A 55,068-nucleotide genomic window follows, 5' to 3' on the forward strand; every position below is an offset into this window, starting at 1 on the left:
CGTCAGTTCGGCCCCGTCCCCGTAGGCAACCCCGTCGCGCAGGGCCAGGTCGGCCAGGGTGTAGTAATGGATTATCCAGCCGCGCCGCTGGGCTTCGAGCAGCATGGCAAGGGTGGTGTCCTTGTACGGGGTGATCCCCTCGATGGGATCCATGACAACGCCGAGGCGGTAGGGCATAGCGGGCACTCCTTTGGCAGGCGCGCAGTATAAGCCATCACCGCGAGTGCGTCGCCAGCGCCTTGCCAAGTTTCTTATCAACGGATAATTTGCACTCATTGATTGCAAAATGGAGTCTGTCATGGCCGCAATGACAATTCGTCATCTGGATGAAGCACTGAAGCGCCGCTTGCGCATTCAGGCGGCTGTGCATGGGCGTTCCATGGAGGATGAAGCCCGGGACATCCTGCGGGTTGCCCTGACCAGCGAAGATGCCGAGACGGGATCGCTCTATGAGGCAATCCGTCGTCGTATCGAACCGTTGGGTGGCGTGGAGCTGGATGTTCCGCAACGCGAGTCGATGCGCGAGCCGCCGGATCTATCTGAATGATTATCCTCGATACCAATGTGCTCTCGGAAGTGCTCAAGCCATCGCCCGCGAAGGCAGTGGTTGATTGGCTTGCCTGTCCGCCTCGATCGACATTTTTCACGACTTCCGTCGTCGAGGCCGAGCTGCGTTACGGCGTTGGCATTCTCGATGCAGGTGAGCGTCGGGACCAGCTGCAGGCAGCGCTGGATGGGATTTTTCTTGAAGACTTTCGCGCGCGTGTCATCCCGTTCGACCGTGAATGCGCAGAGGCATTTTCGCAGATTGCCGCGCACCGCCGTCGCATCGGCCGCCCCATCAGTCAGTTCGATGCCATGATCGCAGCGGCAGCCGCCTCGCGCGGTGCGCAGTTGGCAACCCGCAACACGGGGGATTTTGCAGACTGCGGTATCGAAGTGATCGATCCCTGGGTGGACGCTCCCATTTAAATGATCGCGCTGCGCGTCACGCCGGACGTGTCAGATACCGCCGCCACGATCCCAGCGCCGAAATATCCTCGGCCGATGCGGTGGCCCAGGCCTCGCAGATAAAGCCGGTCACCTCGCGGCCATCCTCCAGTGTGATGCGACCCAGGCCCAGCGGCGCCGGGATGGTGTCGAGGAAATCGCCGACGCGATGCCGTGGCAGGGTCCAGACCTCGACCTCCACGGCATGGCCGTCAGCGTCGACCCGCACCAGCCCGGGTCGCGCCGGCGGTCCGCCGGGCAGGGCATAGAGTCGGTACAGCGCGGCGGTGCGGGTGGTCTGCAGATGGCGCCCGCCGCGCTCGATCAGTGTTTCGTTCAGGGGTAGACCACTCATATGGGCCCCGCAGACGGCGATCGCCTGGCGATGCTCGCCATGGTCGGCGTCGAGGGCCTCCGCCGCGGGCGCGGTCTGGCGACCGGTGCCGAGTGGCAGCTGGCAGTGACGCTGCAGCCGCTCGGCCAGATCGATCAACGCCCGATCCATGAACGCCGGGGCCGATAAAGTCAGGCCAAACGGCAGGCCGTCGGGGGTAAACCCGCCGGGCGCGGCGACGGCGCTGAGGTCGAGCAGGTTCATGAAATTCGTGTAGTAGCCAAGCTGACTGTTGACGCCCACCGGATCGGCTTCCACCGCCTCCAGGGTCGGCAGGTGGCCGGCGGTCGGGGTGACCAGGCAGTCGATCCCGGCCCAGGCCGATTCGGTGGCCCGGCGCAGTTCGGCCAGCCGGTGCTGGGCAGTGAACAGGTCACAGGCCAGCGGCTCGGCGCCGGCACCGATGATCTGGCGGGTGACCGGCAGCAGGGCGTCGGGCTGGGACTCGATGAATCCACGGATGGCGCTGTAGCGCTCGGCCACCCAGGGGCCTTCGTAGAGCAGGCGAGCGGCTTCGAGAAAGGGCGTCAGATCGATCCGGCGGACCTCGCCCCCCAGGGCCTCGAGGGCCTCGATGCCGCGGTGGAACGCCGTCGCGGTCTGGTCGTCGCCGAAAAACTCCAGATCCTCATCACGGGGGACACCCAACGCAAAGCGCCCCGGCGGGATGGCCGCCCGCAGGGGCGCCGGGGGCTGCGGAGGACGGGACTGCGGGTCGAGGGGATCGAAGCCGTCCACCACCTCGAAGACCCGGCGCAGGTCGTCGCCGCACAGGCCAAAGATATTGACGCAGTCGAGACTGCGGCACGCCGGCACCACCCCGCGGGTGCTCAGCCGGCCGCGGGTCGGTTTGAGGCTCATGAGGTTGTTGAACGCCGCCGGTACCCGACCCGAGCCGGCGGTATCCGTGCCCAGGGCGAAGGCCACCTGACCCAGCGCCACCGCCACCGCCGAGCCGGCGCTCGAGCCGCCCGAGACGCGGTGGCGGTCAAAGGCATTGCGGCAGGCGCCGTAGGGTGACCGGCTGCCCACCAGGCCGGTGGCGAACTGATCGAGATTGGTCTTGCCCAGCGGGATCGCACCGGCGCGCATGAGCCGCTCGACCACCGCTGCATGGGCGTCGGGCCAGTAGCAATAGGCCGGGCAGCCGGCCGTGGTGGGCAGGCCGGCCACATCGATGTTGTCCTTGACCGCGAATGGCACGCCGTAGAGCGGCAGTGATGGGGACTGCTGCTCGAGCCAGTCGATCATGCCGCTCAGGGTGGCCGTGTCGATGACGCTGATCCAGGCATTGTGCGGATCAGCGCCGACGATGGCGTCCCGGCGTTCGAGCAGGTGATCGCGCACCGAATCCCCGGCGTCGCGATAGGCACTGAGACGGGCGGCGATGGTTTCCATCAGGTGGACTCCCGGCGGATGATGACAAGGGTCTGACCCGGCGCCACCGCGGTGCCGGGCTTGCACAGGACACGGCTGACCGTGCCCGGACAGGGCGCCGGCAGCGGGATTTCCATTTTCATGGACTCCACCACCAGCAGGGTCGCATCGGCCGCGACATGCTCGCCGACCCGGGCCTCAATGGCCCAGACACTGCCCTGGACGCCAGCCTCGACGGCGGATTCGTCGTCGGCCAGCTCGATGGCCTCGGCATCGACATCGGGGGTCGCCTGCACACTCGCGGCAAAATCGCCCTGGCCGCTGTCGATCCAGCGCTGGCGCTCGGCCTCGAAGGCGCCCTGCTGGTGACGTTTGAAGCGGTCGATGGACCCGGCGTTGGCAGCGACAAAGGCCTCGTGTTCGGCCAGCGAGAAGCGGGTCTCCTCGATGTCCAGACGCAGGCCACCCGCCGGGAAGGCGGCACGCATTTCCATGAGCTCGTCTTCCGAGACCTCGTAGAAGCGCACCTGATCAAAAAACCGCAGCAGCCAGGGCTGCTGGAACTCGGGCGTGGTGCGATAGCGATTCCAGATCTGCAATGTCCGGCCGACGAACTGATACCCGCCGGGGCCTTCCATGCCATAGATGCACATGTACGAGCCACCGATGCCCACGGCGTTCTCGGGCGTCCAGGTGCGGGCCGGGTTGTACTTGGTGGTGACCAGACGGTGCCGCGGATCCACCGGCGTGGCGAGCGGCGCGGACAGGTAGACATCCCCCAGGCCCATGACCAGGTAAGAGGCGTCAAAGACGATGCGTTTGACGTCCTCCCGGTGTTCGAGGCCGTTGATCCGGCGGATGAATTCGATGTTATCCGGGCACCAGGGGGCATCCTCGCGGACTGACTGCATGTACTTGCGGGTGGCCAGCCGGGTCTGGCTGTCGTCCCAGGCGAGCGGCAGATGGATGATCCGCGATGGCAGCGCGCTGTCGGCCATGGCCTCGATGTGGCGCTCGGCCTGCTCGAGGATTTCCATCAACCGCTCGGCGGGCAGCTGCCGGGGCTCGAAGTGGATCTGCAGGCTGCGCACGCCGGGAGTCATTTCGATGACGCCGGGGATGGGCCGCGCACTCAGCCAGTCCAGCAGCGCCTGGACGCGGAACCGCAGCCCCAGATCGAGCATCATCGGCCCGTATTCAACCAGCAGATAGCGATCGCCGGCGACCCGGTAGGTGACCTGCGGTGCATGCGGGCGGTCGGGGCGATGCAGGGCGACCGGATCGGGCGGCGCCAGTGCGGCGGTGGTCCGTGGCGCGGGCGGCTGCAGGGTGGTGATCATCGCGGTGCGCTCGGCCTCGGCCATGGCCGCTTCACTGCGATCCACCGCGCAGAAGCGGATGCGGTCGCCCGGGCGCAGCTGGCCGATCTTCCAGCGATCGGCCTCGATGATCGTGGCCGGACACACAAAGCCCCCGAGACTGGGGCCGTCCGGACCCAGAATGACAGGCATGTCGCCGGTAAAGTCGACCGTGCCGATGGCGTAGGCGTTGTCATGGATGTTGGAGGGGTGCAGTCCCGCTTCGCCGCCGTCTTCGCGGGCCCACGCCGGGGCCGGTCCGATGAGCCGCACGCCGGTACGGCTCGAGTTGTAGTGGATCGTCCAGTCGGTCCCGAAGAAGGTCTCGATGAACTCGCGGGTAAAGTAATCCGGCGCGCCGTGGGGGCCGGACATGGCGCGCAGTGTCCAGGGCTCATCGGCGCCGGGCATCAACGCCTCGGCCTGTAGCCCGGCCGGCAGCCGCCGCCCGCCGGGTGAGGGGCGGTCGGTGGCCGGTGCGACCGGGTGCAGGACATCGCCGGCCCGCAGGGCGCGGCCGCCGTGCCCGCCCAGCTGCCCCAGGGTAAAGGTGGCGCGACTGCCCATGTGCAGCGGCACATCGATGCCACCCTCGATGAGCAGATAGCTGCGGATGCCCACGCCGCGGGCACTGCCCACGGTCAGGGTGGCGCCGGCGGGCAGACGTACCACTTCGCCGGCCGGCAGCGGCTGGCCATCGCAGTCAAGGGAGACCGTGGCGCCGGTGACGACCACATGGGTGGCCTCGGCGAAGCGCAGGGTCGGCCCCTGGGCGGTGATCTCCAGCCCGGCGGCGCTGTCCGGGTTGCCCAGCAGCCGGTTGCCCAGCCGAAACGAGAGTTCGTCCATCGGGCCCGAGGGCGGGACACCGATGTCCCAGTAGCCGGTCCGTCCCGGCCAGTCCTGCACGGTGGTGAGCGTGCCGGCGCTTATCACGTCGATGCGCGGCTCGGCGGGCCGGAAGTCGGCGAGTCGGGTGGTGGTGGCGCGGCCCTCGATGAATACCGCGTCGGTCATGATCGCGCGCAGATAGGCGAGGTTGGTCATGAGCCCGTCGATGCGCGTTGCCGCCAGGCCCTCGCCCATCGCCCGGCGGGCGTCTTCGCGATCGCTCCCGTGGCTGATGATCTTGGCGAGCAGGGGGTCGTAGTAGGGGGTGACCTCGGTGCCCGCCTCCACCCAGGTGTCGACACGCATTGCCTCGGGCCAGATGACCTCGGTGATCAGACCGGTCGCCGGCTGAAAGTCCTTGCCCGGGTCTTCGGCGTAAACCCGCGCCTGAATGGCGTGACCGTTGGCGGGCCCGGGTCGCCGGGCGGCCAGGTCATCGAGTTCGCCGGCGGCCGCCTGCACCATCCACGCCACCAGATCCACGCCGGTGACCGCCTCAGTCACGCCATGCTCGACCTGCAGGCGGGTGTTCATCTCCAGAAAAAAGAACGCCCCGGTGTCGGCGTCGACAATGAATTCCACGGTCCCGGCCGAGCGGTAGGCCACGCTGCGACCCAGGCGCTCAGCGGCCTCCATCAGCGCGGCACGGGTATCGGCATCGATGCCCGGCGCGGGTGTTTCCTCGACGACTTTCTGGTTGCGGCGCTGCAGCGAGCAGTCGCGCTCGCCCAGGGCAATCACGGTGCCCGCGCCATCGCCGAAGATCTGCACCTCGATGTGGCGGGCGCGGCGGATGAAGCGCTCCACAAACAGGCCCGCGTTGGCGAAGTTGTTCTGTGACACGCGCTCCACCGAGGCATGGGCGGCGCGCAGGGCGGCCTCATCGTCGCAGATCGCCATGCCAATGCCGCCGCCGCCGGCGGTGCTCTTGACCATGACCGGATAGCCGATGGTGGCGGCCTCGCTGGCGGCCGCCTCGACATCGCTGATCAGGTCGCTGCCGGGGAGCAGGGGCACCTGATTGGCGGCGGCCAGCTCGCGGGCGGTGTGCTTGAGCCCGAAACGCCGGATCTGATCCGGGGTGGGGCCGATGAAGGCGATCCCCGCCTGCTCGCAGGCCTCGGCGAATTCGGCATTCTCCGAGAGAAAGCCGTAGCCGGGATGGATGGCGTCGACGCCCTGCTCGCGGGCGACGGCAAGGATGCGCCCGGCATCCAGGTACGAATCGCTGGCCCGCGCCCCGCCGATGGGGATGGCCTCATCGGCGTTGCGGACATGGGCCGAGGCCCGGTCGGCCTCGGAGTATACCGCCACGGCGGTGATCCCCAGCTGGTGCAGGGTGCGCTCAATGCGACAGGCAATCGCGCCGCGGTTGGCAATCAGTACTTTCGAGAACATGCTCAATCCCAGATGATCATCTCGAGCGGCGTCGGATTGAAGCCGCTGCAGGGGTTGTTGAGCTGCGGGCAGTTCGAGATCAGGGCGATCACGTCCATCTCGGCGCGCATCTCGACGTACTTGCCGGGCCCCGAGATCCCGTCCTGAAAGCTCAGGCCGCCCTCGCCGGTCAGCGGCACGTTCATGAAGAAATTGATGTTGCTGGGCACATCCCGCTTGGTCAGCCCATAGCCGCTCTCCTGGATGGCATGCAGGAAATTATCCCGGCACGAATGCATGGGCTTTTTCTCCAGCGCGTAGCGCATCTGGTTGGCCTCGGCCGAGCAGGCGCCGCCCAGGGTGTCGTGACGGCCGCAGGTGTCGGCGGTGATGGTCAGCATGACCTGTCCCTGATTGGAGTAGAGCTGCGTACCGGTGGTCAGATAGACATTGCCCTGGCGGGTGGTGGTGTCGACGGCGCTGTAGTGCTCGTGACGTGGGTCGCTCAGGCTGTAGAACAGGGTGTCGGCGGCCTCGTTGCCTTCCACATCGACAATGCGCAGATGCTGACCGCGACGGATTTCCGCCATCCACCAGTCACCGGCGGGGACGACGGTGCGCTGAAGCGCGGTGGTGGGATCAAGCTCGCTGGTTTTGAGGTTCATCGCAGGCACGGTCAGCCCTCCTGGCAGTTGGCGATCAGCGTGTTGGCGTAGGCCCGGGCGTTTTCGGGGCGGTGATGGATGCACGCATCGTCATCGCGCACCGGCGCGGAGCGGTAGATGGAGACGTCCACCGGCCCGGGCTGATAGATCGGCCCCGGTGCCATGGGGTGGGGCGCGGTGGTCAGCACCACCAGCGTATCGCTGTCAGCGCGCAGGTCGACGCTGGCCCCGGGGTGGCTGTGCTCGGCGGCATAATGCAGATCGCCGTCGTCGTTGACGCTGACTTTCTGGAAGAAATTGACCGGGCTGACCAGATCGCGCGGTCCCAGCCCCCACTTGGCCAGCTCGATAAGGAACAGTTCGCGGCCGTTGCGGTAGAAGTCGTTCCAGTGCTCCTGGAAGCGCGCCTCGCCAAAACGCCGCTGAATGGACTCGGCATCGCTGATACCGCCAATGGGGTCGTGCCAGCCCACGGTGTCCTCGACGATGGAGAGCATCGCCCGACCCATGTCCGAGAACAGCATGTTGCCCCGGCTGAGTCGGCTGACGTGCTGACCCTTCAGGGTGTCGGCCATGTTGTAGCGCTCGAGCGGGTTGGACGGGTTGTACGCCAGCAGCGCCGCATTCGCGGTGCCGTCGGTATCCACCAGGCGCAGCGTGAAGCCGCGGCGCACCACCATCGACCAGTAACGCCCGCCGGGGACGCGCTCGTGATGGACGATGCGCGATTCGGCGATCGGAGTCGCAGGCATCAGTCGTTCTCCTTACGGTTGGGGGAGGAAAGCTGCTCACGCAGCTCGGGTGCCAGCGCGGCGTCACGCGCCTCGCCGTGCTGCAGGGGCAGGTCGTAGGTAATGCTGGCGCCGAACGCCTCGGGGGCCTGCGGATCGTGGCGCACTTTGTCGAACACCAGCAGGCGTGTGCCCAGATCGAAGCCCTCCTTGAGGTCGTGGGTGACCATGAACACGGTGATGCCGCTGCGGGCCCACAGATCAAGGATGAGCGCGTGCATGTCCTTGCGGATGCCCGGATCGAGGGCGCCGAAGGGCTCGTCGAGCAGCAGGATGCGCGGGTTTTTCATCAGCGCCTGGGCAATGGCGAGGCGCTGCTGCATACCACCCGACAGTTCGCTGGCGTATTTATCGGCGGCGTCCGCGAGCCCCACGCGCCCCAGCATGTCCCGGGCCCGTGCCACGGCCTCCTGCCGGGCGCGGCCAAACAGCCGCCCCAGCGCCGGGGCCTTCTCCATCTCTTCGGCGATCAGCACATTGGCGATCGCCGTGAGGTGCGGGAACACCGAATACTTCTGAAACACCACGCCGCGGTCGGGACCGGGCTCGGCGGCCATGGGCGCACCATCCAGCAGCAACTGGCCGCGGCTGGGCGACTCGGCGCCAAGCAGCATGCGCAGGAACGTGCTCTTGCCGCAGCCCGAGGCGCCGACCACGGTCACGAACTCGCCGGTCTCAACCCGCAGGTGGATATCCTCCAGCACGACATCCTGACCGTAGGTTTTCCACAGGGCTCTGGCTTCGATCGTGCTCATGCCGACCGCCCCGCGACATACCAGGGAAACAGCCACGCCGTGAGCCGGCGCAGCGACCAGTCGAGCGAGAACGCCAGCAGCGTGATCCAGGCCACATAAGGGATGATGGTCTGCATGTCGAGGTAGCGCCGGACCAGAAAGATCCGATAGCCGAGCCCCTGTTCGGCGGCGATTGCCTCGGAGGCGATCAGAAACAGCCAGGCGGCGCCGAGGGCAAGCCGCGTGGCATCGAACAGGCGGGGTAGCGTCTGCGGGATGGTGACCCGCAGCAGTATCTGCCAGGTCGAGCCCCCCAGTGTCTGCGCCTTGACCAGCTGCTCGTCGGGGATTTCCTCCACCCGCTGCTGGATGTCACGCATCATGAACGGCAGGATCCCGAACACGATCAGCATGATCTTCGAGAGCTCCCCCACGCCGAACGCGATGAACAGGATCGGCAGGATGGTCAGTGGCGGGATCATCGCGAGCGCGGCGATGAACGGTGAGAGGGTGCGTCGCAGGTAAGGGATCAGACCGGTGGTGGTGCCGATGATGATCGCCGCCACCATGCTGATCGCCACCCCTGCCAGCAGTCGTTTGAGGCTGGCGGCGGTGTCCGCCCACAGCAGGATCTCGCCGGTACGCCGCGACGGCTCGGTGGCCAGCCGCGCGAACGAGTCGGCCATCGTCATCAGGGAGGGCAGTAGTTTGTCGTCCGGATTATCGGCCAGGCGGGCCATTGAGGCCGCCATATAGGCGACAACCACCAGCACGAACGGCAGTAGCATCAGCAGACCGCCCATGGCTCGGCCCGGACGTTGGTTGATCAGTCGCTTCATCGGTATGACCTGCGCGGGCGGAAAGCCCCGGGGGTGCCCATGACACCCCCGGACGGGGCGGGACGCGTTACAGGGCGTCCTCGGCAGCCATCTCCATGTACTCGCTGGTAAAGCGCAGCTTGACGTTGTCCTCCGAGCCCAGCACCGATCCGTCCGTGAACTCGATGCCGACGAAGTCGGGGCTGGTGGCGGTCGCACCCAGCAGACCCCGGTCGTAGGCGAACTGACGGACGTTGTCCATGGTTGCCTCGGGCTGGTCGCTGGTCACGAATTCCACCGCGTCGGCGGCGTCGTAGAACATCTGGGTGCTGGCCAGCTGTGCCTCGTAGCCCGCCAGGTCGGTGCCTGCGGCCTCGGCCATGCGGGTGCGGGCATCGACGCCGGTCTCATCGTCGCCGGACATCCGCGCCATGATCTCGTACCAGGCACCGGTCAGGGCCTTGCCCAGCTCGGGGTTGGCTTCGAGCACCTCGGTGTTGAGTGCCAGCGTGTCGATGATCTCGCCGGGGATATCCGAGGAGTCGAACACCACGTTGGCCTCTGGCATGGCCCGCAGTTCACTCAGCTGGGGGTTCCAGGTCACCGCGGCGGTGACGTCGGGCGTCGAGAAGGTACCGACGATGTCCGCATCCGAGGTGTTGACGACGGTGACGTCCCGCTCGCTCATGCCGACTGATTCGAGGGCACGGGCTAGCAGGTAGTGCGAGACCGACAGCTCGACCAGATTGACGCGCTGGCCCTCGATGTCGGTCAGCTCATCGGTGTCCTTGAGCACGACACCGTCGTTACCGTTCGAGAAGTCGCCGATGATTGGCAGGGTGGTGTCAACGCCGCTTGCCGCCGGGATGGCGAGGGCATCCATGTTGGTGATGGTGACGCCGTCAAACTCGCCGGCGGTGTAGAGGTTGATGGACTCGATGTAGTCGTTGATCTGGACGACGTCGATTTCGATGTCGTAGCGATTGGCCCACTTGTCGACAATGCCGGCGCTGTCGCCATAGCTCCAGGGCATCCAGCCCACGTAGATGCTCCAGGCAATGCGGAAGCTGTCCTTTTCCTGGGCGCTGGCGAGCCCGGGCAGGGCGAGCATGGCGGCAAGCAGGCCGGCGCCGGCAACGCGCCGGGCGGTGGAACGGGTGCGGTTTGGACGTTTCATGACCGTCTCCTATGAGGTTGGTCGGGATGTCACACGGGAGCCTCTCAACGAATCTCCCGGGCTTTTGTCCCGCCGTGTAACCCCTTCCGGAGAGGTCGGATGCTCTCGGACCAGACACCCGCAGAGCGGATCGGAACCCTAGCGTCCTATTGGTGACCTGATTGTAGCGGCTGATCGCCCGAGGCGAATCCGCCGAGGGTCCCGTGTACCCGATTATTGCCTTGCAATATCCATGCCAGTTTCCTGCCGCTGCCTTGCGGGCAGCTCGGGCACCGATGGAGCGTGTCGAGCGACGCGCCGGCGGTCGGTGGGTTTGCACTGCATTGGTTCAGCAACGGGTCGGTCAGCACCATGAAGGGGCGCTACCCCAGATCGCCGATGACCGTCTGGATGACCGCGAGCGCGGCGACCGGGGCGGTATCGCTGCGCAGTATGCGCGGGCCCAGGCGGATGCGGTGCCAGCCGAGGTCGGCGACGCGCTGGATTTCGTCCGGCGCCAGCCCGCCTTCGGGGCCGATCAGGGTCGCCAGCTCGGCGGTGGGTTCGAGGTCCTGCGCGGCGCGGTCACCCTCGGTGTCAAAGATAACGCCGGGCAGGCCGGCCACGGTGGCCAGGGCCTCGTCCAGCGCGCAGGGTTTTTCCACCGCTGGAATGCGATTGCGGCCGCACTGCTCGCAGGCCGCCACCACCACGGCCTGCCAGTGGCGCTGTTTTTTCGCCCAGCGCTCAGCGTCAAGCCGGACCACGCAGCGCGCGCTGATGACCGGGATGATGCGTGCCGCGCCCAGCTCGGCGGCCTTCTGCATGGAGTAATCCATGCGCTCGCCCTTGCTGATGCCCTGCAGGAGGGTGACGCCCACCGGTGCCTCGGCCTCGCGGGCCGAGAAGGCCTCGATCCGTGCCTGCGCCCGGCGCTTTTCCAGCACTTCGATGCGGGCGGTGTATTCGCCGCCGCTGCCATCAAAAAGCACAAGCCCGTCACCGCTTCGCAGTCGACGGGCCTGTATATGTCGGACCGCCGTGTCGGGGAGGTCGATGACCTCTCCGACCGGCGGGATGCCTGTCACATGCAGGCGGGTCGCGGGATCAGTAGCGATAGTGCTCGGGCTTGAACGGCCCATCGACGGTGACCCCGATGTACTGGGCCTGATCCTCGCGCAGCGTGCTCAGCTGAGCGCCGATCTTATCCAGATGCAGACGGGCGACTTCCTCGTCCAGGTCCTTCGGCAGGACGTAGACCTTTTTCTCGTAGCTGCCGTCGTTGTTGAACAGCGCCATCTGCGCGAGCACCTGGTTGGTGAAGCTCGCCGACATCACAAAGCTCGGATGCCCGGTGGCGCAGCCCAGGTTCATGAGGCGCCCTTCGGCCAGCAGGATGATCTTCTTGCCGTCGGGGAAGATCACGTGATCCACCTGCGGCTTGATGTTCTCCCACTCGTACTGGCGCAGGCCGGCCACATCGATTTCGTTGTCGAAATGGCCGATGTTGCAGACGATGGCCTCGTTTTTCATGACCTTCATGTGGTCATGGTTGATCACGTTGTAGTTGCCGGTGGCGCTACAGAAGATATCGGCCTTGTCGGCGGCCTCTTCCATGGTCACCACGCGATAGCCTTCCATGGCCGCCTGCAGGGCGCAGATCGGATCGATCTCGGTGACCCAGACACTGGCGCCCAGGGCCTTGAGGCTCTGCGCGCAGCCCTTGCCGACATCGCCGTAACCCGCCACGACCGCGATCTTGCCGGCGATCATGACGTCGGTGGCACGCTTGAGGCCGTCCACCAGCGACTCGCGGCAGCCATAGAGGTTGTCGAACTTGGTCTTGGTGACCGAGTCGTTGACGTTCATGGCCGGGAAGGGCAGCTCGCCGGTCTGCTGCATCTCGTAGAGGCGCTTGGCACCGGTGGTGGTCTCCTCGGTGACACCGCGGATGGCCGCCTGGGTGCGCGCATAGAAGCCGGGGTTGTCCTTCAGCCGCCGGCGGATCGCCGCGAACAGGGCGCGCTCCTCGTCACTGTCCGGGTGATCGAGCAGCGACGGGTCCTGTTCGGCCCGCGCCCCCAGCGTGACGGCCAGCGTGGCATCGCCACCGTCATCGAGGATCATGTTGGGCTCGGCATTGGGCCACTCGAGGATCCGATGGGTGAACTCCCAGTACTCCTCCAGCGACTCGCCCTTGTAGGCGAACACCGGGGTGCCGCTCTCGGCGATGGCGGCGGCGGCATGATCCTGGGTGGAGTAGATGTTGCAGCTTGCCCAGCGACACTCGGCACCGAGGGCCTCGAGGGTCTCGATGAGCACCGCGGTCTGGATGGTCATGTGGATGGATCCCGCCACACGGGCACCCTTGAGGGGCTGTTCGCCGGCATACTTCTCGCGCAGGGCGATCAGGCCGGGCATTTCGGTTTCGGCGATATCCATTTCCCGACGGCCGAAGGGGGCCAGTGACGGGTCCTTGATGATCGATCCGGAAAGCTTCGTCTCAACGACAGCGTTCATGGCTTGACTCCATGGGTTGCGGTTGAGCGCCGTTGGTATTGGACCGCTGGCATCGAGCCTCCCGCGCCGTCAGACGGTGCGGTGCAGCGCTCCTCGATGCCCGGGTCGTGAAATTGGTTGTTACAGCCCGGCCGCTTCCCGCAGGCCCTCGGCCCGGTCGGTCCGCTCCCAGGTGAATGTGTCCTCTTCGCGGCCGAAGTGGCCGAAGCTGGCGGTGGGCTGATAGATCGGCCGTACCAGATCAAGCATCCGCAGGATGCCATAGGGGCGTAGATCGAAGTGCGCCCGCACGAGTTCCACCAGCCGGTCTTCGGCAATCCGCCCGGTGCCGAAGGTGTCGATGAAAATCGACATCGGCTCGGCGACGCCAATGGCGTAGGCCACCTGGATCTCGCATTTCTCGGCCAGGCCGGCGGCGACGATGTTCTTGGCCACGTACCGGCAGGCGTAGGCCGCCGAGCGGTCCACCTTGGACGGGTCCTTGCCCGAAAAGGCACCGCCGCCGTGCCGGGCCATGCCGCCATAGGTGTCGACGATGATCTTGCGCCCGGTGAGGCCGCAGTCGCCGACCGGCCCGCCGATCACGAACTGGCCGGTGGGGTTGATGAAAAACCGCGTCCGGTCACTGATCCACTCCGCCGGGATCACCGGGCGGATGATCTCTTCCATGATCGCCTCGCGCAGGTCCGCCGCCGAGACCGTCTCATCGTGCTGGCTCGACAGCACGATAGTGTCCACCGCCACGGGCCGGCCCTGCTCATAGACAAAGCTCACCTGGGACTTGGCATCGGGCCGCAGCCACGGCAGCACGCCGTTACGGCGGATGTCGCTGTGGCGCTTGACCAACCGGTGGGCGTAGGTGATCGGGGCGGGCATGAGGACATCGGTCTCGCGGCAGGCATAGCCGAACATCATGCCCTGGTCGCCGGCGCCCTGTTCCTCGGGCGAGGCGCGGTCGACGCCCTGGTTGATGTCGGGGCTCTGCTTGCCGATGGCGTTGAGCACCGCGCAGGTGGCGCCATCGAACCCGACATCGGCGTTGTTGTAGCCGATTTCGGTGATGCGCTGGCGGACCAGATCCTCGAGATCGATCCAGGCCGACGTGGTGATCTCGCCGGCGACAATGACCATCCCGGTCTTGACCAGGGTCTCGCAGGCGACGCGCGCTGAGGGGTCATCCGCGAGGATGGCGTCGAGAATGGCGTCGGAGATCTGATCGGCGACCTTGTCGGGATGGCCTTCCGAGACCGATTCCGACGTGAAGAGGTACTGACTGCCCATGCTTGGCCGTTGGCTCCCTGTGACGATGACACGCGTATTAGCGCCAGAGTGTACCGTCGGTTGCCTGCGTGCGGGAAGTTCTGGAGAATTGATGCCTTTCATCCACCGCCCCTGCGCCGGAGACTCCGCCCCATGACCACCCGCCGCGAGCTCGCGAACGCCATCCGCGCCCTGTCCATGGACGCCGTCCAGGCCGCCCAGTCGGGGCATCCCGGCGCCCCGATGGGCATGGCCGACATCGCCGAAGTGCTATGGAACGATTTCCTGCGGCACAACCCCGCCAACCCGCACTGGCCCAACCGCGACCGGTTCGTGATGTCCAACGGCCACGGGTCGATGCTGGTCTACTCGCTGCTGCACCTGACCGGCTATGACGTCCCCATGGAGGCGCTGCGGCAGTTCCGCCAGCTCGACTCGGGCACGCCCGGCCATCCCGAGGTGGGCGACACCCCGGGCGTTGAGACCACCACCGGCCCGCTGGGGCAGGGGCTGGCCAATGCGGTAGGCATGGCGCTGGCCGAGCACATCCTCGCAGGGCAGTTCAATCGGCCCGGTCATCCGCTGGTGGACCACTTCACCTACTGCTTCCTCGGCGACGGCTGCCTGATGGAGGGGATCTCCCACGAAGCCTGCTCGCTGGCCGGCACGCTGGGGCTGGGTAAGCTGGTGGCGGTGTACGACGACAACGGGATCTCCATCGACGGCAAGGTGCGGCAGTGGTTCACCGACGACACCCCGGCGCGGTTCCGTGCCTACGGCTGGCATGTGGTCGAAGCGGTGGACGGCCATGATGCCGAGGCGGTGCGCGCCGCCATCGAGACCGCCCGCACGGTCACCGACCGGCCGTCGCTGATCTGTGCCAAGACCACCATTGGTTTCGGTGCCCCCAATGTCTGTGGCACCCACGGTGTGCACGGTGCGCCCCTGGGCGATGACGAGATCCAGGCCAGTCGGGAGTTCCTGGGCTGGGATCACCCGCCCTTCGAGATCCCCGACAGCGTCTACGACCGCTGGGACGCCCGCGCCCGCGGCAACGCCGCCGAGGCGCAGTGGCGCCAGACGCTGGCCGCCTACCGCGAAGCGCATCCCGAACTGGCCGCCGATTTCGAGCGCCGGATGGCCGGCGAGCTACCCTCGACCTTCGCCGCGCACGCCCAGGCCTTCATCGAGAAGGCCCAGGCCGAGGGCGGCGACGATGCCAGCCGCAAGCACTCGCAGGCGGTGCTCAATGGCTTTGGCCCGCATCTACCCGAGCTCACCGGTGGCTCCGCCGATCTCACCGGCTCAAACAACACCTGGTGGAAGGACTGCTCGGCGGTGAGCGCCGAGGACCCGGGCGGCAATTACCTGTTCTACGGGGTGCGCGAGTTCGGCATGACCGCGATCATGAATGGCATGGCGCTGCATGGCGGGCTCATCCCCTACGCCGGGACGTTCCTGGTGTTCTCCGATTATGCCCGTAACGCGGTGCGCATGGCGGCGCTGATGGGGGTGCGCAGCATCCTGGTCTACACCCACGACTCCATCGGTCTGGGCGAGGACGGGCCCACCCATCAGCCCATCGAGCAGCTCCCCGCCCTGCGCCTGATCCCCAATCTGGATGTCTGGCGGCCCTGCGATCTCACCGAAACCGCGGTGGCCTGGCAGATGGCGCTGACCCGCAACGATGGGCCCAGCGCGATGGCGCTGTCGCGACAGAAACTGCCCCACCAGTCGCGTCAGAACGATGAGATCGAAGGCATCCGCCGGGGCGGGTATATACTGCGCGAGCCGGCGGTCGAGCCCCAGGGCATCATCATGGCCAGTGGCTCGGAGGTGGGCATGGCCATGGACGCAGCCGACGCCCTCGAGGCTCGGGGACATGCCATCCGCGTGGTCTCGGTGCCGTGCCTCGAGCGGTTTCTGGCGCAGTCCGCCGCCTATCGCGAATCCATCCTGCCGGCGGCCATCCAGGCCCGGGCGGCGGTGGAAGCGGCACAGCCCGACAGCTGGCGGGCGCTTGTGCGCCACGACGTGGGGCTGGTCGGGTTGCGTCAGTTCGGCGCATCGGCGCCGGGTGATAGGGTCTATGAACACATGGGGCTGACCACCGATGCCGTGGTCAGCGCGCTTGAGCAGCAATTAGAGCAATAACAGGAGTTCGAAGCATGGCGATCAAGGTAGGAATCAACGGTTATGGCCGCATCGGCCGTAACGTGCTGCGGGCACTCTACGAAAATGGCCGCAGCGATGAGATCCGCGTCGTGGCCATCAACGACCTGGGCGATGCCGAGACCAACGCCCACCTGACCCGCGTTGATACGGCCCACGGCCGCTTCCCGGGCACGGTCGAGGTCAGCAACGGCAACCTGGTCGTCAACGGCGACGAGATCCGGGTGATGGCCGAGCGCGATCCGGCCCAGCTGCCCTGGGGCGAACTGGGGGTTGATGTGGTCATGGAGTGCACCGGGCTGTTCGCCAGCAAGGAGAAGGCCTCGGCGCATCTGCAGGCGGGTGCGCGCAAGGTGCTGATCTCCGCGCCCGGCGGCAGCGACGTCGACGCCTCGGTGGTGTTCGGCGTCAACCACGACGTGCTGCGCGCCGACCATCAGGTGGTCTCGAATGCCTCGTGCACCACCAACTGCCTGGCGCCGCTGGTCAAGCCGCTGAATGATGCCATCGGCATCGAGCAGGGGCTGATGACCACCATTCACGCCTACACCAACGATCAGGTCCTCACCGACGTCTACCACAAGGATCTGCGCCGGGCGCGCAGCGCGACCATGTCGCAGATCCCCACCAAGACCGGTGCCGCGGCCATGGTCGGCCTGGTGCTGCCTGAGCTCGACGGCCGGCTGGATGGCTACGCCATGCGCGTGCCGACCATCAACGTCTCGAGCGTGGATCTGTCGTTCATCGCCTCGCGGGACACCGATGTCGACGAGGTCAACCGCGTGGTCCGCGAGGCCAGCGAGGGGGCGCTCAAGGGCGTGCTGGCTTACAGCGACGGGCCCTATGTGTCGGTGGACTTCAACCACGACGCGCATTCCTCGACCTTTGACGCCACCCTGACCAAGGTCAGCGGCCGGCTGGTCAAGGCCTGTGCCTGGTATGACAACGAGTGGGGCTTCTCCAACCGGATGCTCGATACCGCACTGGCCATGATGAAGGCCAAATAATGGCGGTCCGCACCCTCGACGATGTCACCCTCGACGGCCAGCGGGTGCTGGTCCGTGAGGATCTGAACGTGCCGATCAAGGACGGGCGGATCGGCGATGAGGCCCGACTGCGGGCCGCGCTGCCCACCCTGCGGCGGCTGATGGACGCCGGCGCCCGGGTCATGGTGATGAGCCATCTTGGCCGTCCCAAGGCCGGGGCCTTTGACCCCGAGGCCTCGATGGCGCCGGTGGCCGCCCGGCTGGGCGAGCTGCTGGACTGCCCCGTGCCGGTGGTGCGGGACTGGCTGGAGGGCGACACCGTGCCGGCGCCGGGCGGGATCGTGCTCTGCGAGAACGTGCGCTTCAACGCCGGCGAGACCGACAACGACGAGGCCCTGTCGCGGCGGATGGCCGCGCTCTGTGACCTGTTCGTCATGGACGCCTTCGGCACCGCCCATCGCGCCCAGGCCTCGACCCATGGCGTCGCGCGCTTCGCGCCTGATGCCGTGGCCGGGCCGCTGCTGGCGGCGGAGCTCGAGGCACTCGGCAAGGCGCTGAAGTCACCCGATCGACCGCTGGTGGCGATCATCGGTGGCTCCAAGGTGTCCAGCAAGGTCACTGTGCTCGAGCAGCTCACCGACCGCGTGGATCAGCTCATTGTCGGTGGTGGCATCGCCAACACCTTCATCGCTGCGGCCGGTCACGGGGTGGGCAAATCACTGATCGAAGCGGACTTCGTCGACACCGCCCGATCGCTGATGGACAAGGCCCGGGCCGCCGGTGGCGAGATTCCCATTCCCGAGGACGTGATCGTTGCCGATGAGCTGAGCGACTCGGCCGAGGCGCGGGTGCGTGACGTTGATGCGGTCGCTGACAGCGAGATGATCCTCGATGTGGGACCGAAGACGGCGGCGGCCTACGCCGAGCGTCTGCGCCAGGCAGGAACAGTGGTCTGGAACGGTCCGGTGGGGGTGTTCGAGATCGACGCTTTCAGTGCTGGCACCCGGGCACTGGCCGGCGCCATCGCGGAATCCGCGGCGTTCTCCATCGCGGGGGGTGGCGACACGCTGGCCGCGGTCGCGAAGTACGGCGTTGAGGATCGCATTTCATATATCTCCACTGGCGGCGGCGCATTCCTCGAATTCCTCGAGGGTCGTGAGTTACCCGCCGTGGCTGTGCTGGATCGATAAGGGAGAATCGACGATGAGCCGTCAGACAAAAATAGTTGCGACCCTCGGTCCGGCAACCACCGATGAGGCGTCGCTGCGGGGGATCGTAGACGCCGGCGTCGACATGGTTCGAATGAACCTCTCGCACGGTGATCACGATGAGCACCGCGACCGCGAGCAGACCCTGCGTCGCACCGCACGGGCCGCCGGCCGGGTGGTCGGTATGCTCTGCGACCTCCAGGGGCCGAAAATCCGTGTCGAGCGCTTCGCCGGCGGGTCGGTGGAGCTCGACGAGGGCGCTGCCTTTTTCCTCGATCCCACACTCGATGGCGATGCGGGCAGTTCCGAGGGAGTGGGCGTGGCCTACGCCGGGCTGCCCACCGACGTGGCTCCGGGCGACATCCTGCTGCTGGCCGATGGCCTGATCCGGCTCGAAGTCGAGCGCATCGAGGGCACCCGCATCCACACCCGGGTGACGGTGGGCGGCACGCTCGGCGATCGCAAGGGCATCAACCGCCTGGGCGGGGGGCTGTCAGTGCGCGCGCTCACCGACAAGGACCGGGTCGACATCAAGCTGGCCGCCGAGCTCGAGGCCGACTACATGGCCGTGTCCTTTCCCCGTGATGGCGCGGACATCGACGAGGCGCGGGCGCTGCTGCGCGAGGCCGGGGGCCACGGGGGCATCGTCGCCAAGATCGAGCGCCACGAGGCGGTTGAGGCCCTGGACGAGATCATGGAGGCCGCCGATGCGGTGATGATCGCCCGCGGTGATCTGGCCGTGGAGATCGGTGATGCCGAACTGCCCGGCGTGCAGAAGCGCATCATGCGCATGGCCCGCGAGCGGGACTGTGTGGTGATCACCGCCACCCAGATGATGCAGTCCATGGTCGACAGCCCCATGCCCACCCGGGCCGAGGTGCTGGACGTGGCCAATGCGGTGCTCGACGGGACCGACGCGGTGATGCTGTCCGAGGAAACCGCCATGGGGCAGTACCCGGCCGAGACGGTCGGCGCCATGTCCCGGGTCTGCATCGGGGCCGAGACCTATGCCGACGAGACGCGGCCGTCGGGTGGACTGAAACCCGGCGTGCACTTCGACCGCATCGACGAGGCGATCGCCAAGACCGCCATCACCACCGCCAACAGCCTGGGCGCGAAGGCCATCGCGGCCCTGACCGAGTCCGGCGCCACGGCGATGTGGATGTCCCGCATCGGCACCGACATCCCGATCTACGCCCTCTCGGAGCAGCCCCGCACGCGGCGCAAGGTGACCCTTTACCGCGGCGTAAATCCGATCCGCTTCGATCCCACCCAGCGCGAGCATGATGCGGTCAACCGCGAGGCGGTGGCCGAGCTCAAGGGCCTGGGCGCGGTCAGCGATGACGATCTGGTGGTGATCACCAAGGGCGATCTGGCCGGTGAGCAGGGCGGCACCAACGCCATGAAGGTGGTCAAGGTCAGCGAGATCGTCCGCTGAGCCGGGCCTCCGCCTCCTGGTACTTGGCCGCCGTGCGCTCGATGACGGTGGCCGGCAGGGTGGGGGCCGGCGCGGTCTTGTCCCAGTCCAGGGTCTCCAGGTAATCGCGGATGTACTGCTTGTCAAAACTCGGTGGCGAGCTGCCCGGGCGGTACTCGCTGGCCGGCCAGAAGCGGCTTGAGTCAGGGGTCAGGGCCTCATCAATCCAGACCAGATCGCCGGCGCTGTCGAGGCCGAACTCGAACTTGGTGTCGGCGATGATCAGCCCCTGCCGGCGGGCGTGCTCGGCCGCCTCGGTGTAGAGCGCCAGGGTGATCCGCCGCAGCCGCTCGGCCAGATCCCGGCCCAGGGCTTCGACCACCGCCTCAAAGCCCACGTTCTCGTCGTGATCGCCCGCCTCGGCCTTGGTCGAGGGGGTGAACAGCGGCTCGGGCAGGCGATCGGCCTGGCGCAGGCCGGCTGGCAGGCGTAGGCCGCAGAGCTGGCCGGTGGCCTGATAGTCCTTCCAGCCAGAGCCGATCAGATAGCCGCGGGCAATGGCCTCGAAGGACAGCGGCTGGACGCGCCTGACCAGACTCGCCCGGCCGGCCACGGCCTCGCGCTCCGCCGGGTCGCTCAGCACCGCCTCGAGGGGCAGATCCAGGCGCTGATCCGGCAGGCGGCCGGCCAGCCGCTCAAACCAGAAGGCCGACAGGCGATTGAGTACCGCGCCCTTGCCGGGGATCGGGTCGGGCAGCACCACATCAAACGCCGACAGGCGATCGGTGGTCACCACCAGCAGGGTGCGGTCGTCCACCGCATAGACGTCACGGACCTTGCCCCGCTGCAGCAGCTCAAGGCTTTTGAGTTCACTTTGATAGAGGCGCTCGGGGGGCACTTCAGGCTCCTTTCTTGATCTGCTCGAACGCGGCGAGGGCGGCCTGACGGCTTTCCTTCAGGTCGACCAGCGGATGTGGGTAATCGATCCCCAGCGTGATCCCGGCCGCCGCCAGCGCCGCTGCCGGGGCCTGCCACGGGGCGTGACGGTGTTTGGCCGGCAGCCCGGCGAGGGCCGGCAGCCACCGGGCCACATAGGCGCCCTCGGCGTCGAAGCGCTCGCCCTGACGGATCGGGTTGAACACCCGGAAAAACGGCGCGGCATCGGCGCCGCTGCCCGCCACCCACTGCCAGCCCAGGCTGTTGCTGGCCAGATCCGCATCCACCAGGGTGTCCCAGAACCAGGCCTCGCCGGCCTGCCAGGGCAGGCGCAGGTTCTTGACCAGGAACGAGCCCACCACCATGCGGACACGATTGTGCATCCAGCCCGTGGCATAGAGCTCGCGCATGCCGGCATCCACCAGCGGGATACCGGTCTCGCCGCGCTGCCACGCGCCCAGTAGCTGATCGCCGGGGTCATCCTGCCAGGGGAATGCCGCGAACTGCGGGTTGAGCGGCTCATCGGGAAAGGCCGGGTGATGATAGAGCACATGCTGGGCGAACTCGCGCCAGCCGATCTCCGAGAGAAACGTCTCGGCGCTCTCGCCGCGGCCGTCTGCGCTGCCGTGCTCCGCGAGCCGGATCTGAACCGCCTGCCAGACCTGGCGCGGGCCGATTTCACCGTGATGCAGGTGTGGCGAGAGTCGCGAGGTGCCGGCCACGGCGGGTTGCTCGCGGCCGTCGTGATACCCGGCGAGGGCCTGATCCAGGAAGGCGCTCAGGCGTTGCCCGGCGCCCGCCTCGCCGGGCTGCCAGGTGGCGCGCAGGCCCTCCGCCCAGTCCACCCGAGGCAGCAGGCCCAGTGCGTCGAGGGCGGCGGTACGGCCGCGACCCGGGTCCACCGCGCCGGGCAGGGCGTCGGCGCCGGCCGGCGCCGTGACCGCCGCCGGAACCGGCAGCGGTGCCGGTGGTTCAGGCTGCTGGCGCCGGCAGGCCCGCCAGAAGGGCGTGAAGGCCTTGTAATCGCCGCCGCTGCCGGTCTGGATGGTCCAGGGTTCGTGCAGCAGGGCGGCGTTATGGCTGTGCGCCTCGATCCCGTTCGCCTTGAGGGCCTGTTTGACACGGATATCGCTGCGCACCCGGGCCGGTTCATAGAGCCGGTTCCAGTGCACCGCCGTCGCGCCGGTCTCGGCGATCAGCTCGGTCAGTGCCGCAAGGCTGTCGCCGTGGCGGATGATCAGCGTCAGGCCGTGACCGGCAAGCGCTTCAGCCAGTGCCTGCAGGCTGTGATGCAGCCACCACTGGCTGGCACCGCCCGGCGCCCAGGCACCGGCCTCGTCCGGGGCATGCACATACACCGGGACCACCGGTCGACCCGACCGGGCGGCGGCGTGCAGGGCCGGATTATCGGCAAGGCGCAGGTCCCGGCGGATCCAGTACAGGGCAGGGTGCATGGCGCGGCATCCTCTGGTTGGGTGGAGTCGTTGGCCAGCCGTGGCTGTCTGAGCTCATAATTGTACTCAACCGTCCAACCGGGGGCACAGGAAAAGCATGACCGCAGCAACAACCGAGGGGGGCCGCGTCGCCCTCATCACCGGCGCGAGTGCCGGCATTGGCGAGGCGCTCGCCATCAAACTGGCGCGGGATGGCTGGCAGGTGGTGGTCAGCGCCCGCCGCGAGGCCGCCCTGCAGGCGATCGGCGAGGCGCACCCCGATATCGCCGGGCGACTGCATCCCTATCCGCTGGATGTGACCGATCCAGCGGCCTGCGAGCAGGTGTTCGACGCCGTGGAAGCCGAGGTGGGCGAGATCGATACGCTGATCCTCAACGCCGGTGACTACGACCCGATGCCCCTCGACGACTTTGACCCGGCGGTGTTCCGACGCCTGGCCGAAGTCAATTACCTGGGCACCGTCAATGGCGTGGGGGCGGCGCTGGCGCGGATGCGGCCGCGCGGCCGCGGCCAGATCCTGGTGACCGCCAGCCTGTCCGCCTATCGCGGGCTGCCGCAGGCGGCGCCCTACGGCGCCAGCAAGGCGGCGGTGCTCAACATGGCCGAGTCCCTGCGCCCGGCGCTCGAGGGCACCGGCGTGACCCTGCGGGTGATCAACCCGGGGTTCGTCAAAACCCGGCTGACCGAGAAAAACCGCTTCCATATGCCGCAGCTGATCTCGGCCGAGCGCGCCGCGGAGTATATCCATGACGAGATCGATGACGCCGGCTTCGAGATCGTCTTTCCCAAGCGCTTCGGTTACACGCTCAAGCTGCTGCGGCTGCTGCCCTACAAGCTCTACTTTGCGCTGACCCGGCGCATGGTGCAGTCGTGACGGCCCTCGAGCGCTATGGCGAGTTCTTCGCCGCGATGCAGCCGGCGGATCTGGATCGGCTGGACGCGGTGTTCGTGGAGAACGCGCGGTTTCGTGATCCCTTCAATGAAGTCGAGGGCCTGGCGGGGATCCGGGCGGTGTTCGAGCATATGTACGCCAACTGCGCGGCCGCCCGTTTCGAGGTGCTGGAAACCGTGGGTGAGGGGGCGACGGGCTATCTGCGCTGGCGCTTTCATTTTCGCCTCAAGCGTGACCGTCACGACCGCCGCCCCATCGATGGCGTCTCGCGGGTGGTGCTGGCCGAAGATGGCCGGGTGCGCGAGCACATTGATTACTGGGACGCCGCCGGCGAGCTCTATGATCAGTTCCCGGTGCTGGGTGGGCTGATGCGCTGGCTGCGCGCCCGGCTGTCGGTGGACGCATAGGCCTGTTCGGTGTCGTGCATCCGCGCCCGCGTCGCCACCTGGGCCCGCCGGTCGTGGGGAAAGCGCCACATCAGCGCCGTCGCCGCCAGCTTGAAGCCGATGGGCACGGCGCCATAGAAAAGCGCCAGGGCGAAGGTGCCGTCGCGATCCTCGACCCGGGTGGCATCAAACCCGAACCACTCCAGCAGCGGAAAGGCGATGCCCACCGCCAGCGCCAGGGCCAGCTTGGTGGCCATGTTCCAGATCCCAAAATACAGCCCCGTGCGCCGGCCGCCGCCGGCGGCGGTATCGATGTCCACCAGATCGGCCTGGATGGCCGCCGGCAGGGCCATATCCACCGCCACGCCCACGCCCGAGAGCAGGCAGATGATCAGAAACGCGGTGGTATCCCCCGGCCCCAGAAACGGCACCGCCGCAAAGATCAGTGACGTCCAGAGCATCGACAGCGCCCAGGCGCGGTGCTTGCCAATGCGCCGCGACAGCCACAGCCAGCCCGGCAGTGCCGCGATCCCGACCACGAAGTAGACCAGCAGCAGCGGCCCGGTCCAGGCCTCGGCGCGCAGGACATGGATGACAAACAGCGTGAACAGCGACGCGGGCAGCCCGTTGGCCAGACCATTCATGACATAGGCGGCCAGCAGCCGCAGGAACGGGCGGTTGTGGCGCAGCAGCTGCCAGCCCTCGCGCCAGCCGACCGAGTGGGCGGTCAGCCGATACTCCGGCACCCGCCAGAGGGCCAGTGCCACCACCGGCGGCAGCAGCAGGACCAGCAGCCAGGCAAGCCCGGAGAGGGTTTCGGCATCGGCGCGGCCGGCCCCCACCAGGGTGGGCCAGGCGATGGCCAGCAGCGTGCCGGCCAGCATGAAGCCCTCGCGGCTGGCGGTCAGGCTGGCGCGCTGGTCATAGTCCTCGGACAGCTCCGCGCCCCAGGCGGTGTAGGGCAGCGACATCAGCGTCCAGCCCAGATAGGCGGCCAACCCCCAGCCCAGCAGGTAACCCAGGCCCACGGCCTCGGGCGGGCGGAACAGCGCCCAGGCGCTGACCAGCAGGATTGGCAGGCCCGCGGCGATCAGCGGCCGACGCCGCCCCCAGCGCGTCTGCAGGCGATCGCCCAGACTGCCGATGAGCGGGTCGGTAACCACATCCCACAGGCGCGCCAGCAACAGCGCGGCGCCCACCGCCGCCAGACCCAGGGTTTCGCCGTAGAAGCCCGGCAGGAAGACATACATGGGAACACCCATGACCGCCAGCGGCACGGCCGGCAGCCCGTAGGTCAGGACCTGGCCGCGGCTCAGGCTCACGGCCGGCGCAGCAGCAGGCGCTTGACGTCGATGCTGCCGGTCCGGAACCCCGCGTAGCAGTAGGCCAGGTAGTAACGCCACATGTTGATGAAGTGATCATCAAAGCCCAGCTGCCGGATCTGCGGGAGGGCCTGGACGAAGCGCGCGTCCCACTGCAGCAGGGTGGTGGCATAGTGCTGGCCGAGGCCGGTGGACTCGACCACCGCCAGTCCGCCGCGGTTGCTCTCCTCGGCCAGCCGCTGCGGGGTGGGCAGCATGCCGCCGGGAAAGATGTACCGCTGGATGAAGTCCGGCCGCCGGCGATAGTCCTCGAACCGATCCTCGGCGATGGTGATGCCGTGCAGGCCGATCCGCCCCCCGGGCCGGACCCGGTCGTGGAGCATGCGGAAATAGGCCGGCCAATAGTCTTCGCCCACCGCCTCGAGCATTTCGATGGAGACCGCGTGATCAAACCGCCCGCGGGTGTCGCGATAGTCCTCGAGCCGCAGGTCGACCCATTCCGCGAGGCCCGCCTCGGCGATCTGGCGCCGCGCCCAGGCGAGCTGCTCGGTAGACAGCGTCAGGCCGGTGACCTTGATGCCACGCCGCGCCGCCGCCATCGCGAACCCGCCCCAGCCGCAGCCGATCTCGAGGATATGCTCGCCGGGCTGCGCGCCCAGGGTGTCGAGGAGCTGGTCGTATTTGTTGCGCTGGGCCTCGGCGAGGGACTGCCCCGGGTGATCGAAGATCGCCGCGGAATAGGTCATGGTCTCGTCAAGCCAGTGGCGGTAGAACTCGTTGCCCAGGTCATAGTGCGCGGCGATGTTGCGCCGGCTCCCGCGCTGGGTGTTGCGCCGCCCGCGGTGGTGCAGCGACAGACGCAGGCGGTGCAGCCAGGACGGTTCCATGCGCTGCTGGAAGGCGTCCTCGTTGACCAGCATGAGCTCGAGCAGGTGCGCGGTGTCGGGGCTTGACCACTCGCCGGCCATGTAGCTTTCGGCAAAGCCCACCGAGCCACGGGTGGCGATACGGGCCACCATCCGCGCCGGGCGGTGCAGCCGCAGCGTGCCCGTGGGCCCCGCCTCGCCGCCCTGGATGACGAAGGCGTCGCCGTTGGGCATCTGGCCTTCCATACGGCCGCGGCGCAGGCGCGCGAACCAGCCCAGCAGAATGCGGCCGGCAAGCGGCAGCGGCGACGGCAGATCGATCATCGATTGCTGCTGACTCGTCATTGACTGATCTCCGAATCCGGCGGCGCCGGTCTGCGGTGGAAACGTCCGCCCCGGAGCCAGATTTTCAGGGCCTGCCAGTGAATGGCAGTGATCACTTTCAGGGTCATCAAGGGTACCGTCACGGCGATGCGGAGCAAGCCCAGATCGCCGCCCTGCCGGCGCTCGCCGGTCTGTACCGCGATCAGCGCCGGTGTCTCGGGCTGCTCGGCGCTGTGCCAGTTCACGGTGGCGCCATAGCGCTCGCCCGGTGCCTGAAGGCGGAAGCGGTAGTGACCGTTCCGTGGCAGGAACGGCGAGACATGGAAAACCTTGTGGGCGCGGTCATGCAGGCGCTCGGACAGCGCCGCGCCCTGGTCGTGGATGAGGTAGCCATGCCATTCACCGAAGGTGTTGCGCACCTCGGCGAGCACCGCGCGCAGGCTGCCGTCCGCGTGCCGGCAGTACCACAGTGACAGGGGATTGAAGACATACCCCAGGACCCGCGGGTAGCACAGCAGCTGCACGCGCCCGCCCGCCAGATCGATGCCCGCCTCGGCCAGCCGCGCGTCGATCCAGGGCCGCAGCGGCGAGCCATCCTTGGGCCCGTGATCGCGGTCGCGGAACCCGATCAGGTTGAAGCGGTTGTGCGAGAATAGTCGATGGCGCCGGTCCGCCTCATCCAGCCGGTCGATGTCCAGCAACAGGCTGAACACCCGATAGCGGAACCGGTACAACGGGGCGATGCGGCGCTCGTGGAAGAGCCGGCCGGCATACAGGGTGAGCGCGTCGTCGGCGCTCATGCCACCGCGTCTCGCTGCCAGGGCGCGGGGGCGCCGAGGCGCTCGGCCACCCGCACCGCGCTGGCGAGGGCGTCTTCGTGGAAGCCATAGCCATGGTAGCTGCCGCAGTACCAGAGCCGGTCATTGCCCTGAAGGTCGCCCAGTCCGGCCTGTGCGGCGATGGCATCGCGGTCGAACACCGGATGGTCGTAGGTCTGTTGCTGGATGACGCTCGCCGGCCGCGGAGTCTCGAGCGGGTTCAGCGTCACAAAGACATCGGTGTCAGTGGGCAGTGATTGCAGTCGGTTCATCCAATAGGTCACGGAAACGGGTCGTGTCCCATCGACGCTTTCAGTGGTCAGATGGTTCCACGATGACCAGACGGCGCGGCGTCGGGGCATCAGCTGCGCATCGGTATGCAGAAACGCCTCGTTCATCTGGTAGCGGAACGCACCCAGCAGCCGCGCCTCGTCATCGCGCGGGGCATCGAGCATGGCCAGGCTCTGGTCGCCGTGCGCGGCCAGCACCACCTCATCAAAGGTACCCAGATCGCCGCCGGCGCCTGCCAGGCGTATGCCCGCGTCCGTGCGCTGGACCGAGCCCACGGGGGTCCCGGTGTGGATATGCGCGATGGCCGGGCGCAGGCGCTCGAGGTATTCGCGGCTGCCACCCGCCACGGTCCGCCACTGCGGCCGGTCCTTGAGCTGGATCAGGCCATGGTTGTAGAAAAACTGCAGAAACGAGCGCGCCGGAAAGGCCAGCATCACGTCCTGCGGGCAGGACCAGATCGCGGCACTCATGGGCAGCAGATAGTAGCGCCGGAACGCCTCGCCCATGCCCAGCTCGTCGAGCAGCGCGCCCAGACTGATGTCATCGCCGCGGGTATCGTCCGTCAGGCGCTCGTGGGCGGCTTTGTTAAAGCGCAGGATGTCGCGCACCATGCCCAGAAAACGCGGGCGGATCAGATTGCGGCGCTGGGCGAACAGGGTGCCGAGCCCGCTGCCGGCATATTCCAGGTCGATATCGCGGGCGGCGAAGGCGAACGACATGTTCGAGTCAAGGGTCGGCACCGCGAGATGCTCGAACAGCGCCTTCAGCTGCGGGTAGTTGGGCTCGTTGTAGACGATGAAGCCGGTGTCCACCGGCACCCGGCCCTCCGGCAGGTCGCAGTCCACCGTGTGGCTGTGGCCGCCGAGCCGGTCCGAGGCCTCGAAAAGCGTCACCTCATAGCGTTGCGAGAGCATCCAGGCGGCGCTGATGCCCGCAACGCCGCTCCCCAACACCGCGATTCTCCGAGATTGCATGCAATGACTCACTGTTGTCTGAAGCGCTATATTCTACAGCCTTTGGCCGGAAGACACCGGAGTAGACCGTGACCGAACCCCGTGAATTCACCCCGCTCAGTGTGGCGGTGCTGACGGTCTCCGACACGCGCACCGCGGCGGACGACCGATCCGGGCAGACCCTGCGCGAGCTGGCGGCGGCCGATGGCCATCGAGTCGCCGACCACCGGATCGTCACCGACGACCGCTACGCCATTCGTGCCGTGGTCTCGGCGTGGATCGCTGATCCCGGCGTTCACGCGGTGATCTGCACCGGCGGGACCGGGTTTTCGCAGCGAGACGTGACTCCGGAGGCCATCGAGGTGCTGTTCGATCGCACCATCCCCGGCTTTGGCGAGCGGTTTCGACAGCTCTCCCACGCCAGCGTCGGCAGCTCGACGCTGCAGTCGCGGGCGCTGGCCGGTATCGCCAACCGCACCCTGGTGGTGGCGCTGCCGGGCTCGACCGGCGCCTGCCGGGATGGCTGGTCGGGACTGCTCAGCGAGCAGCTCGATGTCACCCACCGCCCCTGCAACCTGGCGGAACTGGCGCTGGGACTGTGAGCGGGACGCCGCCCCAGACCCGCCCGCGTGGCGAAATGCGGCGGCGGATTCTGCGTCTCGCCGGGGAATGGCTGCAGACCCGCGGCTATCACGGCTTCAGCTTTGGCCAGCTGGCCGAGGCGCTGGAGGTGGGCAGCAGCGCCATTCACTATCACTTTCCGGCCAAGGCGGATCTCGCCACCGCGCTGTTCCGCCAGTATCGCGAGGACCTCGTCTGGTGGTGCCAGCAGATGAGCGCGAGCCCGCTGGAGGCCAGCGAGCAGATCGAGCGGTTTCTGGACCTGGAGGCCCGCCACCTGGATGACCAGCGCGTCTGCCCGCTGGGGGTGGCGGCGGTGGAATACGCCAGCCTGCCCGCCGGTGCCTGCGCTGAGGCCGAGGGCCTGCGCGACGATCTGCTGGAATGGCTGGCGGCCACCCTGGACGCCGGGCGCAGGGCCGGCACGCTGGACTTTCCGGGCCCGGCCCGTGATCAGGCCCGGGTGGTGATGGCGGCCGCCCAGGGCGGTCTGCAGCTGGCCCGGCTGCACGGTCGTGGCGACTTTGCAGCCGTCCGCCGGGCGCTGCTGGCCAACCTCGCGGGCAGCAGCGTCTAGGCCCGGCTTCTGCTAGCATTCCCGGCCATGAATGATCTGATTATCGCCCCCTCGATCCTCGCCGCCGACCTCGCCCGTCTGGGCGACGAGGTGGACCAGGTGATCCGCGCCGGTGCCGACTGGGTCCACTTTGATGTCATGGACAACCACTACGTGCCCAACCTCAGCTTTGGGCCGGTGGTCTGCCAGGCCCTCCGCCGGCATGGCATCAAGGCGCCCATCGATGTCCACCTGATGGTCAGCCCGGTGGATCGCATCATCCCCGATTTCGCCGCCGCCGGCGCCGACCTGATCAGCTTTCACCCCGAGGCCTCGGCGCATGTCGACCGCAGCCTGCAGCTGATCCGCGACCAGGGCTGCCAGACCGGGCTGGTGTTCAACCCCGCGACCCCGCTGGATGCCCTGCGCTATGTCATCGACAAGGTCGACCTGATCCTGCTGATGTCGGTGAACCCGGGGTTCGGCGGCCAGCAGTTCCTGCCGGTCACCCTCGAGAAGCTGCGCGAGGCCCGGGCGCTGATTGACGCGCAATCGCGCCCGATTCGCCTGGAGGTGGACGGCGGTGTCGGCCCGGATAACATCGAAGCGGTGGTCGCCGCCGGTGCCGATACCGTGGTGGCCGGCTCGGCGATCTTCGGCCAGCCGGACTATGCCGCGGTCATCGACACCCTGCGCCAGCGGGCCGCCCGGGCGGCGTCATGAAGCCGCTGCAAGCCAGCGGCCTGCTGTTCGACCTTGACGGCACGCTGGTGGACAGCGCCCCGGATCTGGCCACCGCGGTCAACCACAGCCTCGCCGATCTGGGCCATGCCGCGCTGAGCGAGACCCGGGTGCGGCAGTGGATTGGTGATGGCGCCCGCCGGCTGGTGGCCCGGGCGATCGCGGGTCGACGCGACATTGATGCCGAGCCGCCGGAGACCGAGGCCGCGCTGGCGCGGTTTTTCGTCCACTACCACGACTGTCTGTGCGATCGCAGTCAGCTGTACCCCGGGGTCCGCGACGGGCTTGATCGCCTCCGGGCGCTGGGCCGGCCGATGGCGGTGGTCACCAACAAGCCGGCGGCGTTCACCGGGCCGCTGCTCGAGGCGCTGGGCATCGCCGGGTATTTCGGGGCGACGGTCAGCGGCGACACGCTGGGGGTCAAAAAGCCCGACCCCGCGCCACTGATCCATGCCGCCGATCAGCTTGGGGTGGCCGTCGGCGACTGCCTGTATGTGGGTGATTCGGCCGCGGACCAGGGGGCCGCCGCGGCGGCGGGCATGCCGCTGGTGCGGGTGCCTTACGGTTATCCCGGCGACGATGCTATCTTCGCCGATCACCCAGCGGCGATGACGCTGACCATCGACCAGCTCGCAACAGGGCTCACGAACGCATCATGAACCAGGACACCATCGCCGAGCACCGCCAGCACGGTTTCAACCGCGTGCCGCTGGTGCGCGAGCTGCTCGCCGACCTCGAGACGCCGCTTTCCACCTATCTCAAGCTGGCCGCCGATGCCGGCAGCTATCTGTTCGAATCGGTCCAGGGCGGCGAGAAGTGGGGGCGTTACTCGATCATCGGGCTGCCCTGCCAGCGCCAGTACCGCATCCACGGTCATCGCATCGAGACCTGGGAGAACGGCGAGTGCACCGCCACCCAGACCGTCGATGATCCCCTGGAGTGGGTCGAGCACCGGCACCGCGCCGTGCGTGCCGCACCGCCCGAGGGGCTGCCGGGACTGCCGCGTTTCATCGGTGGGCTGGTGGGCTACTTCGGCTACGACACGATCCGCTACATCGAGCCGCGGCTCGCCGAGTGTCCCAACCCGGATCCGCTGGGCGTGCCCGACATCCTGCTCATGGAGTCCGAGGAGGTGCTGGTGTTCGACAACCTCGCCGGCCGGCTTTATGTGGTGGTCAACATCGATCCCGCCGAGGCCGACGGCCTGGCCCGCGGCGAGGCACGGCTCGACGGGCTGGCCACGCAGCTACGCACCCGGACCCTGCAGGACGCCGCCCCGGCGACACCGCGGGTGGTCGCCGAGGAGGATTTCGACTCGTCCATTGGCCGCGACGACTACGAGGCCATCGTCGAGCGCATCCGGCAGTACATCATCGACGGCGACTGCATGCAGGTGGTGCCGTCACGGCGCATGAGCGCCGACTACCATGGCCGGCCGCTGGATCTGTACCGCGCGCTGCGCGGCACCAACCCGTCGCCGTATCTGTTCTTTCTGGACTTTGGTGACTTTCAGGTGGTGGGCTCGTCGCCGGAAATCCTCGCCCGGCTCGAGGACGGCGAGGCGACGGTGCGCCCCATCGCCGGCACCCGTCGGCGCGGCGCCACCGCTGAAGAGGACCGCGCCCTCGAGACCGAACTGCTGGCCGATCCCAAGGAGCGCGCCGAACACCTGATGCTGATCGATCTGGGCCGCAACGACATCGGCCGGGTCAGCGAGCTGGGCAGCGTGCGGCTGACCGACCGCATGACCATCGAGCGCTACAGCCATGTCATGCACATCGTCTCGAACGTCACCGGGCGGCTGCGCGAGGGCCTGGGGCCCATGGATCTGCTGCGCGCGACCCACCCGGCGGGCACCCTCAGCGGTGCGCCCAAGATCCGCGCGATGGAGATCATCGACGAGGTCGAGCCGGTCAAGCGCGGGGTCTATGGCGGCGCGGTGGGGTATCTGTCGTGGTCGGGCAACATGGACACGGCCATCGCCATCCGCACCGCGGTGATCAAGGACGGACGCGTGCATGTGCAGGCCGGTGGCGGCGTCGTCCACGACTCCGACCCCCAGGCCGAGTGGGAGGAGACGGTGAACAAGGGCCGGGCGCTGTTCCGGGCGGTGGCCATGGCCGAGGCGGGGCTCGAGCCGCGCTGAACGCCCCCGGCTAGGCGCGGATGTACTGCCAGCCCGCCTGCTGCAGACGGGCGATCGCCACCACCGCTGAATCGGTCTCGGCCACGCCGGCGTCATTGTTCAGGCCCTGACGGGTCAGGCTCGTGCGGCAGAGCACCAGCTGCGCGTCGGTGTCGGGGTCGGGGTGCTCCAGCGCCGCGGCCACCGCCGCCGCGTTGGCGATGATGCGCAGCTCCGCCGCCGGCGCCATGGCCCTGAAATTGAGCAGATTGCGGCGCGCCCGGGCCAGCGACCCGGCGGTCGGCGCATGAAAGATCACCCGGTCGGTCATGGCGCAGCCCCTTCGCCGATCAAGCGCTCGACCTCGTGGACGGTCCGCCGGAAGCCGGGATCATCGCGGCGCTCATCCAGCGGCAGATCCACCTCAAGCAGGGCCCGGACCCGCGCCGGCTGACGGGGGCCGGCGTGGCCAAGCACCATGATGCGGTCGCTCAGCAGGGTGGCCTCCTCAATGTCGTGGGTGACGAACACGATGGCCGCCGTGGTCTGGCGGCGCAGGGCGATCAGGGCCTGCTGCAGCCGCCCGCGGGTCATCGCATCAAGGGCCGAGAAGGGCTCGTCCATGAACAGCACCCGCGGCTCGACCGCCAGCGCCCGGGCCAGGCCCACGCGCTGCTGCTGACCGCCCGACAGATGATGGGGCCAGCGATGGAGGAACTCGCCCAGGCCGACCTGCTCGAGGTGGTGACGGGCGCGTGACTGGCGCTCGGCGCGTGGCACGCCGAGGTTCTCCAGCCCCAGCTCGACATTGCCGAGGACACGCCGCCACGGCAGCAGGCGCGGCGACTGGAACACCATGGCGCTGTCGCGGGCCTTGCGCGGCGCGTGACGGGGGCGCTCGATGCGCCCGGCCAGTGGCGGCAGCAGGCCGGCGAGGGCGCGCAGCAGCGTCGATTTGCCTACCCCCGAGGGCCCGACGATGGCGATCAGCCCCTGGGCCTGAAGCGTCAGATCGACCCCCTCGAGCACCGGGGCGTCGCCGAAGCCCACGGCCAGCTGCTCGGCGCTCAGTACTGCCATTGCAGGATCCGTCGCTGCAGCATGACGAACACCGCGTCCACCAGGGCATAGAGGCCGGCGATGGTCAGCATGTAGACCACCACGATGTCGGTGGCGAGCAGGCTCGAGGCTTCCATCATGCGCTGACCGATGCCGGTGATGCCGAACAGCTCCGCGGCCACCACCGTCATCCAGCCCTGGCCCAGGCCGGCACGCAGCCCGCCGAGGATGCCGGGCGCCGCGGCGGGCAGGGTGATCTTGCGCAGCCGCACCAGCGGCTGGTTCTGCCCGAACGCCGCGGCAAGCTCCTGATAACCCGGGTCAATGGCATCCACCGCGCTGTAACTGGCGAAGTAGTTGATCCAGAACACACCGATGCTGATGATGAACGCCGCCGCGGTCGGGGTGATGCCAAACCAGATGATGGCGAACGGGATCCAGGCCAGCGGCGGGATCGGGCGCAGCAGCCGCGCCAGCCAGGCATGCACCGCATCAAAGGCGGGGAACATCGCCGCACTCATGCCCACCGCAATGCCCAGGCTCGAGCCCAGCAGCAGACCAATCCCGTAGTGCTGCAGACTCGAGACCACCATGGTCTGCCAGATGCCGTCACGGATCTCCTGGGCGAGCACGCCGGGGATCGCTGAGGGCAGCGGCACCAGGGTGTTCGGGAGCAGTCCCAGCCGCAGGATGCCCTCCCACAGCAGCAGGAACCCGGCGAGTCCCGCCGCGCTCGCGACCAGCCGCCTGCCACGGGGTCCGGCGTCAATCACCGTCGGTCGCCGCCTCGTAGAGCGTGTCGTTGAAAAGCGCCGACAGATCGACCGGCTTGACCAGGCTGCCCTGGCGGATCTGGAAGTCATGCATCCGGCGGGTGCCCTCGCGGATGGCGGCCGGATCGGCGACGTAGTTGGACGCCGGCGACTGCAGGGCGCGCTCAACGGTGGCCAGCGGGATCAGGCGCTTGCCCACGAACTCGCGCACGTAGGGCGCGACCTCGGTGGGCTGGTCGTTGAGCTGCCGTGTGGCGCGCTCATGCAGGGCCAGCAGGCGGATCAGGGCCTCGCGCTCGTTGGCGATGACCGACTCCCGCGCCGCCAGCACCGCGCCGGGCTGGCCGGGCAGCATGTCGCCGGCGGTGGCCACCACCCGCGCGCCATCCACCCGCTCGCGCACCGTAGTCAGGATCGGCTCAAGCGTCGACGCCCCGTCCACCGCGCCGGCAAGCAGCGCCTGCTGAACCCGGTCGGCGCCCATGGGCAGGATGTCGACGGCATCAACGCCCACGTCCAGCTCCTCGATCAGCCAGTGGCGCAGGACCGTGTCCGGGACCGAGCCCTGGGGGAAGGTGGCGATGCGCGGGCGGCTGCCGGTGCGTTCCTCGAACAGCTCGAACGCCGCCGCGGCATCATCGGGTTCATCGGCGAAGGCCTCGGCCAGTTCCCCGGTGGCCATCAGCCCGATCTGCTCCTGAATGCTCGCGGCCAGCACCTGGATGGGGATATCGCGGCTGCGGCTGACCATGGCCGGGCCAATGCCGAACACCATGACATCGAGCTCGCCCGAGGCGAGGGCCTGGACCATGGCCGGTCCACTGCCAAAACGGGTCAGGGCTAGATCCAGCCCGGCCTCGTCCGCCCAGCCCGCTTCTTCGAGCACGAACAGCTGGGCGACCGGCAGGATCGGCATGTAGCCCACCTCGAGGGTCACCGGCGACTCGGCCCGGGGGGCGGCCGCCGCCAGGGCCAGCACCGCCCCGAGGGTGAGGGCGATCAGTGGGTTGCGGGTCGAGCGGTTCAAGCGCTGATGGGCAGACATACGGGTTCCGTCGCTGATCAAACCCGAAAGCTTACTCAGTCTGAGCACTCCGCGTTAAATAACGAACTGGAATATCCATATTCCCGCCGCCCTGGGACGCGCGCCGGGGCCCATCCGGGTTATCCTGTCGGGTGTCAGTCAGTGCCAGCCACGTGAGCGAACGCCATGCTCTTGATGATCGACAACTACGACTCGTTCACCTACAACCTGGTCCAGTATCTGGGCGAGCTGGGCACGGATGTCGAGGTCTATCGCAACGACGCCATCGATCTGGCGACCATCGAGCGCCTGCAGCCCGAGCGTATCGTCCTGTCGCCGGGGCCCTGCACGCCTGACGAGGCGGGCGTCTCCATGGCGGTGGTCGAGCGCTTTGCCGGGCGGCTGCCGATCCTGGGGGTCTGTCTGGGCCATCAGGCCATCGGCCAGGCGTTTGGCGGGGCAGTGATCCGCGCCCAGACCGTGATGCATGGCAAGACCTCGTGGGTGCATCACCGGGATCAGGGGGTGTTCGCCGGGCTACCCAACCCGCTCGAGGCCACCCGCTATCACTCGCTGGTGCTTGAGGCGGCGACCCTGCCGGCCTGCCTCGAGGTGACGGCATGGACCGAACATGCCAACGGCGATCGCGAGGAGATCATGGGCGTGCGCCACCGCGAGCTGGATGTCGAAGGGGTGCAGTTCCATCCCGAGTCCATCCTCACCCGCACCGGGCACGATCTATTGCGCAACTTTCTAAGGAGTCAGCATGGAGATGCAGGCGGCGATCCGACGGGTGATGGCCCGCGCTGATCTTGACCACGCCGAAATGACCGCGGTCATGCAACGGATCATGACCGGCGAGGCCACGGGGGCACAGATCGGCGGGTTTCTGATCGGTCTGGGGATGAAGGGCGAGACGGTCACCGAGATCGCCGCGGCGGCGGCGGTGATGCGCGAGCTGGCCATGCGGGTCGAAGTGGATCGCACCCATCTGGTGGACACCTGCGGCACGGGTGGCGACGCCCGCGGCACGTTCAATATCTCCACGGCCACCGCGTTTGTGGTGGCGGCGGCCGGTGGTCGGGTGGCCAAGCACGGCAACCGCTCGGTCTCGAGCGCCTCGGGCAGTGCCGATCTGCTGCAGATCGCCGGGGCGCGTCTCGATCTGGAGCCCGCGGCCGTGGCCGAGTGCATCGACACCGACGGCGTGGGGTTCATCTTCGCCCCGCAGCACCACCAGGCCATGCGCCATGCCATCGGCCCGCGCCGCGAGATGGGCGTGCGCACCCTGTTCAACCTGCTGGGCCCGCTCACCAACCCCGCGGGCGCCCCCAATCAACTGCTGGGCGTCTATGACGCCGCCTGGGTGCGGCCCATCGCCGAAGTGCTGCGCACCCTGGGCAGCGAGCGGGTGATGGTGGTGCACTCCGAAGACGGCCTTGATGAGATCAGCATCGCCGCCCCCACCCGGGTGGCGGAACTGCGCAACGGCGAGGTGCGTGAATACACGATCCGTCCCGAGGACTTCGGCCTGGAGTCGGCTTCGCTCGAGTCGCTGCGGGTGGATTCCGCGGAGCGCAGCCTCGAGGTGATCAAGGCGATCTTTGACGGCCTGCCCGGTCCGGCGGCGGATCTACTCGCGCTGAATGCCGGTGCGGCCATCCATGTGGCGGGCCTTGCCGACCACCTTGGCGACGCCGTCGCCCATGCCCGCGGGCTGCTTGCGAGCGGCGAAGTGCGGACCCGTTTCGACCGGTTCATCGCCACCAGCCAGCGACTGGGGGCAACGCCATGAGCGCTGGCCCGGATACCCCCGATATCCTGCGTCGGATCATGGCCCGCAAGGCCGAGTCGGTGGCCGAGCGCCAGCACCAGGTCAGTGCCACGGCGCTTGAGGCCCGGCTGGGCGAGGCACCGCCGGTGCGGGGTTTTCGCGCGGCCCTCGAGGCGCGCATCGGCGCCGGCCATGCGGGGGTGATCGCCGAGGTCAAGAAGGCCTCGCCCAGCAAGGGAGTGCTCCGCGAGGCCTTCGACCCCGCCGCCATCGCCCGCAGCTACGAGCACGGCGGTGCGGCCTGCCTGTCGGTACTCACCGAATCGGCGTTTTTCCAGGGCGCGGACGCGCATCTCGAGCAGGCCCGCGCCGCCTGCCGCTGCCCGGTGATCCGCAAGGATTTCCTGTTCGATGACTACCAGGTGCTTGAGGCCCGGGTGCTGGGTGCGGACTGCATCCTGCTGATCGTGGCTGCGCTGGATGACGCGCGACTGCGCGGGCTCCACGACCAGGCCCGGGCGCTGGGCATGGATGTGCTGGTGGAGGTGCATGATGCCGCCGAGCTGGATCGGGCGCTGGCGCTGGACACGGACCTGATCGGCATCAACAACCGCGACCTGCGCACCTTCGAGACCACCCTGGAGACCACCGCCCGGTTGGCGCCCGCCGTCCCCGACCACGTGCGGCTGGTGACCGAGAGCGGCATTCATCACCGCGACGATGTCAGCGCCATGCGTGCGCGGGGCATCGACGCCTTCCTGGTGGGGGAGGCCTTCATGCGGGCCGATTCCCCCGGTGATCAGCTGGCCGCGCTGTTCGGCTGATCAGCGCGCCTCGTGCACCACGATGGTCCGGCCGCGGGCCGAGATCAGATCATCGGCCTCCATGTCGCGCAGCACCCGGCCGACCATCTCCCGCGAGCAGCCCACCAGTCGGCCGAGCTCGATGCGGGTGATCTTCAGCTGCATGCCCGCCGGGTGGGTCATGGCATCGGGCTGGCGGGCGAGGTCGTGGAGCGTGGCGAGCACCCGGCCGCGGACGTCCTCGAAGGCCAGTGAGCGGAACCGGCGGTTGGTGTCGCGCAGCCGGCTCGAGATCTGCTCGATCAGCGGCTGCAGCACAATGGCATGCTCGGCCTGCACCCGCGCAAAACCGGCATAGCTGATCTCGGCGAACTCACAGGTGGTGCGGGTACGGATCCAGGCGCTGCGCTGCGGCGCCTCCAGGAAAAGCCCCATCTCGCCGATGAAATCCCCCGGGTTGAGATAGGCCAGAATCAGCTCCCGCCCGTCGGGCTCTTCCTCGAGCACGCTCACCGATCCGCTCAGCAGCAGGAACAGCCGGTCGCTGCTCGAGCCCTGATGGATCAGCGTGGAATGGGGGCGATAGCGGCTGCGGCCGCAGTGGCGCAGCAGCTCGATGATCGATGGGCGCTGGAAAAAGCGATAGCTGGCCGGTGACATGGGAACCTCCGTGTTTCCTGGAATCGCATCGGTCAATCGGTTCTTGGACGTTATACTCACCGGCGGTAATCGGATATGACCCATATGGAGGGGTCCAGAATGGGGGGTGAACCGTGAAAGCGCATGTACGCTGGCTTGATGGGATGGCATTCGAGTCGGAATCCGGCAGTGGCCACCGACTAACGGTGGATGGCCCACCGGATCTGGGCGGCCAGGGCAGGGGCCCGCGGCCGATGGAGCTTATGCTCCAGGGCCTTGGGACCTGCTCGGCGGTGGACGTGGTGTATATCCTCGAGCGCGGTCGCCATGCGGTGACGGGCTGTGAGGTGGATATAGAGGCAAGCCGCGCGGAGACACCCCCCAAGGTGTTCACTGCGATCCATCTGCATTTCCGGATCAGCGGGCACGCGCTCAAGGACGCCGCGGTGGAGCGGGCCGTGAAGCTGTCCGCCGAGAAATACTGCTCGGCTTCGATCATGCTGGCCAAGGCATGCACGGTCACCCACAGCCATGAGGTGGTCGCGGCCCCGGGCACCGGGGATGGCTTGTCGCCGTAAACCGGTTTCTGTACACTCCACGATCTTAATTCGGGCGCGTTGACTTCGGAGAAACAGCACCCATGAAAACGTTTAGCGCCAGAGCCGAGACGGTCCAGCGTGACTGGTATGTCGTCGACGCCACCGGCAAGACCCTCGGACGACTCGCCTCTGAAATCGCCTATCGGCTTCGGGGCAAGCATAAACCGGAATTCACGCCGCACGTTGATACGGGCGACTATATCGTTGTGGTGAATGCCGAGCAGGTCGATATCACCGGCCGCAAGGCGGAGCAGAAGATGTATCACCGTTTCACGGGATATGTCGGCAACATGAAGTCGACGAATTTCGCGACGCTGATCCAGGAGCACCCGGAGCGGGCTATCGAGTTCGCGGTCAAGGGCATGCTGCCCAAGGGCCCCCTCGGCCGGCAGATGCTCGGTAAGCTCAAGGTTTACAGCGGTGGCGAACATCAGCACCATGCCCAGCAGCCTCAGGCGCTGGAAATCTGAATCGGAGCGACGATAACTGATGGCAGTCCAACAGTATTACGGCACCGGCCGGCGCAAGAAGTCCTCGGCCCGTGTGAACATGCGGCCCGGCAACGGCCAGATCACCGTCAACGGCAAGCCCCTTGACGAGTACTTCGGCCGCGAGACCGCGCGCATGGTGGTGCGTCAGCCCCTCGAGCTGACCGACACGACGGAAAAACTCGACATCAAGGTGAGCGTCTTCGGTGGTGGGTCGAGTGGTCAGGCCGGCGCCATCCGGCACGGCATCACCCGCGCGCTCATCGACTACGACGAAGCGCTCAAGGGCGGCCTGCGCAAGGCCGGCTACGTGACCCGCGACGCCCGGATGGTCGAGCGTAAGAAGATCGGCCTGCACAAAGCGCGCCGCGCCACGCAGTTCTCCAAGCGCTAAAGGGTTTATTGGGGGATCGTCTAGCGGTAGGACTACGGACTCTGAATCCGTCAACCCAGGTTCGAATCCTGGTCCCCCAGCCATCCATGAAAGACCCCGCTCCCCAGCGGGGTTTTTTATGGATAATTGAGTGCCAGGGTTCGAAGCTGGAAGGTTCGACTGCGACCGCTAGGGAGCAGAACGACCGCGCACAGCGCGTGTCGGCCCGAAGGGCGAGGCCGGAGGCCGAGTAAACCTGGTCCCCCAGCCATCCATAAAAGACCCCGCTCGCTAGCCTACGGGCTGGAGGATGATATGAGTGTAAAGACCGATACTTTCGGCAGTGTGCGAGTGACCGGTAAGGATGCGGCCCGCCTGGACCGATATGTCCGTGATGAAAATCAGCCGAACGCCCGTTCTGCCCAAGCCGTCAAGCGGGCTCGTGAGCTGATTGCGGATTGGGATGCGAATGGCGTCAGAAGCCTCAGAGTCCACGTGAAGGTCTCCGACGAATAGCGACCTCTCTTTACGATGGGGGTCAGAGGTCAGGGCGGCCAACACGAGCTGACAGTTCGCCACATAGGGCTGCAAGATAAGACAGGAGCCCTGTCCCTGGGCGAGGCCGAGTTCGCTCCTCTGAAAGCCTTCCTGAGAAATGAAGCCAAAAGGCCGTCCGTGGAGTTTTATCTGAAGTACGGTTTTACACCGATACAGGAAAGTCATGAGTATCAGGGGAGTCTAGTATTGTTCCTGGATCTTCATCCTCACGTGTAACGATAGGGACGAGAGTTGAAGCAGAAAATCGAACTCTATGGCCGGCTCCGCGAAGTCGCCAGCACTCAGACCGTGGAGTTGTCCGTCGACACGCCCTGCACCATTGCCGAGGCATTGACCGCGCTGGTCCGCGAGTATCCGGCGCTGGCCGACACCCTGCCGCGTGTGGCGTGTGCGGTGGGCGACGAGATGCGAACCCGCCAGGACATCCTGCAGGGCGACGAAACCCTGGTGTTATTGCCGCCGGTGAGCGGCGGCTGATGTATGCTGTGAGGTTGTGCATGCAGACGCCCGGGAGTAGCCGCCTTGACCGATCCTCTTGCCGAATGGATCTCGACCCACGGTGAGGCCGTCCTATGGGCGGACTTCCCGCGCGAGGCACTGGAGGCCGGTGAGCGCCTGATCCAGTCACGGGCCGTGCTCGACTGCAGCCCCGGGGGTCAGGGGTTTTTCGCCCGCGTCCAGGCCGATCGCCGCCACATCCACTCGGTGGACATCCGGGTCCATCCACTGCCCTCGCACCGGCCCCTGACCTCGCTCTGCAGCTGCCCTGAGGGCGGCGCCTGCGGGCATGCCGTCGCCGCGATCCTGCACTACCTGGGCCGCACGGCACCGGCCGGGCTGACCCGCGCCAACCCGGCCGTCACCCAGTGGCTGGATCGCGCCCGCCGGCTTGCCGCCGAGTCGCATTCATCGGCGACGCCACGCGGCGAAGCGCTGATCTATCTGCTTGACCGCGACGCCAGTGGTCGCCTGACCGTGACCCCCCAACGCGCCCGATTGCGCCGGCACGGCGGCTACGGGCGGCTGTTGCCGTTTGCCGGGATGCGCCGGGCGCCCGAGGGTCTGCTGACGGCCGCCGACCGGCGGCTGCTGCGCCTGCTGCCCGAGACCGGCTGTCCCGTGAATCCGGACGATGCGTACTTTCTGCTGCAGGCGCTGGCCGCCACCGGGCACGCCCACTGGCAGCAGCCCGACGCCGCCGCCATTCAGGCCGCACCGGCGATTGAGGGGGCCTTCGCGTGGCAGACCCTCGCCGATGGCAGTCAGCGCCTGGCCGTGGATGCCGGCGCCGGGTGCCTGGCCCTGGCCGCGCAGCCGCCGCTGTGGCTGGCGCCGGCAAGTGGCACCTTTGGTGTCATCGACACGGGTCTGGCGCCGGCGCTGGTAGCCGAACTCCAGGCCGGCCCAGTGGTCGCCCCCGAGGAGGTCCCGGCGGTGGCCGCCAAGCTGTCTGACGGGCGTCTGCCCATTCCGGTGCCCGAAGCCCCGCAACGGCGCCGTGTGGAGGGCGTGCAGCCGGTCCCCGTCCTGCGCCTGACGCGCCTTGGCGACACCCGCCGGCCGGCCCGCGATGAGCGGGGCGAGGCCGTCGCGGAACTGCACTTCGATTACGATCAGCATCGCATCGATGCCGAGACCGGGGGCGACTGGCTGTCGGTGTTCGAGGGTGGCGAGATCCTTGATTACCCGCGCGATACCCGCGCCGAGACCCGCGCCCTGCAGCGCCTCACCCAGGTAGGCCTGCATGCCACCGGCACCATGGCCGAGGGCCGCCGCGTGCCGGATCACACCCGCGACTGGCGCAAGATCGTTGTCGAAACCCTGCCCGAGCTGGAGGCCGAGGGCTGGCGGGTGAGTGTGGAGCGCGGCTTTCCCTGGCGGGTGGTCAGCCCCGATCAATGGCAGGCCGAGACCCGGTCCAGTCAGCCCGGCTGGTTCAGCTTTGGCATGACCCTTGAGGTGGAGGGCGAGCAGCACCCGCTGATGCCTCTTCTGCTGGCGCTCATCCGCGAACACCCCGAGGCCATGGCCACCCGCCATCTGGAGGCGATTGATCCCGACAGCAGCCTGCTGGTGGACCTGGGTGATGGGCGCCTCGCGCCGGTTCCCGCGCGTCGGCTGGTGCCCCTGCTCAAGGGGCTGACCGAACTCTATGACCCGACCACGCAGTTGCGTGACGGCCAGCTCGTCCTGCCCACCGCCCGCGCGGCGGTGCTGGATGATCTCGAGCGGGCCGAGGGCCATGCCCTGCGCTGGCGGGACGAGGCGCAGGTGCGGGGTCTGGGGCAGGCCCTGAGGCATCCGCCGGCGGAGACCGAAGTACCGGTGACGCCGCCAGGCCTGCGTGGCGAACTGCGGCCTTATCAGCGCGAGGGCGTCGGCTGGCTGCAGCACCTCTCGCGGCTGGGCCTGGGCGGGGTGCTGGCCGATGACATGGGGCTTGGCAAGACCCTGCAGGTGCTCAGTCATCTGCTCATGGAAAAGGCCGCCGGCCGCACCCAGGCGCCCAGCCTGATCGTCGTGCCCACCAGCCTGCTGTTCAACTGGCAGCGCGAGGCCGAGCAGTTTGCCCCGACACTGCGCGTGCTGCGGCTGCATGGGCCGCAGCGCCACGCCGACTATGCGCGTCTGGGTGAGCAGGATCTGGTGCTCACCACCTACAGTCTGGTGGTGCGCGACATCGAGCGGCTGCAGGCACAGGCCTGGCACCTACTGGTGCTGGACGAGGCGCAGGCGGTCAAGAACCCCCGCGCCCAGGCCGCCCGGGCAGTGCGCACGCTGAGCGCCGGGCAGCGCCTGAGCCTGACCGGCACGCCGCTGGAGAATCACCTCGGCGAGCTCTGGTCGCAGTTCGACTTCGTCCTCCCGGGGTTACTGGGGCATGCAGCCGCGTTCAAGCGGGTCTATCGCCGGCCCATCGAAGATGACGGCGACGACAGCCGGCTGGCGGCGCTGCGCGCGCGGGTGGCGCCGTTTCTGCTGCGCCGGACCAAGGCCGCGATCGCTGAAGAACTGCCGGCGAAGACCGAGATCCCGGTCTACGCCGAGCTCAGTGGCGATCAGCGCGCCCTCTACGAGCAGCTGCGCCTGGGGCAGGAGCCGCGCATTCGGGAAGCCCTGGCGCGCCCCGATCAGCCCCAGAACCGGATCCAGATCCTCGACGCCCTGCTCAAGCTGCGCGAGGCCTGCTGTGACCCTCGATTGGTACGCGATGCGCCGCAGACCGCCCATCGCTCGGCCAAGCTCGAGCGGCTGCTGACGCTGATCGACGACCTGCGCCAGTACGACCGCCGCATCCTGGTGTTCTCGCAGTTCACGCGCATGCTCGACCTGATCGGTGCGGCGCTCACCGCCCGCGGCATGACCTATGCCCGGTTGACCGGCGAGACCCGCGATCGCGAGGGCGCCGTCCAGCGTTTTCAGTCGGGCGAGGTGCCGATCTTTCTGATCAGTCTCAAGGCCGGCGGGACGGGGCTTAACCTGACCACGGCGGACAGCGTCATCCACTATGACCCCTGGTGGAACCCGGCCGTCACCCGCCAGGCGACGGACCGCGCGCATCGCATCGGCCAGGATCAGCCGGTGTTCGTCTACCACCTGCTGACCCGGGATACGGTGGAAGACCGCATTATGGCGATGCAGCGGGACAAGGCCGATCTGGGCGAGCGCCTGCTGGGCGATCAGGATGCCTCGGCGGTGAGCGCCCTCGATGCCTCCACCCTCGAGACCCTGTTCCAGCCCCTGGGCGGCGAGGACCCGGCCCAGGACTGAGCGGGCACAGGACGCAGCCTCAGCCCGCCCGTAGCCGCCGCCAGAGGCGCCCGTCGATGACCGCCAGGCCCACGAACAGGATCCCCATGCCCGCAAACGCGGTGGACCCCAGTCGCTCGTCAAGGAACACCGCCCCCAGGGTGATGGCGGAGACCGGCACCAGAAACGTCACCAGCGACATATTGTTGGCGCCGGCCGAGGCCAGCAGGCGGAAGTAGAGGAGATAGGCCACGGCGGTGCATAGCAGCGAGAGCCCCAGCAGCGCGCCCCAGCCCGACAGCCCCGGCGAGAGTGTCCACGGCTGATCGACCACCAGCGCCACGGGCGTGAGCCAGACGGTGGCGGCGGTCAGCATATAAGCCGCATTCACCAGCGAGGGGGTGTCCTTGAAGCGCCGGCCGTAGTGCACCGCGAAGCCATAGCAGATCGTCGCCCCCAGCACCGAGAGCTGACCCAGGCTGTAGGGATCGATCCTGCGCAGCAGATCCGGACCCATGAGCACCGCGACCCCGGAGAACCCCAGCAGGATGCCCAGCGCCCGAGCCGGGGTAAGCCGCTCGTCACTGCCGATCAGCAATCCCACCAACATCGCCCAGATCGGCGTCATCGCATTGATGATCGAGGCAAGGCCACTGGGGATCTGGGTCTGCCCCCAGACAATGAAGGAAAACGGCATGGCGTTGCTGATCAGGCCCAGCAGCAGATAGCGGCGGACCAGCGAGGCATTGAAGGGCAGGGGAACACCGCGCAGCCGGGCGATCACCAGCAGCGTCACCGCCGCCAGACTGACCCGCCCCAGTACCACCGTGAACGGCGGCAGGGTCTGCAGCGCCAGCTCAAAGAAAAAGAAGGATCCGCCCCAGACGGTGGAGAGGATAATCAGGAGTAACCAGTCGCGGGTGTTCATGGCGGGCAAGCCTAGGCGGCCAACCCCGCCGCGTCCAGCGCAACCGCACAAAAAAAGGCGGCCCGAGGGCCGCCTTTGAAGGCTCTAACTGCTGGGCAGTTTTAGAAGCCGTACCACAGGGACACGGCGTAGCCGTTGCCCGCATCATTCGCCTTGTCGGCGGAACGGTACTCCAGCGAGGTGTAGACGTTGTCGGCGATGTCGTAAGTCGCGCGACCGATCACCTCGGTGCGGTTGGACTCACCATCAACATCCACTTCCTGGGCACCCAGATGCAGCGAGCCGAAGCCGTAGGAGGTCGTGGCGTAGAGACCGGCGATGGTCTCGTCCTGACCTTCGTTGATCTGGCTGTTGGTGTAGGTCGCGCTCAGGTCAACCACATCGATGCTGGTAACTGCGGCCAGGCCATAGGCGCCGTCGGAGTTTGCACTCTGCAGGTCACCACCGGTGTAGGCAGCGTGCAGGCGGACCATGTCCAGGTCGGCGTAGGCCGCCGCGTTGACGCTGCTGGAATTACCGGTCTCTTCCTTGACGTTTTCGCCGTCGCCGGCCAGCTCGGACTCAATCTCGAAGCCGAAGCCGTCAAAGTCCGGGGAGGCGTAAGTCAGCACACGGCTACGCTCGATGGCGTTGGAGAACGTGAAGACCAGCGCATCGTTGTAGTCACGGACGACGTCGATGTAGCGGTACATCAGGTTGTCGTTCTTACCGTAAGTGACGGAACCGAAGTCACCGCTGAGCGTAGCATGGGCCACGTGGGTGCGGACGCCCGCATCGTTCTCGGTCTGATCGACGTCTGTCTCAGTGCCATCCGCCTCAGTGACGTCAACCACCGAGTTCGCGCTGGCGAAATCGCCCAGACCCTGCTGCGGACGCAGCTGGTAGTACAGCGAGGCCGTCATGCCGTTCACGGCGGCCTTCTCGGCGGTGAAGATCAGGCGGCTGGCGTCGCCGTAGCCGTCGGTGCTGTTGCCGTCGGCGTCATCAGTGTTCGTGTAGAACGGATAGAACGCACCACCAATGCCGACCGTGGTCGTGTCATTGATCTGGAAAGTGGCGGCGGAGGCCGCGCCGGTGCCCAGCAGGGCCGCGATGGCCAGGGCGCTAGTTGTCTTCTTCATCATGGTTTCCCCCATATGGGATAGGTTTTGAACAATCGTGTCGGGTAGCTACCCCGACTGTTCGTATTGTGTGCTGGTCAGTGCCGGCGTTGTGTTTTTGCCACAAGTGCCATGCAGCTGTTGCGCACGAGTTGGAAGGTAGCCTAGTTTCCGCCCCCATGCAAACCCCTTTGTCATCAACAAGGGCCTAATTTTTCAGGGGCTTGGGCGATAACCATGAGTGGCTTCTGCGACTCGTTGTTTGCGCGCAACGCCCGACGCATCACCAGGAGCCGGCCATGACCGATACCGAGATCCCGCTTGAGACCCAGCTGAACACCGAAACCGGGCCCATTCGCTGGGCCGAGCTTGAACGCCACTTCGCCCGCGGGGTGGTGGTGCGGGTGGACCCGGCGCTGGATCTGGTGGCGGTGGCGGCGGCGTTCGTGCGCGATGACGAGCCGACAGTGATGAGCTGGATGACCGCCGGGCAGGTCGCCCGGGCCAGTACTGATGAGGCCCAGGACTGGCACCAGCGCGATCCTGACCTGTGGGCGGTGGTGGCCGCCCCGTGGGTGCTGGTTCAGGAGCCGGCGGTGGGGGCCTGATCGCGCATGCGATCGGCGAACAGTGACCGGGCCTTGTCCAGCTTGGGGTCAATGACCATCTGGCAGTAGGGCATGGGCGCGTTGCGCAGGTAGTAGTCCTGATGATCGCCCTCGGCCGGGTAGAACGCCGTCAGCGGTTTGACCTCGGTGACGATGGGCGCCCGGAATGCCCCCTCGTCGGTCAGGCGCTGGATGTGCGCCTCGGCGGTCCGGCGCTGCGCGTCATCGGCATAGAGCACGATGGACCGGTATTGCGGCCCCACATCCGCACCCTGGCGGTTGGGGGTGGTCGGATCATGGATGGCAAAGAACACCGCAAGCAGGGTGTCAAAGTCGATTACCGCCGGGTCGTAGTCCACCTGCACCACCTCGGCATGCCCGGTGCGGCCGGTGCACACGCTGCGGTAGTCCGGGTTGGGGGTATCGCCGCCGGCATAGCCGGATGTCACCGAATGAACGCCGTCGAGGCGCTGGAATACCGCTTCGATGCACCAGAAGCAGCCGCCGCCCAGTGTTGCTGTCGCCATTCAGTCTTCCTCCGCGGTTGGATTGGCAAAGGCCTCGCCGTGGCCTTGCATGTGCGCCTGATGGTCCTGCTCGAGCGCCCAGCGCACCGTGGGAAACGCCAGTTCGTCCCAGGGCAGTTCCGAGTAGTGGAACAGCCCCACGCTCTGCGATTCCGGGCCCGCCTCGACATGCGGGTCGGTGAGCACGGCGCGATAGATCAGCTGGACCTGATGTATGCGTGCCAGACTGTAGACCGCGAGCAGGCCGGTGAGTTTGAGCTGGGCCCGCGCCTCTTCCCAGGCCTCGCGCCGGGCGCCGGTCTCGGCGGTCTCGCCCAGCTCCATGTAGCCCGCCGGCAGGGTCCAGTAGCCGATCCGCGGTGGGATGGCCCGGCGGCACAGCAGGATGCGCTCATCCTCGGCGCGGGCCACGGCGCCGACCACGATGCGGGGGTTTTCGTAGGCGATGAAACCGCAGTCGGGACAGGTGAGCCGTTCACGATCATCACCCTCGGGGATCTGGTAATGCCGGGGCCCGACCGTCGGCTGCTCGGAGTCGCTCATAATGGAATCTCTTGCGCGGTTGTCGGTCACTGAGAATAACAGAGCCGCCGCACCAACATGATGGGAGGGTCTGCATGGCCGACATTGCCTTTGAGTCGCTGAGCCGCTGGTATGGCGAGACCCCGCGACGCACGGTCCTCGACCAGGTCTCGGGGACCATCCGGGCGGGCGAATTCGCGGTGGTGGTGGGGCGCAGCGGCTCGGGCAAGTCGACGCTGCTCAACCTGCTCGGTGGGCTGGAGTCGCCCAGCGACGGGGTGGTGCGCATCGATGGCACCGACATCGCCCGGCTGGACGATCGGGCGCTCACCACCCTGCGCCGGCGGCGCATGGGGTTTGTGTTCCAGGCCTACAACCTGATCCCGACACTGTCCGTGGCCGATAACCTGCGCCTGCCGCTCAGCCTCAACCGCCTGCCGGAAGACGGCCGGGTCGAGCAGTGGCTCGAGCGGGTCGGCCTGGCCGGGCGGGGTGGCGACTGGCCGGATCGCCTCTCGGGCGGCGAGCAGCAGCGCGTGGCCATTGCCCGGGCGCTGATCCACGCCCCGGATATCATTCTGGCCGATGAGCCCACCGGCAACCTCGATCTGGACAACGCCGAGCGCATCGTCGCGCTGCTCGACCGGCTGTGCCGCGCCGAGGGGCGCACGCTGGTGATGGTCACCCACGCCCAGGAGGTGGTGGGGCTGGCCGATCAGCTGCTCACCATCCGTGAAGGCCGGCTGGTCGACGCCGAATGAGCCGACTGATCGGGCGCATCGGCCGCGCGGACCTGGCGCGGCATCCCCTGCAGACCGGGCTCGCCATGCTGGGCGTGGCGATCGCCGTGGCGGTGGTGGTGGCCGTGGACCTGGCCAACCACTCGGCGCGCGAGGCCATGCGCGTGTCGCTGGAATCGGTCACCGGCAGTGCCACCCACCAGATCGTCGGCGGCCCGGCGGGCGTCGACGAACGGCTCTACACCCGGCTGCGCACCGAGATGGGCCTGCGCCGCGCGGCACCGGTCATCCAGGGCGGCGTGGTGCGCGCCGACGGCAGCGGCCGTGCCCTGACCCTGCTGGGGGTGGATGCCTTTGCCGAGGGCCCGTTCCAGCGCCCGCTGGGCGCCACCAACAATCTGGGGGACGCCTTCAACGACCTGATGCTGCGCGATGATGCCGTGGTGGTCGGCCAGGGCGAGGCCGAGCGCCTGGGCGTGACCGCCGGCGATCCCCTCGATCTGCTCATCGATGGCGCGCGCCACACCGTCACCGTGGTGGCGGTGGTGGACGACCCCGAGGATCAGGCCCGCGGGCTGGTGCTCGCGGATATCGCCGCCGCCCAGACGCTGCTCGATCAACACGGCCGGCTGGATCGCATTGACCTGATGGTGGATGAGGCCCGGGCCGCGGCCCTGGCCGAGATCCTGGGCGCGGGGGTGCGCATCGTGCCGGCGGCGGCCAGCGCCCAGTCGGTGCTGCAGATGAGCCGCGCCTTTCAGATCAACCTGACCGCACTCTCGCTGCTGGCCGTGGTGGTGGGCGCGTTCCTGGTGTTCAACACCCTGAGTTTTCTCGGCGTCCGGCGCCGGGCGGTCATCGGCATCCTGCGCGCCATGGGGGTGCAGCGGCGCGAGATCATCGGGCAGATGATCGGTGACGCCCTGCTGATCGGGTTGATCGGCACGCTGGCCGGGCTCGCCCTTGGCTATGCGCTGGCGCATGGGCTGGTGGGACTGGTCCTGCAGACCGTCAATGATGTCTATTTCGCCCGCGCCGCGGGTGATCTGGTGCTCTCGCCCTGGAGTCTGGCGGCGGGCCTGCTGGTGGGCCTGGGCGGATCGGTGCTGGCGGCGGCCGCGCCGGCCCGGGACGCCGCCGCCACGCCCCCGCGGGCGGCGCTGTCGCGGGCCGATCTGGAGCAGCGCGCCCGGCGCCTGGCGGGCCGTGTCGGCTGGATCGGCGGCAGTGCCCTGCTGCTGGGGGCGCTGGTGATCGCGGTGAGCGACGGCCTGGTCGCCGCCTTTGTCGGGCTGTTCGCGGTCATTCTGGGGGCCGCATTCATGGCCCCGGCCATCATCCTGGGCGTCGGCGCGCTGTTGCGACCGCTGATGCGCGGCCGGCCGGTGGGCGGGCTCATCGTCGAAGGGGCGGTGGCCTCGCTCAGTCGCACCGGGGTGGCGGTCGCCGCGCTGTCCGTGGCGGTGGCGGCGGTGATCGGGGTGGCCGTGATGATCGCGAGCTTCCGCGCCAGTGTGGTGGACTGGCTGGAAGGCTCGCTGGCCGCGGATTTCTATGTTTCGTCCCCGGCGGATCTCAGCGACTCCCGGGCCGACCGGCTGGCGGCGCTGGATGAGGTGGCCTTTGTCAGCCGCTCGCAGTGGTACGACCTGGCCACCGCGGATGGGCCGGTGACGATCTGGGCGCTGGGCCTGCCCGAGGGGCGCCAACCGTCGGTGGACATCCGCCGGCCCGAGCGTGCCGCGGCGCTGGCGGCCTATCGCGGGCAGACGGCGGTGCTGATCAGCGAACCGTTTGCCGAGCGCCGCGACCTGGCGCCCGGCGACATCCTGCGGCTGCCGGTGGGCGAGTCGCGCCGGGCACTGACCGTGGCGGGCGTCTATCGCGATTACGCCTCGCCCACCGGCGCGGTGCTCATGCGGCGTGATCTGTATCGCGATCTCTACGACGATGCCGGGCTGGCCGGGATCGGCGTGCATGCCCGTGACGGCGCGGACCGCGAGGCGCTGATCGGCCGCCTTGAATCGGCCCTGGCCGGGGTGCCCGGCGCGCGGGTCACCGACAATGCCGCGGTATTCGAGCAGTCGCTGCGCATCTTCGATCGTACCTTCGCGATCACCGAGGTGCTGCGCTGGCTGGCCGGGCTGGTGGCCTTCGTCGGCGTGATCTCGGCGCTGATGGCCCTGCAGCTCGACCGGCTGCGAGAGTTTGCGGTGCTGCGGGCCGTGGGGCTGGGCCGCGCCGGGCTGGCCGGGCTGATCAGCGGGCAGAGCGCATTGCTGGGGCTGATCGCCGGGCTCTGGGCGGTGCCGCTGGGCGTGACGCTGGCGGGGCTGCTGGTGTTTGTCATCAACCGCCGGGCCTATGGCTGGACCATGGGCTTTGAGCTGCAGGCCGGGCCGGTGGTCGAGGGCGTTGCCCTGGCAGTGGTCGCGGCGCTACTCGCCACCGTCTATCCGGCCTGGCGGGCCACACGGCTGCGGATTGCCGCGGCGCTGAAGGGGGAGTGATGCGCAATCGACTGGACGCGGGGCTGCTGGGACTGGTCGGACTGCTGGTGGCGGCCATCGTGATCGGGGCGGTGCGCTTTGGGGGCACACCGACGGGTGAGCCCGCCAGCGACGGCGCCCAGAGTCTGGCCGCCGCCATGGGCCCGAGTGCCAACGCCGATGCCTTCGCCCGGGTCACCGGCCCACGGCCGCTCGACTTTCCCGCCGATCATGGCGCGCATCCCGACCACCGCACCGAGTGGTGGTATTTCACCGGCAACCTCACCAGCCCGGCGGGCCGCGACTACGGCTTTCAGCTGACGCTGTTCCGCACCGCCCTGGCGCCGGAGGCGGGCGATCGGCCCTCGGACTGGGCGACCCGGCAGGTCTGGATGGGGCATTTCGCGGTCACCGATGTGACGGCCGGCACGCATCGGGCGGTGGAGCGTTACCAGCGCGGAGCCCTGGGTTTGGCCGGCGCCACCACCCGACCGGTGCGGGTGTGGCTGGATGACTGGCAGATCCGCAGCGAGGGCAGCGAGGCGCTGTTCCCGCTGCGGGTCACCGCCAGCGCCCCGTCGCGCGGGATTGGCATCGATCTGGCCATTGCCGCGCAGAAACCGCGGGTGCTGCAGGGGGATCGCGGCTACAGCCGCAAGGGTGAGGAACCGGGCAATGCCTCGCGCTATTACTCGTACACGCGTCTCGCCGCCGATGGCGAGGTACGCTTTGCCGATCAAACCCATGCCGTCACCGGCAGTGCCTGGCTGGATCGTGAGTGGTCCACCAGCGCGCTGGATGCCGATCAGGCGGGTTGGGACTGGTTTGCGCTGCAGCTCGATGACGGCCGCGATCTGATGGTCTATCGCCTGCGCCGGCAGGATGGCAGCACCGACCCACACTCCGCCGGGATCCTGGTGGGGCCCGCCGGGCAGAGCCGGCGCCTGAGCGCCGAGGACTTCCGCCTGACGCCGACGCGGGAGTGGCAGAACCCGCGCACCGGGTCACGCTATCCGGTGGCCTGGCGCATTCAGCTGCCGGATGAGGGCATCGACCTGCGGGTCAATGCCCGTCTGGATGATCAGGCGATGCCCACCACCGTGCGCTACTGGGAGGGCAGCGTCGCGGTGACCGGCAGCGCCAGCGGTGTGGGCTATCTGGAGATGACCGGCTACTGATCGGCGTCGCCGGTCTCCTCCTCCCAGGTGCCCTCGACATCCACCGTGCCTTCCTCGAGGGCGGCGATCATCGCGTCCACGCCGCCGTCACGGCCGGCCTCGGCCTGCAGCGCGTCGCGGAACACCAGCAGCATGCTCACGCCGCGGGTTTCGATGTCGAAGACCCGCCAGCGATCATCGCGCTTGTAGAGCTGGATGCGCAGCTCGAGCGTGTCGATGTCCGGGCCCTGGGCAATGGCGTTGACGATGGCGCGGTCGTCCTCTTGGGTGACCAGGCGCAGGTCGACCTCACCCTTTTCGGCAAAATCCACGGCCTCCTGGGCATAGCGCTGCAGCGCCCCGGCGTAGAGGTTGGCCACCCGATCGGCAAGCGCCGTGGCGAGCCGCTCGATGTCCGCCGGCTCAGCGGTGCGCGCCGCCGGGCCCATGGCAAACCGGGCCATCAGCTGGGTATCCACCCAGGGACGCACCCGGCTGTTGAACAGCGCGACCGCCGCCGCGCGGTCGTTGGCCAGCGTCTCGCGCTCATCGACGATGCGATTGAGGGCCTCCGTGACCACGTAGTTGACCACCGCCTTGGGCGCCTCGGGCGGGCCCTCGTCGGGGGTGGTGGCGCTTGCCTGCACCCCGGTGGCGGGGATCAGCAGGGCGACGATCAGGGCCAGCAGGGTCCGGGCGAGGGGGCTAGATCTTGTCATGGGCGCGCTCCAGCAGATGATTGAGGTACTCCAGCCGCAGCCGAGAGGTACGGATCCGTGTCGCCAGCCCCGGGTCGGGGTCGGGCAGGATCTCGAGCAGATCGGCGTGAAAGAATACGCCGAAACTGTCGATGTAGTGCAGGTGATGATTGCGGTCGAGGACCAGATTGTCGATGCCGTAGAGGTCGAGCACCCGGTCGTCCTCGCGGTACCAGCGCTCGGCGCTGCCGATGAAATGCGCCAGGGCGTCGCGCAGGCGGGGGTCGCGGGCGATCATGGGCGCGAGCTCGGCCTCATTGCCGGGGTTGGCCACGTCAAACCAGCGGCGGATGTTGGGTGCCATGGCGATCACGCTCGCCTCGCCGTCAATGTGGGTGCGCACGAACACCGTGGGCGGGACGATGTCACCCAGGGCGGCGCGCAGGCGCTGGTGGTCGCGGTTGAGGACGGCCACCTCGCGGGCCGGCGTGGCCGTCCGTGGGATCTTGATGATCCGGTCCACCGGCTGGCGCTCGCCGGCCCGGCGGACGCTGCCGCTGCTGCGCCAGACCTCGCAGTGATAGCCCGCGTCGGAGACCAGCGTGGCGGGCAGTCGATCGGTGCGCAGGCACGCGATGCGGTTGTCGATGCGGTCGTCTTCGCGGGCCATGGCTCAGGCGACGGATGCCGGCCGGCGCTGCTGGTGCCAGAGTGCGGAGACCGCTGCCAGGGCGAGCGCCGCGGTGACCGCCATGACACCGACCATGGTGACCAGCGGCCCGGCCGTGATGAGCCCCACCAGCGCCGCGCTGACCGCCCCCAGACTGAACTGGGCGACGCCGAACAGTGCCGAGGCCGCCCCGGCGTGGGCCGGGTAGCGATCGAGCAGTCCGGCCACGGTGTTGGCGGCGATGATGCCCACCGTGCCCAACGCCACGAACAGGGGCGGGGTGATCAGCCACTGCGCGGTCACTCCGCCCGCCACCAGCGCGACCAGGGCGGCCGTGGCGCTCGCCATGATCAGCACCCCGGCACTCAGCATGCGTCGGTGGCCGTAGCGCATGACCAGCTGGCCGTTGGTGAGGTTGCCAATCAAAAGCCCCACCACGTTGAGCGCGAAGTAGTAGCCGAACTGCGCCTGCGAGACGCCGAACACCTCGGTGTAGACGAACGGGCTGCCGGCGACATAGGCGAACAGCGCGGCGAAGGCCATGCCGCCGGCGCCCAGATAGGCGAGGCTGACCGGATCCCGCAGGATGGGGCCATAGGCCATGAACAGCTGCCCCAGCCGGGCATCCGGGCGCCGCTCCGCAGGGTGGGTTTCGTACAGCGCGATGAGCAGCATGGCGGTGCAGATCACCGCGAACAGGGCGAGCACCGCGAACACCGCCCGCCAGCCGAGCTGCGAGCTGATCCAGCCGCCCAGCACCGGGGCGATCAGCGGCGCCATGGTCATGACCAGGATCACGAACGACATCATGCGCGCCGCCCGTCGGCCCGAGTACAGATCGCGCACCACGGCGCGGGCGATCACCGGCCCGGCCGCCGCCCCGAAGCCCTGGATCAGCCGGCCGACCAGCAGGGCCTCGATGCCGGTCGCAAGACCGCATATCAGCGTCGCCGCGCCATACAGTAAAATACCGGCCAGCAGCGGCCGGCGCCGGCCGTAGCGATCGGCAAGGGGGCCATAAAAGAACTGCCCCAGTGCCAGTCCCACAAAGAACAGCGCCAGGCTGAGCTGTGTCTGCCCGGCACTGACCCCCAGGTCCGCCTCGATCAGCGGCAGGCTTGGCAGGTACAGGTCGATGGACAGCGGGGCGAACGCGGTGATCACGCCCAGAATGATGATCATCGCCACGCCGTCGGGGCGGGCGGGCTTGATGGGTCCGAACAAGGGTGAGGGCCTCCTGGCGCCAAAGAGCAAGCGAATTCCGGCCGCTTGCATCTGTCAGTATACCGTAGCGTAGTGGAGGCCAGTCAGGCCGAGGAGTTCCTTCGCGTGGCACGTTCACGACCCCTTCCCGAAGCCGCCGATGAATGGCCCGTCGAGCGCATGGCGC

56 protein-coding genes, 1 tRNA gene and 2 riboswitches (2 of these 59 cut by a window edge) are annotated in these 55,068 nt (G+C 68.0%); of the genes, 28 read left to right on the forward strand and 29 right to left on the reverse strand.

Annotation, left to right across the window (positions count from 1 at the left end; genetic code table 11):
- Window positions 1–177 carry the start of a glutathione synthase gene (gshB, locus tag FPL11_RS02725; RefSeq protein WP_144347116.1) on the reverse strand. 780 nt of this gene lie to the left of the window's left edge, so the window shows 177 of its 957 coding nt (coding positions 1–177); it begins with the start codon at window positions 175–177; its stop codon lies beyond the left edge, outside the window.
- Between the two features lie 121 nt (window positions 178–298).
- On the opposite strand from gshB, the gene FPL11_RS02730 reads away from it, so the two are divergent.
- Window positions 299–547 carry a FitA-like ribbon-helix-helix domain-containing protein gene (locus tag FPL11_RS02730; protein ID WP_144347117.1) on the forward strand — a complete coding sequence of 83 codons (249 nt, stop codon included), beginning with the start codon at window positions 299–301 and terminating at the stop codon, window positions 545–547.
- Window positions 544–972 (forward strand): type II toxin-antitoxin system VapC family toxin, encoded by a 429-nt coding sequence (locus FPL11_RS02735; protein WP_144347118.1) that lies wholly within the window; start codon window positions 544–546, stop codon window positions 970–972. Before FPL11_RS02730 ends, FPL11_RS02735 begins: the two co-directional genes overlap by 4 nt.
- Window positions 973–988: 16 nt before the next feature.
- Here FPL11_RS02735 and atzF read toward each other — a convergent pair whose 3' ends face one another.
- From atzF to metK, 10 genes are all read right to left on the reverse strand, one after another.
- Entirely contained in the window at window positions 989–2,782 is a 1,794-nt protein-coding gene (gene atzF, locus FPL11_RS02740; RefSeq protein ID WP_144347119.1) for an allophanate hydrolase, read from the reverse strand.
- On the reverse strand, window positions 2,782–6,408 hold the full coding sequence (gene uca / locus FPL11_RS02745; protein ID WP_144347120.1) for an urea carboxylase: 3,627 nt from the start codon (window positions 6,406–6,408) through the stop codon (window positions 2,782–2,784). Before uca ends, atzF begins: the two co-directional genes overlap by 1 nt.
- A gap of 2 nt (window positions 6,409–6,410) precedes the next feature.
- Complete coding sequence (locus FPL11_RS02750) at window positions 6,411–7,052, reverse strand: urea amidolyase associated protein UAAP2 (RefSeq protein WP_110882426.1); 642 nt, start codon at window positions 7,050–7,052, stop codon at window positions 6,411–6,413.
- Window positions 7,053–7,063: 11 nt separating this feature from the next.
- Window positions 7,064–7,804, reverse strand: coding sequence for an urea amidolyase associated protein UAAP1 (locus tag FPL11_RS02755; protein WP_144347121.1), 741 nt, complete (start codon window positions 7,802–7,804; stop codon window positions 7,064–7,066).
- Entirely contained in the window at window positions 7,804–8,598 is a 795-nt protein-coding gene (locus FPL11_RS02760; RefSeq protein ID WP_144347122.1) for an ABC transporter ATP-binding protein, read from the reverse strand. The genes FPL11_RS02755 and FPL11_RS02760 overlap by 1 nt, the downstream gene beginning before the upstream one ends.
- The gene (locus FPL11_RS02765; RefSeq protein ID WP_110882429.1) at window positions 8,595–9,416 is read right to left on the reverse strand and encodes an ABC transporter permease; all 822 of its coding nucleotides are present in this window, start codon (window positions 9,414–9,416) and stop codon (window positions 8,595–8,597) included. Before FPL11_RS02765 ends, FPL11_RS02760 begins: the two co-directional genes overlap by 4 nt.
- Before the next feature lie 67 nt (window positions 9,417–9,483).
- Window positions 9,484–10,572, reverse strand: a complete 1,089-nt coding sequence (locus FPL11_RS02770) for a putative urea ABC transporter substrate-binding protein (protein ID WP_144347123.1) — start codon at window positions 10,570–10,572, stop codon at window positions 9,484–9,486.
- A 51-nt stretch (window positions 10,573–10,623) separates the two neighbouring features.
- A riboswitch (guanidine-I (ykkC/yxkD leader) is annotated at window positions 10,624–10,725 on the reverse strand.
- Between the two features lie 209 nt (window positions 10,726–10,934).
- Window positions 10,935–11,693 (reverse strand): 16S rRNA (uracil(1498)-N(3))-methyltransferase, encoded by a 759-nt coding sequence (locus tag FPL11_RS02775; RefSeq protein WP_144347124.1) that lies wholly within the window; start codon window positions 11,691–11,693, stop codon window positions 10,935–10,937.
- Window positions 11,659–13,071: an adenosylhomocysteinase gene (gene ahcY / locus FPL11_RS02780; RefSeq protein ID WP_144347125.1), complete on the reverse strand. Its 1,413-nt coding sequence runs from the start codon at window positions 13,069–13,071 to the stop codon at window positions 11,659–11,661. The genes FPL11_RS02775 and ahcY overlap by 35 nt, the downstream gene beginning before the upstream one ends.
- Window positions 13,072–13,088: 17 nt before the next feature.
- Window positions 13,089–13,172, reverse strand: a riboswitch (S-adenosyl-L-homocysteine riboswitch).
- Between the two features lie 19 nt (window positions 13,173–13,191).
- A complete protein-coding gene (gene metK / locus FPL11_RS02785; protein ID WP_110882433.1) occupies window positions 13,192–14,352 on the reverse strand; it encodes a methionine adenosyltransferase in 1,161 nt (386 codons plus the stop codon).
- A 132-nt stretch (window positions 14,353–14,484) separates the two neighbouring features.
- Here metK and tkt point away from each other — a divergent pair, with 132 nt between their 5' ends.
- From tkt to pyk, 4 genes are read left to right on the forward strand one after another with little or no spacing between them, the layout of a single operon-like run.
- A complete protein-coding gene (tkt, locus tag FPL11_RS02790; RefSeq protein ID WP_144347126.1) occupies window positions 14,485–16,485 on the forward strand; it encodes a transketolase in 2,001 nt (666 codons plus the stop codon).
- Window positions 16,486–16,499: 14 nt separating this feature from the next.
- Complete coding sequence (gene gap / locus FPL11_RS02795) at window positions 16,500–17,510, forward strand: type I glyceraldehyde-3-phosphate dehydrogenase (RefSeq protein WP_110882435.1); 1,011 nt, start codon at window positions 16,500–16,502, stop codon at window positions 17,508–17,510.
- Complete coding sequence (locus FPL11_RS02800; RefSeq protein ID WP_144347127.1) at window positions 17,510–18,679, forward strand: phosphoglycerate kinase; 1,170 nt, start codon at window positions 17,510–17,512, stop codon at window positions 18,677–18,679. The genes gap and FPL11_RS02800 overlap by 1 nt, the downstream gene beginning before the upstream one ends.
- 13 nt (window positions 18,680–18,692) lie before the next feature.
- Window positions 18,693–20,135, forward strand: a complete 1,443-nt coding sequence (pyk, locus tag FPL11_RS02805) for a pyruvate kinase (RefSeq protein WP_144347128.1) — start codon at window positions 18,693–18,695, stop codon at window positions 20,133–20,135.
- Here pyk and FPL11_RS02810 read toward each other — a convergent pair.
- Both FPL11_RS02810 and FPL11_RS02815 read right to left on the reverse strand, forming a co-directional pair.
- Window positions 20,116–21,012, reverse strand: coding sequence for a phosphoribosylaminoimidazolesuccinocarboxamide synthase (locus FPL11_RS02810; RefSeq protein ID WP_144347129.1), 897 nt, complete (start codon window positions 21,010–21,012; stop codon window positions 20,116–20,118). The genes pyk and FPL11_RS02810 overlap by 20 nt on opposite strands.
- Before the next feature lies 1 nt (window position 21,013).
- On the reverse strand, window positions 21,014–22,504 hold the full coding sequence (locus FPL11_RS02815; protein ID WP_144347130.1) for a cryptochrome/photolyase family protein: 1,491 nt from the start codon (window positions 22,502–22,504) through the stop codon (window positions 21,014–21,016).
- Window positions 22,505–22,601: 97 nt separating this feature from the next.
- On the opposite strand from FPL11_RS02815, the gene FPL11_RS02820 reads away from it, so the two are divergent.
- Window positions 22,602–23,378, forward strand: a complete 777-nt coding sequence (locus FPL11_RS02820; protein ID WP_144347131.1) for an SDR family NAD(P)-dependent oxidoreductase — start codon at window positions 22,602–22,604, stop codon at window positions 23,376–23,378.
- Window positions 23,375–23,803, forward strand: a complete 429-nt coding sequence (locus FPL11_RS02825; protein ID WP_144347132.1) for a nuclear transport factor 2 family protein — start codon at window positions 23,375–23,377, stop codon at window positions 23,801–23,803. The genes FPL11_RS02820 and FPL11_RS02825 overlap by 4 nt, the downstream gene beginning before the upstream one ends.
- On the opposite strand, the gene FPL11_RS02830 is transcribed toward FPL11_RS02825, so the two are convergent.
- From FPL11_RS02830 to FPL11_RS02845, 4 genes are read right to left on the reverse strand one after another with little or no spacing between them, the layout of a single operon-like run.
- Entirely contained in the window at window positions 23,740–25,104 is a 1,365-nt protein-coding gene (locus tag FPL11_RS02830) for an MFS transporter (protein WP_268815691.1), read from the reverse strand. The two genes, FPL11_RS02825 and FPL11_RS02830, sit on opposite strands and share 64 nt — an antisense overlap.
- Window positions 25,101–26,315 carry an SAM-dependent methyltransferase gene (locus FPL11_RS02835; protein ID WP_144347133.1) on the reverse strand — a complete coding sequence of 405 codons (1,215 nt, stop codon included), beginning with the start codon at window positions 26,313–26,315 and terminating at the stop codon, window positions 25,101–25,103. The genes FPL11_RS02830 and FPL11_RS02835 overlap by 4 nt, the downstream gene beginning before the upstream one ends.
- Window positions 26,312–27,094, reverse strand: coding sequence for a DUF1365 domain-containing protein (locus FPL11_RS02840; protein ID WP_144347134.1), 783 nt, complete (start codon window positions 27,092–27,094; stop codon window positions 26,312–26,314). The genes FPL11_RS02835 and FPL11_RS02840 overlap by 4 nt, the downstream gene beginning before the upstream one ends.
- The gene (locus FPL11_RS02845; protein ID WP_144347135.1) at window positions 27,091–28,377 is read right to left on the reverse strand and encodes an NAD(P)/FAD-dependent oxidoreductase; all 1,287 of its coding nucleotides are present in this window, start codon (window positions 28,375–28,377) and stop codon (window positions 27,091–27,093) included. Before FPL11_RS02845 ends, FPL11_RS02840 begins: the two co-directional genes overlap by 4 nt.
- A 68-nt stretch (window positions 28,378–28,445) precedes the next feature.
- On the opposite strand from FPL11_RS02845, the gene moaB reads away from it, so the two are divergent.
- Genes moaB through trpE form a run of 5 tightly spaced genes read left to right on the forward strand, consistent with a single transcriptional unit; the run spans window position 28,446 to window position 32,420 of the window.
- Entirely contained in the window at window positions 28,446–28,958 is a 513-nt protein-coding gene (moaB, locus tag FPL11_RS02850; protein ID WP_144347136.1) for a molybdenum cofactor biosynthesis protein B, read from the forward strand.
- Entirely contained in the window at window positions 28,955–29,554 is a 600-nt protein-coding gene (locus FPL11_RS02855) for a TetR/AcrR family transcriptional regulator (RefSeq protein WP_144347137.1), read from the forward strand. The genes moaB and FPL11_RS02855 overlap by 4 nt, the downstream gene beginning before the upstream one ends.
- Before the next feature lie 27 nt (window positions 29,555–29,581).
- Window positions 29,582–30,256, forward strand: coding sequence for a ribulose-phosphate 3-epimerase (gene rpe / locus FPL11_RS02860; protein ID WP_110882447.1), 675 nt, complete (start codon window positions 29,582–29,584; stop codon window positions 30,254–30,256).
- Window positions 30,253–30,933 carry a phosphoglycolate phosphatase gene (locus FPL11_RS02865; RefSeq protein WP_144347138.1) on the forward strand — a complete coding sequence of 227 codons (681 nt, stop codon included), beginning with the start codon at window positions 30,253–30,255 and terminating at the stop codon, window positions 30,931–30,933. Before rpe ends, FPL11_RS02865 begins: the two co-directional genes overlap by 4 nt.
- A complete protein-coding gene (gene trpE, locus FPL11_RS02870) occupies window positions 30,930–32,420 on the forward strand; it encodes an anthranilate synthase component I (RefSeq protein WP_110882449.1) in 1,491 nt (496 codons plus the stop codon). Before FPL11_RS02865 ends, trpE begins: the two co-directional genes overlap by 4 nt.
- 10 nt (window positions 32,421–32,430) lie before the next feature.
- Here the strand turns inward: trpE and FPL11_RS02875 are convergent, their stop codons facing one another.
- From FPL11_RS02875 to FPL11_RS02890, 4 genes are read right to left on the reverse strand one after another with little or no spacing between them, the layout of a single operon-like run.
- Entirely contained in the window at window positions 32,431–32,730 is a 300-nt protein-coding gene (locus tag FPL11_RS02875; protein ID WP_110882450.1) for a hypothetical protein, read from the reverse strand.
- Window positions 32,727–33,479, reverse strand: a complete 753-nt coding sequence (locus FPL11_RS02880; RefSeq protein ID WP_144347139.1) for an ABC transporter ATP-binding protein — start codon at window positions 33,477–33,479, stop codon at window positions 32,727–32,729. The genes FPL11_RS02875 and FPL11_RS02880 overlap by 4 nt, the downstream gene beginning before the upstream one ends.
- Window positions 33,467–34,231, reverse strand: coding sequence for an ABC transporter permease (locus tag FPL11_RS02885; RefSeq protein ID WP_235011832.1), 765 nt, complete (start codon window positions 34,229–34,231; stop codon window positions 33,467–33,469). The genes FPL11_RS02880 and FPL11_RS02885 overlap by 13 nt, the downstream gene beginning before the upstream one ends.
- Entirely contained in the window at window positions 34,224–35,258 is a 1,035-nt protein-coding gene (locus FPL11_RS02890) for an ABC transporter substrate-binding protein (protein WP_235013512.1), read from the reverse strand. The genes FPL11_RS02885 and FPL11_RS02890 overlap by 8 nt, the downstream gene beginning before the upstream one ends.
- Window positions 35,259–35,441: 183 nt before the next feature.
- On the opposite strand from FPL11_RS02890, the gene FPL11_RS02895 reads away from it, so the two are divergent.
- From FPL11_RS02895 to trpC, 3 genes are read left to right on the forward strand one after another with little or no spacing between them, the layout of a single operon-like run.
- Window positions 35,442–36,065 carry an anthranilate synthase component II gene (locus FPL11_RS02895; protein WP_144347141.1) on the forward strand — a complete coding sequence of 208 codons (624 nt, stop codon included), beginning with the start codon at window positions 35,442–35,444 and terminating at the stop codon, window positions 36,063–36,065.
- Complete coding sequence (gene trpD, locus FPL11_RS02900; protein ID WP_144347142.1) at window positions 36,022–37,050, forward strand: anthranilate phosphoribosyltransferase; 1,029 nt, start codon at window positions 36,022–36,024, stop codon at window positions 37,048–37,050. Before FPL11_RS02895 ends, trpD begins: the two co-directional genes overlap by 44 nt.
- Window positions 37,047–37,853 (forward strand): indole-3-glycerol phosphate synthase TrpC, encoded by an 807-nt coding sequence (gene trpC / locus FPL11_RS02905; RefSeq protein ID WP_144347143.1) that lies wholly within the window; start codon window positions 37,047–37,049, stop codon window positions 37,851–37,853. Before trpD ends, trpC begins: the two co-directional genes overlap by 4 nt.
- Here the strand turns inward: trpC and crp are convergent, their stop codons facing one another.
- Window positions 37,854–38,492 carry a cAMP-activated global transcriptional regulator CRP gene (gene crp, locus FPL11_RS02910; protein WP_144347144.1) on the reverse strand — a complete coding sequence of 213 codons (639 nt, stop codon included), beginning with the start codon at window positions 38,490–38,492 and terminating at the stop codon, window positions 37,854–37,856.
- Window positions 38,493–38,605: 113 nt separating this feature from the next.
- On the opposite strand from crp, the gene FPL11_RS02915 reads away from it, so the two are divergent.
- The 7 genes from FPL11_RS02915 (at window position 38,606) to FPL11_RS02945 (ending at window position 44,260) form a co-directional block, all read left to right on the forward strand.
- The gene (locus tag FPL11_RS02915; protein ID WP_144347145.1) at window positions 38,606–39,049 is read left to right on the forward strand and encodes an OsmC family protein; all 444 of its coding nucleotides are present in this window, start codon (window positions 38,606–38,608) and stop codon (window positions 39,047–39,049) included.
- Window positions 39,050–39,111: 62 nt separating this feature from the next.
- Window positions 39,112–39,540, forward strand: coding sequence for a 50S ribosomal protein L13 (gene rplM, locus FPL11_RS02920; protein WP_110882459.1), 429 nt, complete (start codon window positions 39,112–39,114; stop codon window positions 39,538–39,540).
- Window positions 39,541–39,559: 19 nt separating this feature from the next.
- Window positions 39,560–39,952, forward strand: coding sequence for a 30S ribosomal protein S9 (rpsI, locus tag FPL11_RS02925; RefSeq protein ID WP_110882460.1), 393 nt, complete (start codon window positions 39,560–39,562; stop codon window positions 39,950–39,952).
- Window positions 39,953–39,961: 9 nt separating this feature from the next.
- A tRNA-Gln gene (locus FPL11_RS02930) sits at window positions 39,962–40,035 on the forward strand.
- Window positions 40,036–40,246: 211 nt separating this feature from the next.
- A complete protein-coding gene (locus FPL11_RS02935) occupies window positions 40,247–40,447 on the forward strand; it encodes a hypothetical protein (RefSeq protein WP_144347146.1) in 201 nt (66 codons plus the stop codon).
- Between the two features lie 273 nt (window positions 40,448–40,720).
- Window positions 40,721–40,966, forward strand: a complete 246-nt coding sequence (locus tag FPL11_RS02940; protein WP_144347147.1) for a MoaD/ThiS family protein — start codon at window positions 40,721–40,723, stop codon at window positions 40,964–40,966.
- A 45-nt stretch (window positions 40,967–41,011) separates the two neighbouring features.
- On the forward strand, window positions 41,012–44,260 hold the full coding sequence (locus tag FPL11_RS02945; protein WP_144347148.1) for a DEAD/DEAH box helicase: 3,249 nt from the start codon (window positions 41,012–41,014) through the stop codon (window positions 44,258–44,260).
- 19 nt (window positions 44,261–44,279) lie between these two features.
- Here the strand turns inward: FPL11_RS02945 and FPL11_RS02950 are convergent, their stop codons facing one another.
- The gene (locus tag FPL11_RS02950) at window positions 44,280–45,167 is read right to left on the reverse strand and encodes a DMT family transporter (RefSeq protein WP_144347149.1); all 888 of its coding nucleotides are present in this window, start codon (window positions 45,165–45,167) and stop codon (window positions 44,280–44,282) included.
- Between the two features lie 101 nt (window positions 45,168–45,268).
- Window positions 45,269–46,288: a porin gene (locus tag FPL11_RS02955; RefSeq protein ID WP_159308533.1), complete on the reverse strand. Its 1,020-nt coding sequence runs from the start codon at window positions 46,286–46,288 to the stop codon at window positions 45,269–45,271.
- Between the two features lie 278 nt (window positions 46,289–46,566).
- On the opposite strand from FPL11_RS02955, the gene FPL11_RS02960 reads away from it, so the two are divergent.
- Window positions 46,567–46,875, forward strand: a complete 309-nt coding sequence (locus FPL11_RS02960) for a DUF2288 domain-containing protein (protein WP_110882465.1) — start codon at window positions 46,567–46,569, stop codon at window positions 46,873–46,875.
- Here FPL11_RS02960 and msrA read toward each other — a convergent pair.
- Both msrA and FPL11_RS02970 read right to left on the reverse strand, forming a co-directional pair.
- On the reverse strand, window positions 46,851–47,402 hold the full coding sequence (gene msrA / locus FPL11_RS02965; protein WP_144347151.1) for a peptide-methionine (S)-S-oxide reductase MsrA: 552 nt from the start codon (window positions 47,400–47,402) through the stop codon (window positions 46,851–46,853). The two genes, FPL11_RS02960 and msrA, sit on opposite strands and share 25 nt — an antisense overlap.
- Complete coding sequence (locus tag FPL11_RS02970) at window positions 47,403–47,945, reverse strand: NUDIX hydrolase (RefSeq protein WP_144347152.1); 543 nt, start codon at window positions 47,943–47,945, stop codon at window positions 47,403–47,405.
- Between the two features lie 74 nt (window positions 47,946–48,019).
- On the opposite strand from FPL11_RS02970, the gene FPL11_RS02975 reads away from it, so the two are divergent.
- Genes FPL11_RS02975 through FPL11_RS02985 form a run of 3 tightly spaced genes read left to right on the forward strand, consistent with a single transcriptional unit; the run spans window position 48,020 to window position 52,331 of the window.
- Window positions 48,020–48,685, forward strand: a complete 666-nt coding sequence (locus FPL11_RS02975) for an ABC transporter ATP-binding protein (RefSeq protein WP_144347153.1) — start codon at window positions 48,020–48,022, stop codon at window positions 48,683–48,685.
- Window positions 48,682–51,174: an ABC transporter permease gene (locus tag FPL11_RS02980; protein ID WP_144347154.1), complete on the forward strand. Its 2,493-nt coding sequence runs from the start codon at window positions 48,682–48,684 to the stop codon at window positions 51,172–51,174. The genes FPL11_RS02975 and FPL11_RS02980 overlap by 4 nt, the downstream gene beginning before the upstream one ends.
- Window positions 51,174–52,331 carry a lipocalin-like domain-containing protein gene (locus FPL11_RS02985; RefSeq protein ID WP_144347155.1) on the forward strand — a complete coding sequence of 386 codons (1,158 nt, stop codon included), beginning with the start codon at window positions 51,174–51,176 and terminating at the stop codon, window positions 52,329–52,331. The genes FPL11_RS02980 and FPL11_RS02985 overlap by 1 nt, the downstream gene beginning before the upstream one ends.
- Here FPL11_RS02985 and FPL11_RS02990 read toward each other — a convergent pair.
- The 3 genes from FPL11_RS02990 to FPL11_RS03000 are packed head-to-tail and all read right to left on the reverse strand — an operon-like array spanning window position 52,325 to window position 54,902.
- The gene (locus tag FPL11_RS02990) at window positions 52,325–53,029 is read right to left on the reverse strand and encodes an MlaC/ttg2D family ABC transporter substrate-binding protein (RefSeq protein ID WP_144347156.1); all 705 of its coding nucleotides are present in this window, start codon (window positions 53,027–53,029) and stop codon (window positions 52,325–52,327) included. The two genes, FPL11_RS02985 and FPL11_RS02990, sit on opposite strands and share 7 nt — an antisense overlap.
- On the reverse strand, window positions 53,016–53,678 hold the full coding sequence (locus FPL11_RS02995) for a hypothetical protein (protein ID WP_144347157.1): 663 nt from the start codon (window positions 53,676–53,678) through the stop codon (window positions 53,016–53,018). Before FPL11_RS02995 ends, FPL11_RS02990 begins: the two co-directional genes overlap by 14 nt.
- Before the next feature lie 3 nt (window positions 53,679–53,681).
- The gene (locus FPL11_RS03000) at window positions 53,682–54,902 is read right to left on the reverse strand and encodes a Bcr/CflA family multidrug efflux MFS transporter (RefSeq protein WP_235012784.1); all 1,221 of its coding nucleotides are present in this window, start codon (window positions 54,900–54,902) and stop codon (window positions 53,682–53,684) included.
- A gap of 105 nt (window positions 54,903–55,007) precedes the next feature.
- On the opposite strand from FPL11_RS03000, the gene FPL11_RS03005 reads away from it, so the two are divergent.
- A protein-coding gene (locus tag FPL11_RS03005; RefSeq protein ID WP_235013513.1) for an NAD-dependent protein deacetylase crosses the window boundary here: on the forward strand, window positions 55,008–55,068 show its 5' portion. 821 nt of this gene lie beyond the right edge of the window; only the first 61 of its 882 coding nucleotides appear in the window; the start codon lies at window positions 55,008–55,010; its stop codon lies off the right edge, out of view.

It is taken from the genome of Spiribacter aquaticus, assembly GCF_007625215.1.
GTDB lineage: Bacteria > Pseudomonadota > Gammaproteobacteria > Nitrococcales > Nitrococcaceae > Spiribacter > Spiribacter roseus.

Excerpts from the sequence above, each read along its gene's own strand:
- FPL11_RS02970 (WP_144347152.1), bottom strand. The coding sequence starts at position 47,945 with ATGAGCGACTCCGAGCAGCCGACGGTCGGGCCCCGGCATTACCAGATC.
- FPL11_RS02800 (WP_144347127.1), top strand. The coding sequence starts at position 17,510 with ATGGCGGTCCGCACCCTCGACGATGTCACCCTCGACGGCCAGCGGGTG.
- trpD (WP_144347142.1), top strand. The coding sequence starts at position 36,022 with ATGGAGATGCAGGCGGCGATCCGACGGGTGATGGCCCGCGCTGATCTT.
- msrA (WP_144347151.1), bottom strand. The coding sequence starts at position 47,402 with ATGGCGACAGCAACACTGGGCGGCGGCTGCTTCTGGTGCATCGAAGCG.
- rplM (WP_110882459.1), top strand. The coding sequence starts at position 39,112 with ATGAAAACGTTTAGCGCCAGAGCCGAGACGGTCCAGCGTGACTGGTAT.
- tkt (WP_144347126.1), top strand. The coding sequence starts at position 14,485 with ATGACCACCCGCCGCGAGCTCGCGAACGCCATCCGCGCCCTGTCCATG.
- FPL11_RS02815 (WP_144347130.1), bottom strand. The coding sequence starts at position 22,504 with ATGCACCCTGCCCTGTACTGGATCCGCCGGGACCTGCGCCTTGCCGAT.
- FPL11_RS02960 (WP_110882465.1), top strand. The coding sequence starts at position 46,567 with ATGACCGATACCGAGATCCCGCTTGAGACCCAGCTGAACACCGAAACC.
- FPL11_RS02935 (WP_144347146.1), top strand. The coding sequence starts at position 40,247 with ATGAGTGTAAAGACCGATACTTTCGGCAGTGTGCGAGTGACCGGTAAG.
- rpsI (WP_110882460.1), top strand. The coding sequence starts at position 39,560 with ATGGCAGTCCAACAGTATTACGGCACCGGCCGGCGCAAGAAGTCCTCG.
- FPL11_RS02760 (WP_144347122.1), bottom strand. The coding sequence starts at position 8,598 with ATGAGCACGATCGAAGCCAGAGCCCTGTGGAAAACCTACGGTCAGGAT.
- trpE (WP_110882449.1), top strand. The coding sequence starts at position 30,930 with ATGAACCAGGACACCATCGCCGAGCACCGCCAGCACGGTTTCAACCGC.
- FPL11_RS02770 (WP_144347123.1), bottom strand. The coding sequence starts at position 10,572 with ATGAAACGTCCAAACCGCACCCGTTCCACCGCCCGGCGCGTTGCCGGC.
- FPL11_RS02755 (WP_144347121.1), bottom strand. The coding sequence starts at position 7,804 with ATGCCTGCGACTCCGATCGCCGAATCGCGCATCGTCCATCACGAGCGC.
- FPL11_RS02995 (WP_144347157.1), bottom strand. The coding sequence starts at position 53,678 with ATGGCCCGCGAAGACGACCGCATCGACAACCGCATCGCGTGCCTGCGC.
- FPL11_RS02735 (WP_144347118.1), top strand. The coding sequence starts at position 544 with ATGATTATCCTCGATACCAATGTGCTCTCGGAAGTGCTCAAGCCATCG.
- FPL11_RS02990 (WP_144347156.1), bottom strand. The coding sequence starts at position 53,029 with ATGACAAGATCTAGCCCCCTCGCCCGGACCCTGCTGGCCCTGATCGTC.
- FPL11_RS02820 (WP_144347131.1), top strand. The coding sequence starts at position 22,602 with ATGACCGCAGCAACAACCGAGGGGGGCCGCGTCGCCCTCATCACCGGC.
- FPL11_RS02730 (WP_144347117.1), top strand. The coding sequence starts at position 299 with ATGGCCGCAATGACAATTCGTCATCTGGATGAAGCACTGAAGCGCCGC.
- rpe (WP_110882447.1), top strand. The coding sequence starts at position 29,582 with ATGAATGATCTGATTATCGCCCCCTCGATCCTCGCCGCCGACCTCGCC.
- FPL11_RS02895 (WP_144347141.1), top strand. The coding sequence starts at position 35,442 with ATGCTCTTGATGATCGACAACTACGACTCGTTCACCTACAACCTGGTC.
- trpC (WP_144347143.1), top strand. The coding sequence starts at position 37,047 with ATGAGCGCTGGCCCGGATACCCCCGATATCCTGCGTCGGATCATGGCC.
- FPL11_RS02980 (WP_144347154.1), top strand. The coding sequence starts at position 48,682 with ATGAGCCGACTGATCGGGCGCATCGGCCGCGCGGACCTGGCGCGGCAT.
- pyk (WP_144347128.1), top strand. The coding sequence starts at position 18,693 with ATGAGCCGTCAGACAAAAATAGTTGCGACCCTCGGTCCGGCAACCACC.
- FPL11_RS02880 (WP_144347139.1), bottom strand. The coding sequence starts at position 33,479 with ATGGCAGTACTGAGCGCCGAGCAGCTGGCCGTGGGCTTCGGCGACGCC.
- metK (WP_110882433.1), bottom strand. The coding sequence starts at position 14,352 with ATGGGCAGTCAGTACCTCTTCACGTCGGAATCGGTCTCGGAAGGCCAT.
- FPL11_RS02975 (WP_144347153.1), top strand. The coding sequence starts at position 48,020 with ATGGCCGACATTGCCTTTGAGTCGCTGAGCCGCTGGTATGGCGAGACC.
- FPL11_RS02775 (WP_144347124.1), bottom strand. The coding sequence starts at position 11,693 with ATGGGCCGTTCAAGCCCGAGCACTATCGCTACTGATCCCGCGACCCGC.
- FPL11_RS02835 (WP_144347133.1), bottom strand. The coding sequence starts at position 26,315 with ATGACGAGTCAGCAGCAATCGATGATCGATCTGCCGTCGCCGCTGCCG.
- FPL11_RS02865 (WP_144347138.1), top strand. The coding sequence starts at position 30,253 with ATGAAGCCGCTGCAAGCCAGCGGCCTGCTGTTCGACCTTGACGGCACG.
- FPL11_RS02750 (WP_110882426.1), bottom strand. The coding sequence starts at position 7,052 with ATGAACCTCAAAACCAGCGAGCTTGATCCCACCACCGCGCTTCAGCGC.
- FPL11_RS02950 (WP_144347149.1), bottom strand. The coding sequence starts at position 45,167 with ATGAACACCCGCGACTGGTTACTCCTGATTATCCTCTCCACCGTCTGG.
- FPL11_RS02985 (WP_144347155.1), top strand. The coding sequence starts at position 51,174 with ATGCGCAATCGACTGGACGCGGGGCTGCTGGGACTGGTCGGACTGCTG.
- gap (WP_110882435.1), top strand. The coding sequence starts at position 16,500 with ATGGCGATCAAGGTAGGAATCAACGGTTATGGCCGCATCGGCCGTAAC.
- FPL11_RS02840 (WP_144347134.1), bottom strand. The coding sequence starts at position 27,094 with ATGAGCGCCGACGACGCGCTCACCCTGTATGCCGGCCGGCTCTTCCAC.
- crp (WP_144347144.1), bottom strand. The coding sequence starts at position 38,492 with ATGTCACCGGCCAGCTATCGCTTTTTCCAGCGCCCATCGATCATCGAG.
- FPL11_RS02765 (WP_110882429.1), bottom strand. The coding sequence starts at position 9,416 with ATGAAGCGACTGATCAACCAACGTCCGGGCCGAGCCATGGGCGGTCTG.
- atzF (WP_144347119.1), bottom strand. The coding sequence starts at position 2,782 with ATGGAAACCATCGCCGCCCGTCTCAGTGCCTATCGCGACGCCGGGGAT.
- FPL11_RS02955 (WP_159308533.1), bottom strand. The coding sequence starts at position 46,288 with ATGAAGAAGACAACTAGCGCCCTGGCCATCGCGGCCCTGCTGGGCACC.
- ahcY (WP_144347125.1), bottom strand. The coding sequence starts at position 13,071 with ATGAACGCTGTCGTTGAGACGAAGCTTTCCGGATCGATCATCAAGGAC.
- uca (WP_144347120.1), bottom strand. The coding sequence starts at position 6,408 with ATGTTCTCGAAAGTACTGATTGCCAACCGCGGCGCGATTGCCTGTCGC.
- FPL11_RS02845 (WP_144347135.1), bottom strand. The coding sequence starts at position 28,377 with ATGCAATCTCGGAGAATCGCGGTGTTGGGGAGCGGCGTTGCGGGCATC.
- FPL11_RS02875 (WP_110882450.1), bottom strand. The coding sequence starts at position 32,730 with ATGACCGACCGGGTGATCTTTCATGCGCCGACCGCCGGGTCGCTGGCC.